59 protein-coding genes and 1 riboswitch (1 of these 60 only partly in view) are annotated in these 57,671 nt (G+C 35.1%); of the genes, 34 read left to right on the top strand and 25 right to left on the bottom strand.

Annotation, left to right across the window (positions count from 1 at the left end; all coding sequences use genetic code 11):
- Window positions 1-106 precede the first annotated feature (106 nt).
- Entirely contained in the window at window positions 107-661 is a 555-nt protein-coding gene (locus K345_RS19540; protein ID WP_053228031.1) for a Crp/Fnr family transcriptional regulator, read from the top strand.
- Between the two features lie 156 nt (window positions 662-817).
- Window positions 818-1,954 carry an acyltransferase family protein gene (locus tag K345_RS23760; protein WP_028972978.1) on the top strand — a complete coding sequence of 379 codons (1,137 nt, stop codon included), beginning with the start codon at window positions 818-820 and terminating at the stop codon, window positions 1,952-1,954.
- Window positions 1,955-2,022: 68 nt separating this feature from the next.
- Here K345_RS23760 and K345_RS23755 read toward each other — a convergent pair whose 3' ends face one another.
- Complete coding sequence (locus tag K345_RS23755; RefSeq protein WP_425423278.1) at window positions 2,023-2,613, bottom strand: methyl-accepting chemotaxis protein; 591 nt, start codon at window positions 2,611-2,613, stop codon at window positions 2,023-2,025.
- 938 nt (window positions 2,614-3,551) lie between these two features.
- Window positions 3,552-4,799, bottom strand: a complete 1,248-nt coding sequence (locus K345_RS0103360) for an acyl-CoA thioester hydrolase/BAAT C-terminal domain-containing protein (protein ID WP_028972977.1) — start codon at window positions 4,797-4,799, stop codon at window positions 3,552-3,554.
- Window positions 4,800-5,086: 287 nt separating this feature from the next.
- On the opposite strand from K345_RS0103360, the gene K345_RS22100 reads away from it, so the two are divergent.
- Entirely contained in the window at window positions 5,087-5,650 is a 564-nt protein-coding gene (locus K345_RS22100; RefSeq protein WP_028972976.1) for an AAA family ATPase, read from the top strand.
- The gene (locus tag K345_RS0103350) at window positions 5,643-6,080 is read left to right on the top strand and encodes an N-acetyltransferase (RefSeq protein WP_211227825.1); all 438 of its coding nucleotides are present in this window, start codon (window positions 5,643-5,645) and stop codon (window positions 6,078-6,080) included. The genes K345_RS22100 and K345_RS0103350 overlap by 8 nt, the downstream gene beginning before the upstream one ends.
- 101 nt (window positions 6,081-6,181) lie before the next feature.
- Here K345_RS0103350 and K345_RS0103345 read toward each other — a convergent pair whose 3' ends face one another.
- Window positions 6,182-6,898 carry a 3-keto-5-aminohexanoate cleavage protein gene (locus tag K345_RS0103345; protein ID WP_028972974.1) on the bottom strand — a complete coding sequence of 239 codons (717 nt, stop codon included), beginning with the start codon at window positions 6,896-6,898 and terminating at the stop codon, window positions 6,182-6,184.
- 187 nt (window positions 6,899-7,085) lie between these two features.
- On the opposite strand from K345_RS0103345, the gene K345_RS0103340 reads away from it, so the two are divergent.
- Window positions 7,086-7,601, top strand: coding sequence for a lipocalin family protein (locus K345_RS0103340; protein WP_037571092.1), 516 nt, complete (start codon window positions 7,086-7,088; stop codon window positions 7,599-7,601).
- Window positions 7,602-7,641: 40 nt separating this feature from the next.
- On the opposite strand, the gene K345_RS0103335 is transcribed toward K345_RS0103340, so the two are convergent.
- The gene (locus tag K345_RS0103335; protein ID WP_028972972.1) at window positions 7,642-8,529 is read right to left on the bottom strand and encodes a LysR family transcriptional regulator; all 888 of its coding nucleotides are present in this window, start codon (window positions 8,527-8,529) and stop codon (window positions 7,642-7,644) included.
- 99 nt (window positions 8,530-8,628) lie between these two features.
- Here K345_RS0103335 and K345_RS0103330 point away from each other — a divergent pair, with 99 nt between their 5' ends.
- From K345_RS0103330 to K345_RS0103320, 3 genes are all read left to right on the top strand, one after another.
- Complete coding sequence (locus tag K345_RS0103330) at window positions 8,629-9,900, top strand: adenylosuccinate synthase (protein ID WP_028972971.1); 1,272 nt, start codon at window positions 8,629-8,631, stop codon at window positions 9,898-9,900.
- Between the two features lie 161 nt (window positions 9,901-10,061).
- Window positions 10,062-11,015: an aldo/keto reductase gene (locus K345_RS0103325; RefSeq protein WP_028972970.1), complete on the top strand. Its 954-nt coding sequence runs from the start codon at window positions 10,062-10,064 to the stop codon at window positions 11,013-11,015.
- Window positions 11,016-11,058: 43 nt separating this feature from the next.
- Entirely contained in the window at window positions 11,059-11,493 is a 435-nt protein-coding gene (locus K345_RS0103320; protein ID WP_028972969.1) for an EamA family transporter, read from the top strand.
- Here K345_RS0103320 and K345_RS19520 read toward each other — a convergent pair whose 3' ends face one another.
- The 3 genes from K345_RS19520 to K345_RS0103305 all read right to left on the bottom strand — a co-directional run bounded on the left by K345_RS19520 (window position 11,494) and on the right by K345_RS0103305 (window position 14,547).
- Window positions 11,494-12,288, bottom strand: a complete 795-nt coding sequence (locus tag K345_RS19520) for a tyrosine-protein phosphatase (protein WP_053228029.1) — start codon at window positions 12,286-12,288, stop codon at window positions 11,494-11,496.
- A gap of 11 nt (window positions 12,289-12,299) precedes the next feature.
- Window positions 12,300-12,665, bottom strand: coding sequence for a response regulator (locus tag K345_RS19515; protein WP_037571089.1), 366 nt, complete (start codon window positions 12,663-12,665; stop codon window positions 12,300-12,302).
- A 79-nt stretch (window positions 12,666-12,744) separates the two neighbouring features.
- Window positions 12,745-14,547 carry a biosynthetic peptidoglycan transglycosylase gene (locus K345_RS0103305; RefSeq protein WP_156888285.1) on the bottom strand — a complete coding sequence of 601 codons (1,803 nt, stop codon included), beginning with the start codon at window positions 14,545-14,547 and terminating at the stop codon, window positions 12,745-12,747.
- Between the two features lie 80 nt (window positions 14,548-14,627).
- On the opposite strand from K345_RS0103305, the gene K345_RS0103300 reads away from it, so the two are divergent.
- Window positions 14,628-15,986: an MATE family efflux transporter gene (locus tag K345_RS0103300; RefSeq protein WP_028972967.1), complete on the top strand. Its 1,359-nt coding sequence runs from the start codon at window positions 14,628-14,630 to the stop codon at window positions 15,984-15,986.
- A gap of 8 nt (window positions 15,987-15,994) precedes the next feature.
- A complete protein-coding gene (locus tag K345_RS0103295; protein WP_028972966.1) occupies window positions 15,995-16,201 on the top strand; it encodes a SlyX family protein in 207 nt (68 codons plus the stop codon).
- On the opposite strand, the gene K345_RS0103290 is transcribed toward K345_RS0103295, so the two are convergent.
- The 4 genes from K345_RS0103290 to K345_RS0103275 are packed head-to-tail and all read right to left on the bottom strand — an operon-like array spanning window position 16,198 to window position 20,711.
- Entirely contained in the window at window positions 16,198-17,466 is a 1,269-nt protein-coding gene (locus tag K345_RS0103290) for a valine--pyruvate transaminase (RefSeq protein WP_028972965.1), read from the bottom strand. The two genes, K345_RS0103295 and K345_RS0103290, sit on opposite strands and share 4 nt — an antisense overlap.
- Window positions 17,467-17,472: 6 nt before the next feature.
- Window positions 17,473-19,134 (bottom strand): Na/Pi cotransporter family protein, encoded by a 1,662-nt coding sequence (locus K345_RS0103285; RefSeq protein WP_028972964.1) that lies wholly within the window; start codon window positions 19,132-19,134, stop codon window positions 17,473-17,475.
- Window positions 19,135-19,140: 6 nt separating this feature from the next.
- Window positions 19,141-19,791: a hypothetical protein gene (locus K345_RS0103280; protein WP_028972963.1), complete on the bottom strand. Its 651-nt coding sequence runs from the start codon at window positions 19,789-19,791 to the stop codon at window positions 19,141-19,143.
- Window positions 19,792-19,802: 11 nt separating this feature from the next.
- On the bottom strand, window positions 19,803-20,711 hold the full coding sequence (locus tag K345_RS0103275; protein ID WP_028972962.1) for a hypothetical protein: 909 nt from the start codon (window positions 20,709-20,711) through the stop codon (window positions 19,803-19,805).
- A gap of 36 nt (window positions 20,712-20,747) precedes the next feature.
- On the opposite strand from K345_RS0103275, the gene K345_RS0103270 reads away from it, so the two are divergent.
- A complete protein-coding gene (locus K345_RS0103270; RefSeq protein ID WP_028972961.1) occupies window positions 20,748-21,017 on the top strand; it encodes a hypothetical protein in 270 nt (89 codons plus the stop codon).
- Here the strand turns inward: K345_RS0103270 and K345_RS19510 are convergent.
- Window positions 21,014-21,739 (bottom strand): metallophosphoesterase family protein, encoded by a 726-nt coding sequence (locus K345_RS19510; protein WP_053228028.1) that lies wholly within the window; start codon window positions 21,737-21,739, stop codon window positions 21,014-21,016. The two genes, K345_RS0103270 and K345_RS19510, sit on opposite strands and share 4 nt — an antisense overlap.
- Before the next feature lie 27 nt (window positions 21,740-21,766).
- Between K345_RS19510 and K345_RS0103260 the strand changes: the two genes are divergently transcribed.
- Window positions 21,767-22,348, top strand: coding sequence for a hypothetical protein (locus K345_RS0103260; protein WP_037571085.1), 582 nt, complete (start codon window positions 21,767-21,769; stop codon window positions 22,346-22,348).
- Here the strand turns inward: K345_RS0103260 and K345_RS0103255 are convergent.
- Entirely contained in the window at window positions 22,332-23,276 is a 945-nt protein-coding gene (locus K345_RS0103255) for a tocopherol cyclase family protein (RefSeq protein WP_028972959.1), read from the bottom strand. The genes K345_RS0103260 and K345_RS0103255 overlap by 17 nt on opposite strands.
- A 71-nt stretch (window positions 23,277-23,347) precedes the next feature.
- Between K345_RS0103255 and K345_RS22095 the strand changes: the two genes are divergently transcribed.
- On the top strand, window positions 23,348-24,181 hold the full coding sequence (locus tag K345_RS22095; RefSeq protein WP_053228027.1) for an aldo/keto reductase: 834 nt from the start codon (window positions 23,348-23,350) through the stop codon (window positions 24,179-24,181).
- On the top strand, window positions 24,181-25,116 hold the full coding sequence (locus K345_RS0103245) for an AEC family transporter (protein ID WP_028972958.1): 936 nt from the start codon (window positions 24,181-24,183) through the stop codon (window positions 25,114-25,116). The genes K345_RS22095 and K345_RS0103245 overlap by 1 nt, the downstream gene beginning before the upstream one ends.
- Before the next feature lies 1 nt (window position 25,117).
- On the opposite strand, the gene K345_RS0103240 is transcribed toward K345_RS0103245, so the two are convergent.
- The 5 genes from K345_RS0103240 to K345_RS0103220 form a co-directional block, all read right to left on the bottom strand.
- On the bottom strand, window positions 25,118-25,852 hold the full coding sequence (locus tag K345_RS0103240) for an ABC transporter ATP-binding protein (protein WP_028972957.1): 735 nt from the start codon (window positions 25,850-25,852) through the stop codon (window positions 25,118-25,120).
- The gene (locus tag K345_RS0103235; protein WP_028972956.1) at window positions 25,849-26,817 is read right to left on the bottom strand and encodes an ABC transporter substrate-binding protein; all 969 of its coding nucleotides are present in this window, start codon (window positions 26,815-26,817) and stop codon (window positions 25,849-25,851) included. The genes K345_RS0103240 and K345_RS0103235 overlap by 4 nt, the downstream gene beginning before the upstream one ends.
- Before the next feature lie 2 nt (window positions 26,818-26,819).
- Window positions 26,820-27,554, bottom strand: a complete 735-nt coding sequence (locus K345_RS19500; protein ID WP_083963604.1) for an ABC transporter permease — start codon at window positions 27,552-27,554, stop codon at window positions 26,820-26,822.
- Window positions 27,538-27,828 carry a thiamine-binding protein gene (locus K345_RS0103225; RefSeq protein WP_028972955.1) on the bottom strand — a complete coding sequence of 97 codons (291 nt, stop codon included), beginning with the start codon at window positions 27,826-27,828 and terminating at the stop codon, window positions 27,538-27,540. The genes K345_RS19500 and K345_RS0103225 overlap by 17 nt, the downstream gene beginning before the upstream one ends.
- 37 nt (window positions 27,829-27,865) lie before the next feature.
- Window positions 27,866-27,973, bottom strand: a riboswitch (TPP riboswitch).
- Between the two features lie 178 nt (window positions 27,974-28,151).
- A complete protein-coding gene (locus tag K345_RS0103220; protein ID WP_028972954.1) occupies window positions 28,152-28,340 on the bottom strand; it encodes a hypothetical protein in 189 nt (62 codons plus the stop codon).
- A 117-nt stretch (window positions 28,341-28,457) separates the two neighbouring features.
- On the opposite strand from K345_RS0103220, the gene K345_RS0103215 reads away from it, so the two are divergent.
- Window positions 28,458-29,249, top strand: coding sequence for an inositol monophosphatase family protein (locus tag K345_RS0103215; RefSeq protein ID WP_028972953.1), 792 nt, complete (start codon window positions 28,458-28,460; stop codon window positions 29,247-29,249).
- On the opposite strand, the gene ung is transcribed toward K345_RS0103215, so the two are convergent.
- Window positions 29,236-29,919 (bottom strand): uracil-DNA glycosylase, encoded by a 684-nt coding sequence (gene ung / locus K345_RS0103210; RefSeq protein ID WP_281169298.1) that lies wholly within the window; start codon window positions 29,917-29,919, stop codon window positions 29,236-29,238. The genes K345_RS0103215 and ung overlap by 14 nt on opposite strands.
- 101 nt (window positions 29,920-30,020) lie before the next feature.
- On the opposite strand from ung, the gene K345_RS0103205 reads away from it, so the two are divergent.
- The 5 genes from K345_RS0103205 (at window position 30,021) to K345_RS0103185 (ending at window position 36,033) form a co-directional block, all read left to right on the top strand.
- A complete protein-coding gene (locus K345_RS0103205; RefSeq protein ID WP_211227824.1) occupies window positions 30,021-30,965 on the top strand; it encodes an AAA family ATPase in 945 nt (314 codons plus the stop codon).
- 74 nt (window positions 30,966-31,039) lie between these two features.
- Window positions 31,040-32,158, top strand: coding sequence for a DUF58 domain-containing protein (locus K345_RS0103200; protein WP_156888283.1), 1,119 nt, complete (start codon window positions 31,040-31,042; stop codon window positions 32,156-32,158).
- Window positions 32,159-32,346: 188 nt separating this feature from the next.
- Window positions 32,347-33,945, top strand: a complete 1,599-nt coding sequence (locus K345_RS0103195; protein WP_028972949.1) for a transglutaminase-like domain-containing protein — start codon at window positions 32,347-32,349, stop codon at window positions 33,943-33,945.
- 63 nt (window positions 33,946-34,008) lie between these two features.
- Complete coding sequence (gene trxB / locus K345_RS0103190; RefSeq protein ID WP_028972948.1) at window positions 34,009-34,956, top strand: thioredoxin-disulfide reductase; 948 nt, start codon at window positions 34,009-34,011, stop codon at window positions 34,954-34,956.
- Window positions 34,957-35,043: 87 nt separating this feature from the next.
- Window positions 35,044-36,033, top strand: coding sequence for a sensor histidine kinase (locus K345_RS0103185; RefSeq protein WP_028972947.1), 990 nt, complete (start codon window positions 35,044-35,046; stop codon window positions 36,031-36,033).
- Here the strand turns inward: K345_RS0103185 and K345_RS0103180 are convergent.
- Window positions 36,017-36,700 carry a hypothetical protein gene (locus K345_RS0103180; RefSeq protein WP_156888282.1) on the bottom strand — a complete coding sequence of 228 codons (684 nt, stop codon included), beginning with the start codon at window positions 36,698-36,700 and terminating at the stop codon, window positions 36,017-36,019. The two genes, K345_RS0103185 and K345_RS0103180, sit on opposite strands and share 17 nt — an antisense overlap.
- An 80-nt stretch (window positions 36,701-36,780) precedes the next feature.
- Between K345_RS0103180 and nadA the strand changes: the two genes are divergently transcribed.
- Complete coding sequence (nadA, locus tag K345_RS0103175) at window positions 36,781-37,788, top strand: quinolinate synthase NadA (protein WP_211227823.1); 1,008 nt, start codon at window positions 36,781-36,783, stop codon at window positions 37,786-37,788.
- 95 nt (window positions 37,789-37,883) lie between these two features.
- On the opposite strand, the gene pflA is transcribed toward nadA, so the two are convergent.
- Together pflA and pflB are read right to left on the bottom strand one after the other, a co-directional pair.
- The gene (gene pflA / locus K345_RS0103170) at window positions 37,884-38,618 is read right to left on the bottom strand and encodes a pyruvate formate-lyase-activating protein (RefSeq protein ID WP_037571078.1); all 735 of its coding nucleotides are present in this window, start codon (window positions 38,616-38,618) and stop codon (window positions 37,884-37,886) included.
- A gap of 6 nt (window positions 38,619-38,624) precedes the next feature.
- The gene (pflB, locus tag K345_RS0103165) at window positions 38,625-40,850 is read right to left on the bottom strand and encodes a formate C-acetyltransferase (RefSeq protein ID WP_028972943.1); all 2,226 of its coding nucleotides are present in this window, start codon (window positions 40,848-40,850) and stop codon (window positions 38,625-38,627) included.
- Between the two features lie 141 nt (window positions 40,851-40,991).
- Here pflB and K345_RS0103160 point away from each other — a divergent pair, with 141 nt between their 5' ends.
- The 10 genes from K345_RS0103160 (at window position 40,992) to K345_RS0103110 (ending at window position 51,994) form a co-directional block, all read left to right on the top strand.
- Window positions 40,992-41,798, top strand: coding sequence for a formate/nitrite transporter family protein (locus K345_RS0103160; RefSeq protein WP_028972942.1), 807 nt, complete (start codon window positions 40,992-40,994; stop codon window positions 41,796-41,798).
- Between the two features lie 135 nt (window positions 41,799-41,933).
- Window positions 41,934-43,223: an esterase-like activity of phytase family protein gene (locus K345_RS0103155; RefSeq protein WP_245584596.1), complete on the top strand. Its 1,290-nt coding sequence runs from the start codon at window positions 41,934-41,936 to the stop codon at window positions 43,221-43,223.
- A gap of 128 nt (window positions 43,224-43,351) precedes the next feature.
- Window positions 43,352-44,383 (top strand): iron-siderophore ABC transporter substrate-binding protein, encoded by a 1,032-nt coding sequence (locus K345_RS0103150; RefSeq protein ID WP_053228026.1) that lies wholly within the window; start codon window positions 43,352-43,354, stop codon window positions 44,381-44,383.
- Between the two features lie 22 nt (window positions 44,384-44,405).
- On the top strand, window positions 44,406-45,398 hold the full coding sequence (locus K345_RS0103145) for a FecCD family ABC transporter permease (protein WP_028972939.1): 993 nt from the start codon (window positions 44,406-44,408) through the stop codon (window positions 45,396-45,398).
- Complete coding sequence (locus tag K345_RS0103140) at window positions 45,395-46,405, top strand: FecCD family ABC transporter permease (RefSeq protein WP_028972938.1); 1,011 nt, start codon at window positions 45,395-45,397, stop codon at window positions 46,403-46,405. The genes K345_RS0103145 and K345_RS0103140 overlap by 4 nt, the downstream gene beginning before the upstream one ends.
- A 2-nt stretch (window positions 46,406-46,407) precedes the next feature.
- The gene (locus tag K345_RS22090; protein ID WP_053228025.1) at window positions 46,408-47,991 is read left to right on the top strand and encodes an ABC transporter ATP-binding protein; all 1,584 of its coding nucleotides are present in this window, start codon (window positions 46,408-46,410) and stop codon (window positions 47,989-47,991) included.
- A 47-nt stretch (window positions 47,992-48,038) separates the two neighbouring features.
- Entirely contained in the window at window positions 48,039-49,028 is a 990-nt protein-coding gene (locus K345_RS0103125; RefSeq protein WP_028972937.1) for an NAD-dependent epimerase/dehydratase family protein, read from the top strand.
- Entirely contained in the window at window positions 48,997-49,794 is a 798-nt protein-coding gene (locus K345_RS19480) for an MBL fold metallo-hydrolase (RefSeq protein WP_053228024.1), read from the top strand. The genes K345_RS0103125 and K345_RS19480 overlap by 32 nt, the downstream gene beginning before the upstream one ends.
- Complete coding sequence (locus K345_RS0103115) at window positions 49,791-51,068, top strand: F390 synthetase-related protein (protein ID WP_028972936.1); 1,278 nt, start codon at window positions 49,791-49,793, stop codon at window positions 51,066-51,068. Before K345_RS19480 ends, K345_RS0103115 begins: the two co-directional genes overlap by 4 nt.
- Complete coding sequence (locus K345_RS0103110) at window positions 51,065-51,994, top strand: 3-oxoacyl-[acyl-carrier-protein] synthase III C-terminal domain-containing protein (protein WP_028972935.1); 930 nt, start codon at window positions 51,065-51,067, stop codon at window positions 51,992-51,994. Before K345_RS0103115 ends, K345_RS0103110 begins: the two co-directional genes overlap by 4 nt.
- Here the strand turns inward: K345_RS0103110 and K345_RS19475 are convergent.
- Both K345_RS19475 and K345_RS19470 read right to left on the bottom strand, forming a co-directional pair.
- Window positions 51,969-53,117, bottom strand: a complete 1,149-nt coding sequence (locus K345_RS19475; protein ID WP_028972934.1) for an ATP-grasp domain-containing protein — start codon at window positions 53,115-53,117, stop codon at window positions 51,969-51,971. The two genes, K345_RS0103110 and K345_RS19475, sit on opposite strands and share 26 nt — an antisense overlap.
- Window positions 53,117-54,244 (bottom strand): hypothetical protein, encoded by a 1,128-nt coding sequence (locus K345_RS19470; RefSeq protein ID WP_053228023.1) that lies wholly within the window; start codon window positions 54,242-54,244, stop codon window positions 53,117-53,119. The genes K345_RS19475 and K345_RS19470 overlap by 1 nt, the downstream gene beginning before the upstream one ends.
- Window positions 54,245-54,308: 64 nt before the next feature.
- Between K345_RS19470 and K345_RS0103095 the strand changes: the two genes are divergently transcribed.
- The gene (locus tag K345_RS0103095) at window positions 54,309-54,716 is read left to right on the top strand and encodes an NUDIX hydrolase (protein ID WP_028972933.1); all 408 of its coding nucleotides are present in this window, start codon (window positions 54,309-54,311) and stop codon (window positions 54,714-54,716) included.
- Here K345_RS0103095 and K345_RS19465 read toward each other — a convergent pair.
- Window positions 54,709-55,761, bottom strand: coding sequence for a prenyltransferase/squalene oxidase repeat-containing protein (locus tag K345_RS19465; protein WP_053228022.1), 1,053 nt, complete (start codon window positions 55,759-55,761; stop codon window positions 54,709-54,711). The genes K345_RS0103095 and K345_RS19465 overlap by 8 nt on opposite strands.
- 249 nt (window positions 55,762-56,010) lie before the next feature.
- Here K345_RS19465 and K345_RS0103085 point away from each other — a divergent pair, with 249 nt between their 5' ends.
- Together K345_RS0103085 and nadN are read left to right on the top strand one after the other, a co-directional pair.
- Window positions 56,011-56,841: a helix-turn-helix domain-containing protein gene (locus K345_RS0103085; RefSeq protein ID WP_028972932.1), complete on the top strand. Its 831-nt coding sequence runs from the start codon at window positions 56,011-56,013 to the stop codon at window positions 56,839-56,841.
- 75 nt (window positions 56,842-56,916) lie between these two features.
- On the top strand, window positions 56,917-57,671 hold the beginning of the coding sequence (gene nadN, locus K345_RS0103080) for an NAD nucleotidase (RefSeq protein WP_028972931.1). The gene runs 1,048 nt beyond the window's last position; 755 of the gene's 1,803 nt are visible here — the first part of the coding sequence; it begins with the start codon at window positions 56,917-56,919; its stop codon lies off the right edge, out of view.

Raw genomic sequence — 57,671 nt, 5'->3', positions numbered from 1 at the left:
ATGAATAATGTGTCTTTGAAGTCTGTCGTTTTAAGTTCTAAAGCCCAGGTGGGAGTCCCTTCTTTTTTATGTAGAATTAATAAGGCTTAGCAACTAATATAATTATATGGAAGACTTAATTCGTGATTATATCCAAGTTTTGTATAAGAGAATTGATCCAAAGTATGATATCTCTGAAAATAATCTGCAAAGCTGGCTATTATCATTTTATCAAATGTTAAATCAATTAGCTGTCCTTCCCTATGAGAAAGTAAAAACAGGCCTATCAATATTAAAATATCAGCGTATCAATTCTGGAGAGCATTTTGTTCACATTGATACTACTCCTGATAAATTAGCTTTTATTGCGAATGGACTTTTTCGTGTCTATTATATATCTGATGATGGTAGTGAAAAAATCCTTGTATTTCGAGGAAAGGGGAGTATGTTATCAGCATTTTCAGCCTTTCTTGAAAACAGAAAATCATGGTTCGGAATTCAGGCCCTTGAAACATCCGACCTTATTTATATTACCTTTAATGATTACCAAAAACAGATACAAAGTGATTCTTACTGGCAAATAGTTAATTCTCGCTACATTGAATTATTGTTTGTCGAGAAAGAAAAGAGAGAACGGGAGTTATTATCTGATAATGCTGAAACACGTTATAAACATTTTTAAAAAGGTATCCTGCCTTAGCCAATCGTGTTAAACAGTATCATATTGCCTCTTATCTGGGTATTACACCTGTTGCTTTAAGTCGTATACGAAAAAGTATGAGATGATCTCTAAACCTATGTTAATGAAATAATTCACACTCTCCTTAATAATAGAATTATGATTGAAACTAATAGACAAAATGACTCTACTTATTTTTTCAACAATATACGTGCAACAGTAGTATTACTTGTGATCCTTCTCCATGTTGTGTTGGCGTATTCTGCTAATTCAGATAAATGGTGGATAGTCGTCGACAATCAAAAATCAGTAATAGCTGATATTTTAGCTGGATCATTGGATATCATGCTTATGTGTATCCTTTTTTTCATTGCAGGATATTTTGCATATCCTTCGTTTATGAAATGTAATAGCTTACAGTTCTTTATCAAAAAAATTAAGAATCTGATGTTTCCTTGGCTCATGGGGGTATTATTTTTAAATCCCTTTCTTGTGAATGTTATTCAGTTTCAAAGGGACAACAACATTGCTTTAATAAGCAATACTCTATCCTATTACAAACAAATGATTATACAGGACAGGTCCGGGTCACAAAACTTTTTTTCACATTACCATTTCTGGTTTCTATCTTTGTTATTTTACTTCTTTTTTGGTTTTATATTGTTCAAAAAAATACATCACATAAGAAAGAATGTAGTAAAGAGTTTTGTAACAGATATCATTTTATTAGTTATCATTTCCTCCTTAGGCTATTTTCTGTTTTATTCCCTCTTTGAAGATAAATGGTTTGCAATTTCAATAATACAATTTCAGATTTCAAGAATTATCCCATATATTGCTTTTTTTATTTTTGGAGTACGATCATATTCAAATGGATGGATATATAAAATGAGCACCTTGAGAAAGCCGTTGATACACCTGACTATATCAATAGGATTTACACTATTATATTTATTGTTCTATGTTTATGTGAACTCACAAAATTCTTCATTATTGCTTTTATCAATAAGCTTTATGAGATATTTGATTTGCACATATTATCTGCTTATTTTTCTATCCATTGGTAAACAGTTTTTTGATACAAAGACCTTTTTCTCTGATATTTTATCAAGGTATTCATTTGGTGTGTATGTTATACATTTAGATATGACCATACTATTTTCAATCATATTTATACGAATGAATCAAATAAGTCCTGAGATCAAAATAGTTTTTGTTTTCATACTAACCGTTATTACCTCTTATATAATTGTAATTTCGTATAATAAGATTAGAAGAAAAATACAGTTGCATTGACACTAATCAGAGATCTCTTATTGGTACATTTCTTCTCTCTTCCTCTATAGATCCCAAGTAAAATGAATTTACTCTGCTGGTGAGGATAATGCTATTACTGGTTTAGAAGATTCAATTGCTTTAGTGTTATTATTTCTACCAAACTGTTCCAATTCCTGAAATACTAATTCAAGGTTCTGAGAGATTTCATTTGATTGCTGAGCGAAGTCTGCGACTCCAACAACTGCTGCACTTATTTGGGACATTCCTTTCCTCTGTTCTTGACTGGCTGAATTAATATTAGCAACTTGATGTACCGTTTCTTTGATATTTGAGATTAGTCTATCCAGACTTTCCGCTGCATTTTGTGATACACTCACCATTTCTTTAGTGACCGTTTCGATTTCATTAGCGGCTTTCTGACTTGTTTCTGCAAGTTTTTTAACTTCTCCAGCTACAACGGCAAATCCTTTCCCCACTTCACCAGCTTGGGCGGCTTCTATTGCTGCATTTAAGGCAAGCATATTGGTCTGCCTAGCTATGTCTTGAATAATTGCATTCTTTACAACAATCCTATTTACTGCTTGTATCGAATCTTCTACTGCCTGTCTTGTGCTATCTGCTTCTTTTTCAGAGTTTCTCGCATTTATTTCTGTATTACTTGAATAATCGGCATTCATTTCTATTGTTGAAGTGATTTGCTCAACCGACGCACTCACCTCTTCTGATGCGGCAGCTAATTGAGAAGCTCCACTGGTTAATCCCTCAATATGTTCATTCACATCAGAACTTAGTTTATCCTTAAGCTTCCTTAGTTGTGTTTTCTCTGTAATATCAGTGACCACTTCAATATGACCTATTTTACGTCCCCTTAGATTAGTAAGGAAACTAGTCTCCACATGAAAATTCATTCCAAATTGGTCGAAAAGGGTTTCGTCTCGGCCTTTTCTGAGGCAATGGACTCCACAATCCTTGGTATTACATATTTTTGCGCCCCAATTAGAACAATGTTTTCCGAGTGATTCCTTTCTTTTCTTTTTGAGCATATCCTCTACGGGTTTGTTAATAAAAGTCCAGTTCATATTCAGATCTGTAACTGAAATAGGTTGTTCCATGTGATCCAATAGCTGAGCGAACCAATTGTACGTTTCAAAATAATTTTTAAACATTCCTATGATAGAGATAAGATAGCTTCCTGCAAGTATGGGAGCCAAAATATAAAGATCTGTTAGCTTTTGCCCCAGAGCCAGCTGTAGCGATAAGACGATTATTAAATTCATAACAAGACCTATAATGGTAATCTGAATAAATCTATTTTTCTTCATACAAAAACTCCCTATATTTAACAGTAACCAGGGGTACTGTTAATATATAAATCTCAACAGTCGCGACTAACCAGATTCAGTGCATATTCAATCAATTCGTTTATTATTAAAATCTAGTTGTTGGACTAATGCGCTGTCAAGAAAAAGTCTTGTGTATGGTAACAAAGAAAACAAGCTTTTCTTTTAATCCATGTGTATAAAATCAAGTCATCAACTTCGAAATGATCGATTTCTTTTTTGAGCTTTAGTATTCTTCTAGGAGTCTCTACGTTCTTAGGTAAGGGGAATATAGCTTATTTTAGATGATTTATTACTTGTTCCCACAAATCTGTATTGGCCTTGTAACACTCTTCTTTATCTTGCTTTTTTGATTCAAGAAGGGGTGGGACATGGGGAATGTTAAAAATATGACCAGCATTTTCATAATTTACCCAGTTAATTAATGTATTCTTCCCTTCCATATCCTTACACATTATAGAAGACGGCCAGGTCAAATCTTTTGATCCACTGACTATTAATGTAGGGGCTTGTATATCTTCAACTTTAATTCTGGCCTTTTCAAGATCATGGGTATTAGCTTCTTCAATGGCCTTTTTATGTATATCTAACAAATAGCCTGGTTCCATAAAGAGGTTAAGTTTTGTATTGTTCGGGTATTTTAAAAAGGCCAGCTCTTTATTCTGTAACTTCCAAGATCCTATATTTTTATTCTTACCCAAATAAGCTCCTTCAAAGCAATAAGAACTTGGAGATATAGCGATGATAGAATTGATTTTATCCTTGTATATAGATCCTAGTAGAAGAGCTAATTCCCCTCCCTTTGATAGACCTATCAGGCCAGTTTTGTTTCCTAAGGTTTCTTCCCTGTCGATTAGCCAATTAATAGATTTGTGAAAATACTCAAGGTTTATTTCTGTTAAGGTTCTAGGCTGATTGTTCACACCTTTATAGCTAAAATAGGATAAGGCCAGTGTATTATAACCTTCATTACTTAGAAGGGCGGCATATTGTTCACTCCAGAATAAATCACCCATAGATCCACCAAGAATGACAAGAGTCGGGCGCTTTGTCTTTTCTTTGTAATAATACTTGCCAATAAAATCATCTTTAATCACCATTGTTGATATATCCGCTGATTTTAATTGGCAATTGATTTTTCTGTAATCAATTTGTTGGTTATTGATTGTAATTCTAATATCAAGGATTAAATTACTATCATTTAATTTTACGAAACTTGCTGTGTAGTTTTCAGCAGTGATATTTTTTTTCTTCATGTTTTCATAAATTTTGAAGCCTAAATTGTCAAATAAGTGTTTACTATAAATACGATCAAAACTTGCATTCCGAACAATATCATCGATGGTAAAACTATAGTGATTATCCTTTGCCTCTAAGCTTATTTGGCTAATCCATTTCTGACGGTTTTCATCCAGTATAGTTGTATCTATTTGAATATGGTCTCTTTCTTTTATGTTATTGATAAGGCATTCTAATTTGTGGCTGATTATACCCTTTGTCCAATTATATTTTACTTCAATCATGGTTACCTCGATTTAATCATATTCTAGGATCTTATTACATCGAATAATTTAATACAATCTTATTATACAGGACCTTATTTTTGATGGAAGGAATAAGAATGGACAATATTTCTATTCAATGTTAAATTCATTTAGGTCGTGCCTATCTCGTCATTAAACATAGATGCCCTTTTGTTTGATGTTCAAAAATCACTTCAATTGATTCAAGGTATATAAATACAACAAACCCCTCAAAAATCTGAATTTAGGTATTCCAAATATAACAATAAACCACAAGGAGTATACTTATGCCTATAGAGAAATCTAACTACTTCATTTTAACAGGAGCCATGGGCGGTGGCAAATCAACTGTAATAAGATCACTAGAACAAAAGAATATTAAATGTATTCCTGAACCGGCAAGAGAGATATTAACCGAGCAACGATTAATATCAGCTACAGGTGTTCCTGAAGAGGACTCTGATTTATTTACACAATTAATGCTTTCACGAGCCACTTCTTATTATAAGAATAATAGGGACTTTCAAAGTAATTGTATTATTTATGACAGAGGTATACCTGACTTGATTGCTTACGCAGAGTTGTTTGGTTTAGATACTGGTATCTATTATAAAGCAGCAAAACAGTACACCTACAATCCAATTGTTTTTTTCTTTAAAGGATGGCAGGATATATACTGCACAGATGAGGAACGAAAGATGACCTATCAACAGGCTTCTGATTTTGGAGAAAGAGTTTGTGATATATATAATGAACTAGGATACCAGACAATAGAGATCCCAAAAGTTAGCAGTTCTGACAGAGCACTATTTATAGTCAACACAATACAAAATGGAGGTCCAAATGAATAACATCATAATCCGGGATTTTACACCAAATGATATTCCTGCCATAGTAGATATCTGGTATGAAGTATCCCTAGATGCTCACAAGTTTATTGCAAAAGAATATTGGGCTAATAACAGAGACATTATGGAAAAAAAGTATATTCCTCAATCGGAAACATATATAGCTATTCACAATGAACAGATTGTAGGCTTTGTCTCATTAATTGACAATTATTTAGCGGCCATATTTGTTAGGATAGAATATCAAGGTAAAGGAATAGGCAGTGATTTATTAAATCATGTCAAAGCTATTAAAAAACAACTTTCTTTAAAGGTTTATAGCAAAAATACCAAGTCGAAAGCTTTTTATCAATCAAAAGGTTTTAATATAATAGAAGAAACGGTTGATCCTGATACAGAAGAAAATGAAGTTTTGATGTTGTGGAAAAGATAGACTCGGTCACAAATGTTAAAATAATGTGACTTGTTGCACTAGATGGCAGAGTTACTATTCATTGGAAAAGGAAGATAGAGTTTAAATCGTTGAGTTTATTTTCAGATTAATAATCTTTCTGCTTCTTCAAATAATTCAATATTGTTTTTGGCTCTTCTACCATTTTCAAAGTAGAGGGTGTCTTCCATTCCAATCCTAGTATCATAACCTTTTTCTTTTGCTAATCGTAATACAGGCCATGCTGTCTTGTTAAAGCCATGGAGTAAGCGTGGTGTCTTTATATTATGCTGATCTAATAGTTCTTCAATTCCTTCAATAGTGTTTATTGTTCTTTCCATATCAACTTCATCTGTTTCAATTAAAATTCTATAACAGGAGGAGACATAGGGACTTTCTATAAATCTATTAGCTGCTTCTAAAGTGTCTAATCCAGCTTCAATATAAACACCTTTTTCTATCAATGCCTGTACGACATCTGTTACATTATCCTCAATGAAATTAACGGATATAAAATCTGGGCAGATCTGCCAAGATCTAATGTGTTCAAGTCTCTTGGTTATATTAGGTTCAATCCAATCTCCAGAACTTATTCCTATTTTAATATCCTTTGACACTTCTTTAATGGTAGTTATTAATTTAGTTACATCCGATGAGGATAGGCTTTCGTTTCCTGCAACATCATAGCAGTGAATATGAAATACATTATTACCCCGCTTGTAAAGTTCACTTACTTCTTGGTGAATTTCTTGTAAAGACTGAGGAATATGAGGATGTTCTGATTTTGCACGGGCTCCGTTTAGTGCTATTTTTATTAACATAGGCTTTCATTATATTCAATTAATCTAGGTGGATAAAGGTAGAATATAAGTTTATCGTCATTCTGATATAGGGGAGACTTTTTAATGCTGGCCTTATCAAGAGAATCGAATAAGAGCATCATTATTTGTTTTATAATGAATATAATTAAATCTATAAGTTTTCTATATTCCTTCAAGGAGAATAAAAATGAAAATTGTATTTCTTAGTATCATGATTCTTATCAGTGACTTTGTGTATGCCATTCCCAATGGAGTGAAACCTATAGACCAACTGGATGTGGGTAAATACATGGGGAAGTGGTATGAGATCGCCCGATTAGATTTCTATTTTGAAAAGGGATTAAATAATACAACAGCAGAATATTCTCTTAAAAATAATGGAAAGATAAAAGTAGTGAATAGGGGTTATGATTTTGAAAAAGATAAGTGGAAGGTGGCAAAAGGAAAGGCTAAATTCCAGACAGATATTCGAAACGGTGCTTTGAAGGTCTCATTCTTTGGTCCCTTCTATTCTGAATATAACATTATAAGTGTTGATAATGATTACAGCTACGCCCTTGTGATTGGCAAAAATACAGAATATATGTGGATTTTATCTCGTAATAAAACTATTCCTGAAGAGCTAAGAAGTAAATATCTGAACTTAGCACAGAAAGCAGGAATCCTGGTAGAGAACTTAATCTGGGTTGAACATGGTAATTAAGAAGATAGGAACTCAAGTACTGTTAGATTCAATAAATCCCTTAGTTTTTAGTAAATATTTCATAAAATTCCTTCACAGTATTTGTTAAGACAATATCTTTGATTTTAATGATACCTATAGAACGTGAAGGAATCGGTTCCTTCACATTAACCATGTATACTTCTTTTGTAGACAATTCTTTTTCTATAAAATCCTTTGTTACAAAGGATATTCCGAAATCAGCAGCAGCAAATTTCGTTAACATATCAATACTGCCCAACTCCAATTCTGGTTTGCATTCAACTTTATTACTGGAAAAATATTGATCAATAAATCGACGCATATTGGTTCCTTCTTCCAGTAATATTAGTGGGTACCGGGTTAAATACTGTAAAGGAACAGGTTCTTTAAAGTGATCTTTGAATTGTTCTCCACAGATAAAACAGTCTTGAAGAGTTTTAATATTCTGCAGTTCGATGTTTTCATTTAGCTTATTAGGCAAGTTTATAAATCCAAGATCAATTTCACCTTTTTGTAAGGAATGAATGATTTGATCAGTCGTCATGTTATAGACATGAAGTCTAACTTTAGGATGTTCCTTTCTGTATTGCTTCAGGTAGTCAATTAAGTAATGTGAACAAAGTGTGTCACTAGCTCCAAAACGAATGGCACCTGTATGCGAATTATTGAGCTCCTCTAATTTGGATTCGGCACTTTTGATAGTATGAAAGGTTTGGTTGATAGAGGTATATAACCCTTTTCCTTGTTCTGTAAGGGTTACCCCTTTAGGTGTGCGAATGAAAAGGGAGAAGCCAATGTCTTCTTCCATTTGTTTAATTGTTTGGCTAACTGCTGGTTGAGATATATGTAGTAAAGAGGCCGCTCTAGATATACTCTGTTCACTAGCAACATGATAAAATACTTTGTACCATTCCCAACTAATATTCATATAACTTCTACTTATGCCTCCCATAATTAATATCAATTATACTAATCATTATAATTGCTTTTATACTAGGGCGTTGTTTTTGTGATTAAGGAGTTCAATATGAGTGTAAGCGCTGTAGTTGGTGCCAACTGGGGTGATGAAGGAAAAGGTAAGATTACAGATTTATTAGCACAGGAGGCGGACTTTGTTGTACGTTTTCAAGGGGGTAATAATGCTGGTCATACAATAATTAATGAATATGGTAAGTTCCAACTTCATCTACTGCCATCGGGAGTGTTTAATCCAAACACCACCAATGTCTTGGCCACTGGTGTTGCTGTTAATATCGAAGCTTTTTTAAAGGAATATAAAGAGTTAATAAGTCGAAGCGTTCCAGAACCAAATATTAAAATAAGTCATCGTGCACAAGTTGTGCTACCTCATCATATATTATTGGATAAGTTGGAAGAAGAAAGGTTAGGTGCAAAACAGTTTGGATCTACCAAGAGCGGAATGGCTCCTTTTTATTCAGATAAGTACTTAAAGATTGGTATTCAAGTAGCAGACTTGTTTGATTATGATAGCTTATTAGACAAAGTTAAACGTAATATTGAGAAGAAAAATATTCTAATGGAATATTGCTATAAAACGACAAAGTTAGAAGCTGTTACGATAACAGATTACTTGTATCAATTAGGGCAGGAAATTAAAAGGTTTACCTGTGATACAAGAAAACTTTTACTTGATAATCTTGATAAAAACATACTAATGGAAGGTCAATTAGGAGCTCTTAAAGACCCTGATCATGGTATCTATCCCATGACGACATCTTCTAGTCCTTTAGCTTCTTTTGCTCCTGTAAGTACAGGATTGCCTGCAAGAAGTCTTGAAAAAGTGATAACTGTTGTTAAAGCCTATTCAAGCTGTGTTGGTGCGGGTCCTTTTGTCTCTGAAATCTTCGGAGATGAAGCTGACCAGCTACGTTCTAAAGGGGGAGATGATGGTGAGTATGGAGCTACGACAGGACGGCCCAGGAGAATGGGGTGGTTTGATGTTGTAGCTACCAAATATGGTTGTGAACTACAGGGGACAACAGACGTTGTATTATCTCTTCTTGATGTCTTGGGTTATCTTGACGAAATTCCTCTTTGTGTTGCCTATAAATTAGGTAAAGACGTGATACATGATTTTCCCACGTTTAGTGACTTAGAAAGAGCCACTCCTGTCATTGAAACTATGAAAGGTTGGAAGTGTGATATATCCCATATTAGGAAGTTTGAAGATTTACCTCAGGAAGCACAGGACTATACTAATAAGATAGAAGAACTTATTGGTTGTCCTATTACTTATATTTCCGTTGGATCCAAACGGGATGATATTATTATTCGATAAATTTATTAAGAGAGCAGATAGGGTTATACTATCTGCTCTTATCCTTTATTAATTCTGTTTTCTTCCAGAGAACCTCTTTCCTCTTTCATACATCTCAGCTTTAGACATCATTATTTGACTCTATGAAATAAATTGTTAACTTGGATACTAGAGGAGTTATAATGAGTAAGAGAATGAAAATAAATAATACTGATTTACTAATATCACCTATCAATCTTGGTGGTAATGTCTTTGGTTGGACACTGGATGAAAAACAATCCTTTGGAATATTGGATAAGTTTGTAGATAGTGGTTTTAACTTCATTGATACTGCTGATATATATTCCCACTGGGCTCATAATAGTGCTGGTGGTGAATCAGAAACAATTATTGGTAATTGGATGAAATCACGGAATAACCGTGAGGATATCATTATTGCGACAAAAGTAGGTGGGGCCAGTAGTGTGCATCCTAAGGATACCAGTAAATCACACATTCTTAGTGCTATTGATAAAAGCTTAAAACGCTTAAAGACTGATTATATTGACCTGTATTACACTCATTTTGATGACGAGATAACCCCTGTTGAAGAAACCTTATCTGCTTATGATGAGCTAATTAAAGCAGGTAAAGTAAGATATATAGCTGCTTCGAATATAAGTCCTGAACGATTAACCAAAACAATGAATATTGCTGACAAGGAAAATCTTCCTAAATATGTGGCATTACAGCCTCACTATAACCTAGTGGTTCGTGAAGGTTTTGAGCAACAATATGCCCCCCTTGCTAAAGAGTATGAATTTAGTGTCTTTCCCTACTGGTCTCTAGCATCAGGATTCTTAACTGGTAAATACAGGAGTGATGAAGATTTTAATAAGACTGCCAGAGGTGGAGGGATCAAAGAATATTTTGATGATAGAGGAAAAGCCATACTTAGTGCTTTAGATAGGGTGTCTCAAAAGCATAACACTACACAAGCTGCTGTGTCCTTGGCCTGGTTGATTAATAATCCGCTTGTTACTGCTCCTATTGCAAGTGCTACCAAAGATACTCATATTGATACTATGGTTAACGCTGTGAATCTGCATTTGGATGAAGATGATGTTATTTTATTAAACAAAGCTAGTGCCAAGTAATTTAGTATTGCATATAGCCCAATAAATTAATTATCATATTAATATGTTTCAAACATCTTCATGGTTTATGTGGGCTATTCTCTCTGCTATATTCGCTGCATTAACGGCTATTTTTGCTAAGATTGGTATACAGAATATAAATTCCGACATGGCAACTCTGATAAGAACCTGTTTTATCGTTGTTATATTGGCTGTATATGTTTGGGGTACAAAGAAATGGACTAATCTGGAGAGCTTATCTTTGAAGACTTGGATATTCCTTGGCTTGTCAGCCCTGGCTACTGGTGTATCCTGGGTTTGCTATTTTAGAGCTCTTCAAATAGGGGATGCTTCTAAAGTAGCTCCTGTAGACAAATCCAGTCTTGTTCTTATAGCCCTGTTTGCCTTTATATTTTTAGGAGAACGTCCCCCAATAAAAGATTGGATAGGTATAGCTATGGTTGCTGGGGGCGTTCTTGTATTGGCTCTTAAACATTAGTTATTCTAGAAAGATTTCTTTGAGTCGTCCCTGTTTATATTCATCGATAAGGAGAATCTTTGAAGCATACTCTTTAAAACTTCCATAGTCCTTGTAAATGGTCTTAAAAGCTTCTTTGAGATAAGAGGGGCGGACTTCTGTGAGTGGTCTTATCATTTCAGGATCAAACCTATAAAACAGGGAAAGCAATTTAGCTTTAAACATATTATGCTCTATAAAAGAATCTAAAAACAAATTTGACAGGAGATAATCCTCCATAATGAGGTCATCTCCTACTCCCAGTAATTTGTATATTAGAGCGGTTCCAAATCCTGTTCTGTCTTTACCAGCCGCACAGTGATATATTTGAGGTAAGTTTTTATGTGGATGATCTATGATATCATTTAACCATTTACTATAAGTAACAGAGTATTTCTTAACCAAGATTTGTCCAACCTTTACCAGAAAATCTTCAGGATTTCCAGAAGCCTTTCCTCTTATGACCTGAAGGAATTCTCTTTTTAGATCTATTCCTGCTACTTCTATAGGGTAATGTTTGTAAGCCGTTTCTTTGGGGAGCCTGTCTTGTTTTCGAATTTCTTTGTTGTCTCGAAAATCAATAATTTTTTTTATCTTTCTTCTCGATATTTCTTCTCTATCTAATCTTGTTGTTTTATTTAATGCTGCCGATCTATAAAGTAAATTAGTACGTATCCATCGACCTTCATCGGTAGGTAAACCACCAATGTCTCGCATATTTAGAACACCTTCCAGTGGAACAGTTCTTTCTCTATGGAGTTTTAAATTTAATGACATATTGCCTCATGTTACAAATTAAGAGCTTGTTTTACCTCTGTGAAAAGGTCCTCATATTTGACTGGTTTTACTAAATAAGCTGTAGGTTCTACCTTACTTGCTTCTTCACGGATTTTCTTATCACCGTACCCAGACAAAAAGATTACTTTACCCAGGAATCCTTGTTCCCGTAGACTCTTAATTGCTTCTATTCCTGATAGTTCTCCCTTTAATCTTATATCACATATAATCAAGTCAGGGTTTATCTGTAGAGCCTGTTGTATCGCTTCCTCTCCTGTATCAACCTGCCCACAAACATTATATCCTTTGGATAAAAGTTTCATCTTTAAGTCTAGTCCTATGAGGACTTCATCCTCTACAAGAAGAATGTTTTTCATATGAATCCAATATCCGACGATATGTGCATAAATAATAGCTCCATTCTATTAATTATCATTATAAAAATTAGAAAATCAATTATTTATCTAAATCCTTATAGAATAGAGGAGGCTTTTCTATGGCTTTGTCGTATTGTTCCTGAGTAATTCGTTGTCTTTGTAGCATCACCAGGAAGTAGTATTTCATGTGCTTAAACCACGAGGATGATATTTGCCCTGATTCATAGATACTGTAATAACTTGAAGGAGCTGGAAGAATACTGGTCAAGTAAACGGCTTCCCCTATGGTTATATCTTTGGGGTCTTTGTTAAAAAAGTGGTGTGATGCTTGATATATTCCATGGATATCAGGACCAAATTCGACGACATTAAGATAGAGTTCTAATATCCTTTCCTTTAGTATTCCAGCCTGTAACTCTACTAGGTATACGAGGAAAGCCTCTTGAAGTTTTCTTGAAATAGTTCTTTCTTGTGTTAAAAACAAATTCTTTATTAGCTGCATTGTTATTGTGCTGGCTCCCAGTTGAACTTCACCTTCTTCCATATTCTTTTCTAGGGCCTGTTTTAATGTTAACCAGTTAATTCCGTTGTGAAAGAAGAAATCTCCGTCTTCCCCAGTGAGTACTGCTTTAGGTATCCATTCAGACATTTCTTCTAATCTTACAAATTTGTATTCATCATCAATACCTGTTTTGGAGATCATTTTGTCTATGACTTGGGGTTTTGAGGATGCTTTTTTTTGTGCGTAATCTCTCCAGTACTGATTTTGCTTTCGTGTATGCTCTGATACTTTATCCATCCATTCCATACTCACATCTTTGTAAGCTGGTATTGATAAGTGATGTTTCGTGGATGAAGAACTGATATCATAGGTAAATGAGTTGTTAAGCTTGAAGACATCAATGTTATCAGGAATTTTCAGCACTCTAAAATCTTTTACTATGGGATTACTTTGTACAGTCATTTTACTTATATTGTTAAGAGGTATATTATAACTCCCCGACCATTTGAAATCCCCTTCAACCTTCATCTGTTTAATGGAACCGGCAATAGCTTCTGGTATAGAATCTATTATTGTCTGTATTTTGGTTTCAGGTATTGTTGCCTTTAACAGAAGGTTCCCTTCTTTGTAACGGACATCAATTTGTGACTTTAAATCATTTAATATGAGTGACATATTGTTGATTGTAATATCATTAATTTGATAATTGTTGTTATAGGATATATGAACAGGACCTGATAATTTTAGGTCCTCTGTTTCAATAATATCATTAGCTATTAAGGGATATCGGATTTGCAGTGAGTTAAGATCCACTGCCCAGTTTGCCTTTATGGATGAACTTAGATCAATATCACTCACTTTAATATCATAGAGACTTTTAACTAGAGTGATGTCTGCCTTCGGAAATATAAAATCTTCTATATTCCCACGGGCATGAATACTTCTCTTCGCCTTATCATATTCCATATTTATTATATGTTTTGTATTTAGTGTGGTTACTTGAAGTTCAGGCTTGTCCTTGTTTTTGAAGATTAAAGCAGCTCTCATTTGTAAATGTGTTGAGCCATGTCTATAACTAATATCCGCCATGGGTATGACAATGCTATCAACAGCTGTAGATTTTAAAAGAACTGTTGATTTATCACTGATATAAAGGAGTTTGTCTTTCCAATTCACAGACATTTTCTGAAATATTACCTTATTGGGAAAGTGATATTTAAAAGAGTCTGTTTCAATATTTATATCTTGTTCGAGTGCCTTTGATTTTACTTCATTCCATTTTTGTGGAAGTAGATAGTACTGAATGTATAAATTAAATAGTACATAGAGAAGTATTAGAAGAGCGACAGAAGACATCGGTATAATTATTAACTTCTTCACAGGTTACTATAGTACTTAGGACTTAGCCATTATTCAATATGGGGTTGTTATTTCAAAGGAATAGATGTAAAAAATCATCAATGAAAAGGCGATATGAGTTCAAAACTATATTATTGATGGGTATTCCATTACTCTTTAGTCGATTAAGTAATTATTTTCATCAGGTAACTGACTCAATGATGATGGGCCATTATCAACAGGGAAGTGATTCTCTAGCGGCTTTAGCCATGGCAGGTTTATTCATATGGGTTTTCAATACGATGTTGTGGCCTTTGGGAAGTGGAGTGCAAGCTGTATGTACACGACGTGAAGGAAATGAAAAACTTAAACCTCAACCAGACTTAACGCTTGTCGGGCTTGTTTTGGATAACGGCATTTTGTTGGTTTCAACTATAGCTCTTATTGCTATGTTTTTGTCTTTGTCTGCTCCATTCTTTATGACGATCCTTCTTAAGGATGATAACATTAGGACTATAGCTTTAGAATATATTAGAATCCTTAGATGGACTTTTCTACCTTTAGGGTTAAGTGCGGTTATGCAACGTTTTTTGGGTGCTGTTCATAGACCACGCTATGTAATGATATCAAGTATCTTATCTAATGTTCTAAATATTGTTCTAAATTACTTTTTAATATTTGGTAAAGGAATATTTCCTCAGTTGGGAATCACTGGTGCCGCGTTAGGTACATTAATAAGTCAATGTATTGCTTTAATATTTTTATTAACAGTACTAAAGATTGATAAATATTTTGCGAAATATGAAGTCTTTCATTTTAAAAAGATGAACTTCAAAATGATGCAAAATATCTTTCGATTGGCTTATCCCATTGCCTTACAAAATGGTACAGCTTTTATTGTATTGATGATATTTGAGTCTTTTGTCGGGAATGTAGGATCTGCTTACTTAGCGGCTACTCATGTAGTCTTCAGTTCTTTTCGGATCAATAAAACTCTGGTTGGTGGTTTTGGTCTAGCTGCCTCTATACATGTTGGAAATGCTTTAGGTGAAAAGAACACAGACCAGGCCATTCGCTATGCTAGAACGAGTAAGGTATTCGCTTATATTGTTGGTATGTTAGTCTTTATTGCTTTCTTCTTTTTCCCTGAAGTAATGGCTAGAGCCTTCTCTTCAGAAGGAGATACTATTGCTGTGATTGCTAAGGCTTTGCACTTCTTTGCTCCTTTTTATTTTATAGAAATACTGGGCTTCTCCTATGAGCTTATTTTTGTATCTAATGGGTGGTCAAAATTTGTGTTATTGAGTGAAATGTTTACTAATGTTGTTTTTATTATTGGTTTTTCTTATTTAGCTAGCATTATAGTTCCAGGTAATATTTATTATATTTGGCTGGGCTTTGGTTTATATCAGTTGTTTCATTCTTTCATTATTCATGGTGGATACTATAGCCGAAAATGGTTGTTGGCTAGAACAGAGTAGGAGGTAAGATGTTAGAAGATAGAGTTGATAAATTAGAAGTGACATTATCATATCAAGAACAGGTCATTGAGGAACTAAGTAAACAAATTTATGAACAGCAAAAATTGTTGAGTCAACAAGCGTTAATGATAGAGAAGATGAAGAAAAAGCTTAAAGATTTAGAGGATCTTGCAGATGATTCTAAACCAGCAGATCAAAGGCCACCCCATTATTAAGCATTGCTTTTCATTAGCCTAACTTCCTCTGCAATTATCCTAATTCCTTCTTCAATGACAGAAGGAGGCTGAGCAAAATTGATACGAATACATTCATGAACATGTCTGTTCTGGGCGTAACTTATGTTTGATCCAAAGAAAAAATAACGTCCTGGTACGATAACGACCCCTTTGGGCTTAAGTCGTTTATATAGCTCCATTGTGTCTATCCCCATATTGGGGAGCCAAAGCCATAAGAATATAGCCCCTTGGCTTAGGTGTATGCGATAAGGTAAATCATGAAAATATTTCTCTATATAATGCTGAGCTTCTTTTGATTTTTCTTTATAATAGGGCTTTATATAAGATTTTGATATTTCAATGATTTGACCCGACTTGATTATTTCTGAAGTTAATAATTGTCCAATCGTCGTATTAGCCAAACTCATAATCGCATTAACTGAGGATATAGCTTTAATAATATCAGGCTTTGCAATAATAATTCCGGTTCTTGCAGAAGGGAGTCCGAGTTTACTTAAACTAAATCCCATAATAATATTATCATTCCATATAGGATTGGTGTCTGTAAAAATGATATTAGGAAAGGGAGAGCCATAGGCATTATCAATAAGTAAAGGAATGTTATGTTTTTGGGCTAATTGATTTAAATGTAGTAATTCTTTATCTGTGATTACATTTCCTGTAGGATTGGTTGGACGGGAAATACAAATGGCAGAGATACTGTCATCTATGTGTATTGATTCAAAATCAATATGGTATTTAAATTGATGTTCTCCCATTAGGGTAATCTTGGGTGGTATGGCCACAAAATGATCTTCCCCAATTCCTTGATCTGCATATCCAATGTATTCGGGCATTAAAGGGAGTAATATCTTTTTGTTTGTTATACGTCCTTTCGTTGTGTATTGGCCTGACAGGAGATTGAAGAGAATAAAGAATGCACTTTGGCTTCCATTTGTTATAACTATATTATCTTGGGTAAGGTTCCAACCATATTGCTTTCTCATTAATTGGGCGATCGATTCTCGATACTGGAGGTTTCCATCTGGAGCATCATACTGGGTTAATGCTTTCTCAAAAACACTTCCCTGTTTCAATATTTGTTCCATACGTTGATGCCATAGAGCATCAACTTCAGGAATAGAACCTGGATTCCCTCCACCTAGCATATATGGGGTATCAATAGTTTGATCACTTAGATCATCCATTAGTTCTAGAATACCCGAGCTTTTAGTTAGTTTTTTACCAAAATCAGACCACTCCATAAGTTTTTACTCTTCTTTTTTATGATTTGCCTGAGCAATATTGAGGCAGTAGTCACCAATATGTTCAAGTTGTCGAATGATTTCCATAAAGGTCAATTCTCCTTTAAGGTCTCCACCTGCTTTGATTTCTTTTCTGGATATCTTAGTTAAACGACTACGATTCTCATTAATGGCTTTCTCCATCATATTCGCTATATCTAATGAGTTTTCTTGCAATTGCTGGTTTAGGAGATCTGTATTATATCTTAGGAAATCAAGGATTTGAAAAGAATATTCCGTTATTTGTTTGAGTGATTCTTGATGAAAGTTAAGAGATTTCCGTCTTTTTTTCATCAAATAGCTAGCCGCTTTCAAACTGGCATCAGCAACACTTTCCAATTCGACAATGATACGTGACAAACTAGTTATTTCTTTACGCTGGGGTTCTGAAAGATTATCCATAGTGCACTCTGATAAGAATAGGGACAGTTCTTGTTCCATCTCGTCAGTATAGTTTTCCAGTTTGCGTATTTTCTTAAATAATACTTCCCCTTTCTCTTTATCAGCATCAATCATATCCAAAAATAGCATCGTTAGGTCTGAAACCATTTGGGACATGCGCCCTACTTCTTTTCGGGCATTAATAAGGTTAATATCTGCACGGTCTGGTAAATTATTACGGATAAAGGGAACTCTGTAATTACTAGGTTCTGATTCCTTTTTAATAATCATATAATCAGTTATCTGGGCAATTATTGGAATGAACCATACTGTAATGAATACATTAGTGACGTTAAATAGGGTATGGAAGGCTGCTAAGTGAAAATTTATATTTAACCTGTTTTCCGGACTACCAGGTACAATTTGGTCGATTAATTTTAAGAAAGGTGTTAGAAAAATGACCATCCACAAGGCTCCAAAGGTATTGAATAAGAAATGTGCTCTAGCAGCTCGTTTTGCTTCTCTATTCATTTCTACTGAGGCCAGATAGGCTGTAACTGTTGTTCCAATATTTTCCCCAATGATGAGTGCTGCTGCCATATCAAAGTTGATCCAACGATTATAAGCAAAGGTCAGGGTTACGGTCATTGCCGCACTTGATGATTGTAATAAAATAGTAAAGGCTCCTCCAATTAAAACGAATAAGATTCTTGAAAAGAATCCATATCCTGTTATGGAGTGTATAAAGTCTATAGCCATAATATTGCTTGTTAAATTCTGAACTGCATCTTTCATCTCTCCCAGTCCCAGAAACAACAAACCAAATCCAAGAAATATTCTGCTTATCTCATTTAACTTATCCCTTTTGCTAAAGTAAAAGGGCAGACTTAGAGCAATTGCTGGTAAGGCAACACTTGTGATGTTGATTTGGAATCCCAGTAAGGACACAATCCAGGCTGTGAAGGTTGTTCCTATGTTAGCACCCATTATCACTGCTATCGACTGAGTTAAATTTAGTAACCCTGCATTGACAAGACTAATGAGCATTACCGTAGTAGCAGATGAGGATTGAATGATAGATGTAATAAGTAATCCCGTTAATATTCCCTTAATAGGATGACCGGCAAACGTCTGTATATAATTACGGATTCTGCTTCCTGTTGTCTTATATAAGCTATCAGAGAGCATCTTCATTCCATAGAGAAATATGCCAAGTCCTCCAATGGCGTATATTAAATAGGCAAACATTACTACTTACTCCTTGAGATACTCGTTATTACCATGGGTTTCAATAAATTTTCTAAAGTCTTTCGTATGTTTTATACGTTTAAATCCTTCTCCCATTTTATCTTTATCACTAAATTTAATCCGTGAGGAAACATTTAAATATTCAATGGCCGTGTCTATATGAATAATATAAGGAGGAAGTCCTTTGTTTAGTAAGTAGTAATTAACAATCATATTTTCTGTTCGATGGTTTCCTTCAAAGAATAGTTGAGGGAAGCTTAAAGCTTGGCCGTAGTATTGAGCTGCTATTTTGTAGGGGTTGTGTTTAAGGGCATTGCGTTTGTACCAGTCATATATTGGTTGTATACGTGATTGGAAATTTTTTCTGGTAGTTTCTAGGTGTTGATAGTGTTCTCGCCTCACTCGTTTATCTGTTCCACAGAGTACAATATGATTCAATTCAAGCATATTATAGAGACCAGATAAGCTGAATAAGTCAATGTCACGAGACCATAAGCTGTTTAGGAATTCATAACCTTCCATTAGTTGACTTATGATAGTTTTTGTAAAGTCTTCTCGTCTCATTTCCAAATTATCATTAATATGATCAAAATTTTTCTGAAAATGCTTGAAGTTTTTTTCAATTGCTTTGAGGTCAAAGCCTTTATATTTATTCATTACCTATCCTTCTATTTAGCTCTCACAAGTATAGGCAGAATCTCCTCAATATTTTGATATTCACTTAGCTCTTTAATAAAACGTTTACCGTCTTGGGGATATCCCGCAGTTTTCTGTAAATGAGGATAATGATTCTGCCAGTAGTGATTAAATTGATGCATAGCTACTTCTCTAGCATACTTAGCAAAAAGTGACGATAGGGCTGTAGCAAAAAACTGATCATCAGCCTTTTGTTCAAAAGTAATGTTTGCTTGTCCTACTTCATAAGAGCTGCGTAACTGACCTTCTTGAAAGGCCCTAATACTCTGATGTGGGTACAATTCAAGAAGCCAATCTCCATAGAATCGTCTACCTCCCTGTTTATCTATAATTATTGTTATGTCTTTGTGTACTTTTGGAAACAAGGGGCTTAATAGAATCTGAGTCGTCCTGCCCTTGTTGGGATATTTCTGTAGAGTCTGATTGAAGGTCAGAGCAGGAACAAACTGGAGCTTAATTTGTTTTAGGTGAACATTAAGAGATTGGAGATAGACAGATAATTTTTGTGCTCTTTCCATTAGATGTTCATTGTTCTCATGGAGAGGAAGTTTAATATCATTATGAAGCCAGGGGATAGATTCATAAGTAGTTGATCCTAAATGTAGTAGAAAGTCATTAAAGGAGTCAGGAAGCCTGCCCATAAGTAGATAAAAAAAACAAAGTACTGTCTGTTCTAGTTCTTCTATGCCCTTGTCTGGGGAATATAATTTTTTGGAGTCACAGACCAAGCAGAGAGGATCTTTGGGCGCTGTATCAAACCAGATGTCCTTTAGAATTTCTCTTAAAGGAATTGTACCTTCTGTAGTAAAACCTGAAACAGCTGCAGTATAAGGTCCTAAAATAGGTCCCAATGCTGCTTCATCAATGCCATATATTGTCATATATGTTATTATAAAGGAGTGGAGGATAAATGTCTTATGAAAAAAGTAGGTTTCGTTATACTTATCAGTTTTATATTGATGTCATGTTCTGAGAGTTTTCAACGCAATGTTAAAACCTTTACTAGTGAATATGCTGGGGGCTTAAATCGAACAGTAAGTGTATATTCTGCTAATGGAGAATTAATATCCCAATATAAAGGGAAGATAGATGTCCAAACAAATGAGTATGGCAATAAAGTACTATTTGATTTAAATGGTAAGAGAGTTATTATTTATAATGCTCTCGTTGTGGTAGAAGAGAATTAAATCCCTTTTAATAGACGTTCATAGAGATGAGGTTGGCAGCCCAGTCTCATCATTTTTTGCTGTGTTGTTCTTATATCATACTGGACTTTTTTAAATTCCCATGTGGAGTTATCCCTATCCCAGATTCCAAAGGAAGCTCGTGAGTCCCTATCTCTTGGTTGTCCAACGCTACCAGGGTTAATCATATATTTAGATGTTTTGTGTAGTGTCCAGATCTTGGGGGTTCCTTTTGTTCCTTCAAGGGTATTGTTATTGTATGCAAATATAACAGGAACATGGGTGTGTCCATAAAACAATCGATTATGGGGCATGTTCAAATAGTTTGAAGCAATTGATTGCTCTGTTAAAATATATTCCATAAGAGGATTATTTAAGCCTCCATGTACATATGTGGCTGAATTGTCATCATAAACAGGTTCTAGCTGTAGCAAATAGTCCTTTCCATCAGAACTTAATAATTTTCTATTGATATTGACAGCTTGTTGCGCGTATAAGTTGAAAGAGTCTATAGATAGTTTTCCTGTTATCGCAGCATCATGATTCCCTGATATTGCAATGTGCGGATAATTTAAAAGAAGTTGGATACATTCATTAGGATTTGGTCCATATCCTGTGATGTCTCCTAAGCATAAAATTTTATCCCAACTTCCCTTTGTTGTATTGATGACTGTGGAAAATGCTTCATAATTAGAATGTATGTCAGAGACTACAAGATATCGCATAGTTTTATTTTACAAGGCTTAGGGGAAATGGCAAGTTTAAACCGTATTATAGTTAGAATACAGGATGAATTTAGTTCTGTATGGACATTGTTAGGTGATACAACAATGTTTTTGTCCTCTTTACCTATATTCAACCAATTTGAGAGAAGGTTACGAAACTGGCGTTGGTCTTTAGAACAACAACGTAATAATCCTGATGTCCTAAGGGAAATTCGAAAGGAAGTAATAGACTTTAGGAATGAACTCCGTAAATCAGGATACGATATTAGTCTGGGGTCATATCGTATTAAATTAGAAGGTTTTCGTCATGATGATTGTATGGCTGAAGGTTTTAAACGTATGGTTATGTATATCACCCCCACAGACATTTATTATCTAACAGGAACAGATAATCATATCAATCTAGCTTCGTATCTGGATCGACAGTTAATCAATAAAGGTGCTCTTGGATATCAGCATCAACAGCATTACTTATGGTTTAAATGGCATCAGAAAGTACTTATCCTGTCAGGTGCTGCCAGTGAACCCAAGGAAAGTTTTGAACAGCTTCATTTATTATTAGAAAAAAATCCCATGTTCTTTATTAAACGACTTAAAAAATTAAACTAGTATCTCCACTGATTTCACAACCTCCTGATTTACATTTATCGTAAGATAGAAGTGTATCTTCTCTCTTAAAACTATATTCAATAAAGGCATTGCAAGACTCTTTTATTGTACGATTCATATTGCCCTCTACAGGCGCTTGCAGGCAACCTAAGGATTGTGGTTTAGCTGTTATCTGTAATGACCATTTTTTACGGGTGATTAATATAGTAATGTGATCTGCTGTATGTTCAAGGATAGATATCTTGCTTTTGTTGTAAGTGTTGAAAGTATACAATTGATTTTCACATAAGAGAAAGCAAATAAAGCCATTGAAATTATTACCAATCCAAGGGATACGGGCCAAGGAAAACAAAAGGGAGTTTCCTTCTTCAGAAAATTGATTGCCCTGAATCCAAACCCAGCTAGAGGGAAAGGAACGTCCCCAGTCTTTTTCTATATAACCACGTCCTCCTGTAAAGTTGATTTTATGATTATCAAAATCAAGGTTTCCAGTAATCATATGATCCATTGATATGACACCATGATAGCACTCCATGAATGGTAAGAAAGAAAACGGTCCCATTATACCAGGTGACAATAAATGCCCTGGATAAGGCTTGAGTTCTGTAAAATATAAGGTTCCTGATATACTAGGCTCAATTAAGCTAAGACTTATGTAATTTCTTGCAAATTCATTAGGTCCTATATGAATAGTGAAAGGTTTATCTGTCCATGAGAAATCATCCACAGTATAGCGATTATACCAGGTCTTACCAGAAGATCCATGAATTACTTGTATGAATGAATGAGGATTCTTGCCTTTTGTAATACCAGGAATGATAGCCAAGGTTGATGCGCTCTTTGGTTCTGTTAATTTGTAATACCAACCTTCAAAATAGGGAGCTTTTTTATTTTTGCCCTGATAAAGTACAGGATTATACAAACGCAATAGAGTATCCTTTTTTGTTTATTATGATTATAACTGTACGACAAGCTTAAGGAGAAATAAAGGAGAAAGAAATGTTTCCTCTTGGTTATGGAGCCTGGAAGTTAGGAGGTCATGGATGGAGACATGTTGATCACAAAAAAGCTATTGAGGCTGTCATTTGTGCTTGTGAGTCCGGTATTGAATTATTTGACACGGCTCCTGCTTATGGTTACGGGAAATCAGAAGAGTATTTAGGTAGTCTTTTAAAGGGACATCATTGCCATATATCAACCAAATGTGGATTGTATTGGGATGATAGCCAACGTTTTTATCATGATTTATCTGAGTCGGCTATTTATCGTGGACTGGAGCAATCTTTAAAAAGACTTAAACGTGATTTTGTCGATACTCTCTTTATTCATTGGCCAGATAGTCGATATTCTTTAGATAGTGCTCTTTCCATATTATTGGATCTACGAGAACAAAAGCTTATTAAAAACATTGGAATATCCAATTATGACATCAACGAAGTGGTTCATTCAGAGTTATCAGCAGAAATAGATTTTTATCAATATGAATATAATTATCTAAATTCAAACATTATAGAAAGACTGGGTAAGTTAATGACAAATAAACAGACCTTATGGAGTTATAGTCCATTAGCTCAAGGATTCTTAAGTGGTGAGATTCCATGGGATTATAAAACGACTAAAAAAGAAGTACGTCGCCGGAATCCTCTATATAATAGTGAAAAAATAAGGCAGCAGGTAAAAGTATTTCTTGAGAGAGAAGATTACTTAGAATACGCCTTTAAATTTATTCTTGAGACACCTAAAGTCTCTCAGATTTTAGTCAGTTCAGTTGATGCCTCTCATGTAAGGGAAAATGTAAAAATTGTAAAAAACATCTTGGAGGTTCGCAGTTAATGGAAGTACTTGTTTTTGCATTGGCTAAAGTCTGTCCTATTTTTTTTATGATTATAATAGGACTAATATTAAAACAGACAAGAATCATCGGTGAGACCTTTGTTAAAGAATCCTCAAATATTGTTTTCAAAGTCGCAATGCCTGTTATGATTTTTCAGAAAATGTCTCAGATAGAGACTATTCCTTCTGCCTTATATCAAGGCATTATTATTTTTGCAGTTGTAACAACTTTGATAGTTATCTTTTCCTGGATTTTTTCTTATCAGTTGGAGGGGCCCAAACGTTCTACTTTTGTGCAGGGGGCCTTTAGAAGCAATATTGCTATCATTGGTTTTGCCGTCACGGAGAAAAGTTTTGGATATGAGGCTCTACAGGTAGGTGCAGTACTCCTTGCTGTAATTATGCCTTTGTATAATCTGTTTGCCATAATATTGTTAAGCAGAGGTTCAAGTGATGAGTCTCAGAACATATTCAAAGAAGTGGCTATCAAAGTAGTAAAAAATCCACTGATATGGGGAGTGATATTAGGCTTGCCTATAGGAATATTTCATATCAGTATTCCTATGTTTGCTTTTGATACTATGTCTTATCTATCCCAATTAACTCTACCTCTTGCTTTAATTGGAATAGGGGCTTCATTGGAATTAAAAGATCTTGATTCTAGCAAGGTGATATGGATGGGTGCTTCGGCTATCAAGTTAATAGTTCTTCCTGCTGTTGTGTTAGGAGTAAGCTGGAGGTTTGGTATAAGGGGTGTTGTATTGGCTTCCATGGTTATTACCGCTGGTAGTCCAACGGCTGTTGCCAGTTTTGTCATGGCTAGAACAATGGGAGGGGATGGTAAAATAGCTGGTGAGATAGTCAGTTTTACCACATTATTTTCCATTGTCACTTTTACTTTTTGGATTTCAATACTTAGGGTATTAGGCAGTTAGCCTAAAACCCTAAGATTTCCAGGATTTGTTTTTTATAGTTGTTGAACTCATTTGTTGTTGTTAAGATTTGTGAACGTTTTGTTGAATAGTTTATCTGCAACTGTCTAATGATTTTTGTAGGTCTATTGTCTAGTAATATAATACTATCAGCTAATAAGAGAGCTTCATCTACATCATGGGTAATCATTAATACTGTACTGTTTAGTTTTTTGATGGTTGAATACAACCAGCTTTGCATCTCATGTCTTGTAAAAGCATCTAATGCACCAAAAGGTTCATCTAATAACAGGAAATCTTGATTAAACAAATATGTTCGTAATAAAGCTGCTCTTTGCCTCATTCCACCAGATAGCTGGTGGGGATAAGAATCAATGAAATCTTCCAGACCAAATTGTGTTATCAGGGCGCTAATATCAATATCAAGGGGCTCAGTTCTAAGTTCTTCTGGTATCTTAAGATTAGATCTAATTGTTCTCCAGGGTAAAAGCAAATCTTTTTGAGGCATGAATCCCACATGCCCTTTTAAATTCTTTATCTGTCTATTATTGATCCACAGACTTCCTTTCTGTAAGTTGAGTTGACCAGTTAATATGTTAAAGAAAGTACTTTTTCCACAGCCAGAGGGACCTAATATGGTAACTATATCTCCTTTTTTTATAGTAAAAGATAGATCATCAATCACATTGGTTTGAGGATAAGAATAGGCTATTTGCTTTACCTGGAGATAATCACTCATCTGGGAAGATACTCGTTAGTAAAAGCCTGAGATTCATCAATATCTTTTGAAAGTAGATTTCTGTCCAATAACCAGTTTTTATAATTTGTCCAAACGGATAATTTCATATGACCCCATTGGCTTGCTTCTGCCTGATACTTGTCTGCAAGGTATTTCTGACTTTCAATTACCAATTCTCTATCTAATTCAGGTGCATATTTAAGAAGTATGTTAGCAGCTTCTTGGGGGTTTTTGATGGAAAACTCATATCCTTTTGAAACCGCTTTGAGGAAGGCTTTTACTTGGTCCGGATTGTTCTTTATTTTGTTTTCACTTGTGGCTAATACTGGTGTGTAATAATCTAGGGCTTTGTCATATTGAACTAAGGGAATATAATTAATATCAATGCCCTTAACTTGAGAGGCAATTCCATCCCAACCTTCAAAAATCCAAGAAAAATCTATGCTTTTTTCCGTGGCAGAGAAGAAGTCCATTGTTCCTAAGGAGATGTTTTCAACCTTGCTATAATCTCCATTGTCTTTATCCATTAATGCTTTTAAGGTTGCCTCTTCAACTGGACTTCCCCACCCTCCATATCTTTTCCCTTCAAAGTGTTTGGGACGTGATATTCCGGTTGTTGATCTTGCCGCAAAGCCACTGGTATTGTGCTGAATGACTGCTGCAATAGCAACTATAGGAATTTGCGATGCTCTCGCAAATGTTATGTTCTCTTGGTAACTGACACCATAATCAGCTTGTCCTGAAGCAATAACAGCATCAGCACCCATTTCTGGAGGGAATTGGATATCCACATCCAGACCTTCCTCTTTGAAGTATCCTTTTTCTTTGGCTACATACAAACCAGTCTGATTGGTGTTCACTGTCCAATCTAGAACAGTTGTTACTTTAGTAAGTTCTTGTTTATTGTTACATGAAGTAATGATAAGCGAACAAATAATTAAATAAAATGATAGTTTGATTTTCATAGCTACTCCTTATTAATGTATTTCCAGGCTAGGAAACGATGTTCAAATATTTCTACAATTTTAAATAAGACAAGAGTCATAATTACGATAATTGATATAGCAGCAAAGACTCCTGCTGTGTTAAAGGTTTTATAGGATCTAATCATATAAACGCCTAAGCCTTTACTGGCTCCTAACCATTCACCAATGACAGCACCCATTAGAGAATAGGTAAGGGTAATCTTTAAACCACTCATAAAATCCGGTAAGGATCCTGGCCATTTAACTTTTGTATAGAGATACCATGTGGATGCATTCATGGATCTAAGTAGATCAAGTAATTCTTCTGATGTATGTTGGAACCCTTTATATACATTTACTGCGATGGGGAAAAAACAAACCAAAAAAACAACAATAACCTTTGGTGACAACCCGAAGCCAAACCAAATGAGAAGTAAGGGATAAATAAAAACAATAGGTATCGTTTGGCTAATAACTAAAAAGGGATACAAGATATTTTTTAGTCGTAGTGATAAATCCATTAAGAGAGCTATTAGTATTCCTGAAGGAATGGCAAAAGCCAAACCTAGTAGAGCAACAAAGGATGTTGTCATCGTATGATCAACTAACAAATACCTGTTGATCCACATTTGATATACTATTTGGCTTGGAGCAGGAATAATGTACTCAGGGACATGGAAGACTCGACAAGACAGCTCCCATAAAAGCACTAAAACCGCTTTAATGATATTTGCCAATCTTCTCTTCCATTGTCACATCACTACCAGGTCTATAATGAGTTTTAATTATAGCTACAACGCTATCTGCTCCAGCTTGACTGCATATATAGTGAGCTTGCTTAGCTATATCAAAAAGGACATCCATATCCCCTTCCATGGTAGTTTCCATAGGACCTACCACATATTTCACTCCTGATGATTTGATTAAATCGATTACCTTATCTACTGTAGGATAAATCTGTGAAACTTCTGTTGTCGGAAGAATCTGAAGGCTTAAGTTAATGATGGGCATAGATACTCCTTATTCAATAGCGTAAGGATAAACCTATGTATAATTCGGCAACGTTTCCATCGTCGGTATTATCCGCATCTGGTCAAAGGTCGGAAATCTGTTATTCCCTCTCAGCCATGTCGCCATAGCTCCCTTACGCATTATCTGCTAAACATTAAAGCGAATTATTAGTGCTTAAGTCAATGGAGATTGATAAGAAATATAAAAGTTTCATTTCTACTGGGTTGTTAGAAGCTCTAGTAATAATTGTTTTGCTACGGCCTCTGGATGTTAATAAAAATAATTTATAAGTAAGTATGATAAGAGAATAGGAAGGAAATATTTTACAAATATCCCCTAACTAAATTTTCTAATTCTCGGATCGATGTAAGCAAATTGTTTTTCCTGAGGTCAAGTTCGTTATAACCTATTTCTTGGAATTTTCCATTAATAAGACCAATAATCTGATCACTTATATGGCTTTGTATTCTATCGAAATTGTCCATGTCCAATTCTTTTTTATTTTGATCCATCAAGACTCCTTATAGTCAGAGAATAGAGGATAAGTATTGTATTAATCAAGATCAGATCTATTGTCATTGCATCTGCATTACATTACTTTATTCATGTATATTATGAAGGGGAATTAAATGTCCAAGAATAGACAATTCTATAAATTAGCAATAAAAGCAGCTTTGAAAGCTGGGAAATTACATAAAAAATTCCAGAGTAAAGGAACCTTTCGTATTGAATCGAAAGGACTGAATTATGATCTGGTTACTGAATCAGATTTGGAAGCAGAAAAATTAATTTCAACAATGATACACCATCATTTCCCTGATCACAATATTCAAGGAGAGGAACAACATTATACTGTAACGGAATCTCCCTATACATGGATTATTGATCCTTTAGATGGAACAAACAACTTTTCAAGAGGGTTACCACAATATAGTGTAAGTATTGCACTTGCTTTTAAAGGTCAAGTTGTCGTTGGCGTTGTGTATGATCCTAGCCGAAAAGAGTTGTTTAGTTCTATTAGGGGAGGAGGGGCTTATCTAAACGGGAGACCTATAAAAGTAAGCGAGCAGAATGTATTAAAAACATCCATGGCTATTACCGGGTTTTATTATGATCGGGGTGATAAAATGAAACGAGCTTTACGTCAGATTGAGACTTTGTTTAGTCATGATATATTAGGATTACGAAGGTTTGGTTCTGCGGCCATTGATATTGTGTATGTTGCTGCTGGTAGAGCAGATATGTTCTGGGAATATGAATTGAGCCCTTGGGATTATGCTGCTGCTTCCTTAATACTGGAAGAAGCCGGTGGACAGTTAAGTGACTACAATGGAGAGAATCCCGATTTAAAAAGGGGCCCCATTGTTGCAACGAATCGGCGATTACATCAATTGTTGTTAGAGTTACTTACCAAAGAATAGGGCTCTTATTGTGTTGTACTAGATAAGTGTTTGTTTTACTGAAATGTCTACATCCAAAGAAACCTCTATGGGCAGATAAGGGGGAGGGGTGTGGTGCTTCTAGAACCAAATGTCTTTGTCTATCAATCATTTGCCCTTTTTTTTGTGCATAACTACCCCAGAGTAGAAAGACTATGTTGTCTTTAGTCTCTTGCAATTTATTTATCGCTGTATCTGTGAATTCTTCCCATCCTTTTTTTTGATGCGACCCTGCTTTTGCGGCCTGTACCGTTAGGGTTGCATTGAGTAATAAAACTCCTTGTTTTGCCCAACGTGTTAAATCCCCTGAATGAGGTATTCCCTGACCTAGATCACTTTGTATTTCTTTATAAATATTCTTTAAGCTAGGAGGACAAGGGGTAGGGTCTTTTACAGAAAAACATAAACCATGTGCCTGGTTTGGTCCATGATAAGGGTCTTGGCCCAATATAACCACCTTTGTTTTATCAACAGGGCAATAATCAAAGGCTGCAAAAATCTCCTCATTAGGTGGATATATTGTTTTTGATTTGTATTCCTCCTGAACGTATTGAGTTAATTTATTAAAATATGTCTTGCTCATTTCTTCTTCTAGTAGGGTATACCATGATGTATCAATATTCGTATTCAAATTCTGTAACATAAAATCCATATCCTATAATCTCTTATTTAATAATAACTTGCCAAATTAAAAAAAACTATCAAGAATAAAAGTAGAGCTTTAATAGCCTTTCCTTAGAGGATTATATAATGATGTCCGAATTTATTTTAGAAGATTTAATAAAAAAAGTCGAAGAAGTATATCTGGGTTCACGTTCTCATATTGAAATAGTTTTATTGTCCTTGATTAGTGGCTTGCATTTATTAATTGAAGATAATCCTGGGATAGGTAAAACTACTTTAGTTAAAGCTTTTGCAAGAGCAAGCAGTCTTGATTTTGGGAGGATCCAATTTACTCCGGATATCCTCCCAGGTGATTTAATTGGTATGAATGTATTGGATAAGAATACGGGCAACTTTTCGTTCTTACAGGGAGCGTTGTTTCATCAATTAATATTAGGAGATGAAATCAATAGAGCTTCTCCTAGAACACAATCAGGGCTTCTGGAAGCCATGCAGGAAGGTTTTGTTACTATTGATGGTAGAACTATATCTCTTCCTGAACCATTTCTTGTTATTGCTACTCAAAACCCTAATTCTTTTTCAGGAACTTATGAAATACCAGAGGCTCAGGCTGATAGGTTTGGACTGAAGATATCCTTAGGATATCCAAGTAAAGAAGAAGAAAAAAAGATATTAAATATCTATGGTATCAAGAATAATCCTTTAGATAATATTGAACCCATTTTAACAACAGAAATTCTGTTAGAACTGCAGAAAAAATGTGAATTACAAACGTTCAAGCAGGACTTAATGGATTATATGATAGATGTTGCTCAAGCTACACGAAATTCTCCTCATGTAGTACTACCTTTAAGTCCTAGAGCTTTGATTCATTGGAAAAAAGCCAGCCAGGGTATTGCCTTTATAAAAGGTAGAGATTTTGTTATACCTGAAGATCTTATATTTACCTCTCATCTTGTTTTAGAACATAGAATAATATTTAAACAAACAATTACTTTAGGTTCTCATTCCAAGAGGGAATTATTAGATGACATACTTAAAAAGATTCCTCTTCCTACGGGTTTAAACCGTTGATAATAACAAAAGCAAGGTTATTAGCTTATTTTATATACATACTTTTTTTAATTATAATTGATAGACTACCCTTTATGTCTGGGGTCCTTGGCTTAGTCGTTAAGGGAATATTTTTCTTTTATCCAGTCTCTCTATTTTTCTTTACTTTATATTCATATTTAAGTATTCGATATACTCAAAATTTTAGTAAGGAACATCTTTGTAAAGGTGATGAAGTCCAGTACAAACTATTAATTGAGAATAGTGGGGCTTTAAGTTCTGTCATTATTACAGCTCATTTCAAGAAAGTTCATCCCTACTTAAAACAAGAGCTTGAAGATTTTAAAATCACATTAAGTCCCGGTAGATCAATAAAGAAACAATATAAGGTTAGCTGTCCTTATAGAGGTATATATGTTCTTGGGTTATCTACAATAGTTATCCAAGATCATTGGGGAATATTTTGTTTTAAAATATCCATATGGCAGAGAACTTTTTATGTCTATCCTCGTCTCCTTACGTTCACTCACTACACTCTCAGATATCTTGGGTTCTCTGAGGGGCAATTAAGTAATGCTATAGGTATTCAGAATAATTTTAGTTTGTTTGCTTATATGGAAGAGTATAAATGGGGTGATCCTTTAAATCGTTTTGATTGGAAGAGGTGGCTCTACAGAAATCAGGCTGTGATTAAAATGTATGAACAAGAATTGACTGAAGGCGTTTGCTTGATATTTGATACTTTTGCCTATCGAAATGATATAAAGAATTTAGAAGAATGGGCTGATCAGGATTGCTTAATTGAAGTACTGTTTGCACTGTTAGATTACTTTGTAAATAATCACATTCCTTTGGTGCTATTGATACCAATGCCAGAGATTAGGGAGGTTATATTTTCTAGTCAGGATGATATACAGGATTTTATAAATCACTCCCTTGAGATATGTTTTTCACCAGAGAAAAGTATGCATATTGTAAGTAAATATTTTAGAATGAGTTCCTATTCTAAACGTTTTCTAATAGGGCTATCGAATGATATATATTCTCTGGTTGATACGAGTAGAGAGTACAATAATGGGAATAGTCATTGGATATATGCGATATCTAGGCTACCATCTGAGGAAATTATTTCTTTTATACAAGAGCGTAATCAAGGGGCTGATCATTTCAGTGTTATAAATAACAGTAAGGAACAACTTGAGGAGTTAATATGAGCGGTAGAAGTCTCAAGTTGTTAATTCTGTGGTTTACTATTTTGTTTTGGTGCTTAATATGTTTTCGTTCTATACCATTTATTTTCTTATTGCTAGGTACATTCTTTTCGGTAACATTTTTCTTTCCATCAAGACTCTCTAACATATCATCGTATATCATAATCATCTTTGGATTCCTGATATTATTTATGGGCATTCAATTAACACCAGCTTCCGCACTTGCCGTTTGGAAATCCTATCTAGTACATCGCCCTGTTGGTGGTCTTCTTGCTAGTTTAGTTCTTACTTATGTCTTGATATATACATTCATTTTGTTTGTTGTAATTGATTCTTTTTCTTGGAAATGGATGGCTGTATGGACTTATTGGGCTATGACAGGAATTACTTTGTTTTTTTTACTTGAATATTGGTATTTCTTATTGTTTTTGTTGCCCTGTCTCATTTATGTGATTAAGAAAAATTACGCTCAAATTAGTTCTGGTTTACTTAAGGATTATGTTTTTAGTTTATTACTCCCTATGATATTTGCACTGGTTTTCAGTGCAGTATTCTATGTGATTAATCCTGATCCTCGTCCCTATTTCCCTTCTTTGTCACTACCTCGAATAGAAAATATTGTGTTGAAGTTATGGCCAGGTTTTCCCTTATTACAAGAACAGCCGGGATATGCTTATTTTATGAACTCCGAATTATCAGGAAGAAGACCTTTGTTATCCAATCAAAGGTATTTTTCCCTATCAGGTCCTCCTAATAAAACAGTCTATCTACGAATGGAAGCTTATGAGTCTTACTCGCATTCAGAATGGCACATGGCACCAGAGGACTCGAAAGACTGGATTCCTGTAAGAGAGGAGGGCAATGAACAATTTTTATTGCAGATTGAAAGTGATTTTTGTAGTGCTTTGCCACAAATTTCTGGAATGAAACCTAAGGTTACTGGTAGAAGCATAATAGGGCAGAATTCAAGTGGTTGGAAGGTAGATCCTCCTTTTTTACGTGGAGATGAGTTACGTTTTTATCCAACAAAAATGGAATATCCACCTCCAAAACCTGCTGACTCAATAACTCGATGGGAGTCCTCTCGTTCCATACCTTCGTTCTCTAATGAAGGTAGTCAAAAAGACATTATTGATGCAATCTTAAAATATCTTCATTCAGAATATATTTATGATATAAGTACTTATTATGGAAATCAGAATATTATCGATAAGTTTATTGATAATAAGAGAGGGTTTTGTGTTCATTTTGCTACATTGTTCATCTTGTTAGCTAGAAAAGAAGGAATTCCTTGTCGATATGTGACGGGTTTTTTAACAATCTTATCAGAATCGGGAAAATCCTATATTTCAGGTAGTCAATCTCATGCTTGGGTTGAAGTATGGGATGAATCCAATAAGTGGGTGATTATTGATCCTACACCTCTAAATGTTGAGAAGGCTGTTCCCTCATCTAATGCCTATGTTTCTCTCCCCTTCATTATGACAATATTAATAGTTCTTTTTATTTTTTGTATTCTAATGCTAATTGCTTACATAATTGGTAAAACTATCAAAACCAGTAAGGTTGAAAAGCTAATCAAAATGGCTAAGAATAATGGTATTCCTGGTCCATCAGTTATAGGTTGGTCTGAATGGGCTGATAGAGTTGAACTTACTCTCCCTAAGAATTATGTGACTCAACGCTTTGTATGTATTTGGTACCATTGCTATTATAGTAAAAGTGAAATAACAAGACGAGATAGAGTGTTTCTGAATATGCTAATTAAATATATGAAAGGTCATATGTAATATCTATTAATTTCTTGACGTTACTTTCTTATTATATTATTCATATATCAATAGGAGATGTTCATGTCTGACGTAGAAAAGGTAATAATTATTGGTTCAGGACCCGCAGGTCATACAGCTGCCATCTATGCAGCACGAGCAGAACTAAAACCTCTGATGTTTGAAGGTTTTATGGCTGGTGGAGTCGCTCCCGGCGGTCAATTAACTACAACAACGGAGATTGAAAATTTTCCAGGTTTCCCTGATGGTATGGGCGGCATGGAATTGATGCAAAAAATGAGAGACCAATCTGTTAAGTATGGTACACGAATTAAAACAGAAACTATCGAAAGTGTTGATTTCAGCAAAAAACCATTTGTTGTATCTACAGCATCAGAAGAGTATAAAGCTGAGACGATAATTATAGCTACTGGAGCTACAGCCAAGAGATTAAGTCTTCCCGGTGAAGATACTTATTGGCAAAAAGGTATATCAGCCTGTGCTGTATGTGATGGTGCTTTACCAATATTTCGTGAAAAACCTCTTGTTGTTATTGGTGGGGGAGATACGGCTTGTGAAGAAGCCCAGTATTTATCTAAATTTGGTAGTAAGGTTACTATGCTTGTTCGTAGGGATGAATTACGAGCTAGTAAGGCTATGCAGCAGAGAGTTTTTGATAATCCCAAAATTGAGATAAAGTGGAATACTAATGCTGTCGAAGCGATTGGTGAAAATATTCTGGGAAGTATGAAGATCAAGAATAATAAAACTGGTGAGGAAGAAACCATTCCCTCTAGTGGATTGTTCTATGCTATTGGACATAAACCAAACACTGATTTTCTTAATGGTCAACTGGATATGGATGAAACCGGATATATAAAAACCACTCCTGGTTCTACCTATACTTCTGTTGAAGGTGTTTTTGCTTGTGGAGATGTGCAGGATCACAAATTCAGGCAAGCAGTCACTGCCGCTGGTTCTGGTTGTATGGCTGCTTTAGAAGCAGAGAGATATTTATCTGAACATGAATAAACTGGCATTTCAAATTAAAAACCAGCCTCAAGGGCTGGTTTTTTTATGCTCCTAGGATCAATATATGAATAGAGGTAGTTTATTAAAATGATTGATGATTTTCTATTCCGCTGGCATAACAGGTTTAGTGTTAGGCAGAAGGTAATGATACTCATCATGACATATGTGATATTTACACTATTATTTTTGTTAGGTGCCAATACGTTTCATGTAAGTATTAACTTCCTGGCTTTGATCCCATTGTTTGTTGGTGCCGCTCTGTTTGAACTTCCTGGTGGTGCTATCACTGGTTTCTTTGGATTACCTATTAATTATATTTTATTCCTTATTATGGGACATCCGGATTGGGCTCCAGAGAGTCTTTTTATGGCCTGGCTCAGTGGTTTGATTACTGGCTCTATCCTGGGATATTTCAGTGGTTTCTATAAACGCCTCCAAGATGAAATAGAAAGACACGCCGAAACTATCAACCAAAAGAATTTATTAGTTAAAGAAATGCATCACAGGGTTAAAAATCATCTAAGTATCCTTATTGGTTTAATGGAAGTTGAGGCCTTTCAGAATGAAGAAGGTGCCTGCACAAATACCTTGCTTAAACGTATGCAATCGATCGCTCTAGTTCACGATAAGTTACAAAACAGTCAACAACTAGATCATGTAGATATGTCACAGTATTTAACAGATTTGGTAATACATTTACAATCTTCGTTATCTCCAGATGAAAAAGAAATTTTACTTGACTTAGATATTGAGTCTTTAATTATGCCTATTCAACACGCTGTTATGCTTGGTTTACTTGTGAATGAAGTAGTAACCAATTCTTATAAGTATGCTTTCATTGGTAGATCAAAAGGAAAAATAACTATTTTACTAAAAGATCGTGGTGATAAGATTGAAATGAGTCTTGGAGATGATGGTTCTGGTTTTAATAAACATAGTATAGACAAGGAGTCTTTGGGCTTATCTTTAATTAACTCTGTAATTGAACAATTACAAGGACTAGTAGAAACTAGACAGGATAAGGGCACCGTTTATCGATTTGTGTGGTCAAAGAATGATCTTACTTCTCTTGTCTAAAACTATTCATTTGTTCCTTTGCTTCTTCCACTAAAGTATATATTAATTCATAGTTATCTGGACCTAATAGGGAACATCCCCAATTGATATCTATATGTTTGTGCCATTGATTAAAAAGTCTTTTCATAAAGAACTCTGCACCATTTTTAGAGCAGCCTTCTAGTCCCAGCAAAAACTCTTTTTCCTCTATATGAAAGGCCAGATCTGTATCTCTTATCGTCTTTTTTAGGGCTAATCCTAATTCCGCAATAGTCGACTGAGGGACCTCTCTTGGTGGGGAAATATAGACGATGGCGAAGTCTTTGCTTAAACTCTTGGCTAGTTGTGCTGCCCTATTTAGAAAAAAATGACAAGCTCCATTATTTAATAAACCCGTTTCAGGATCTATGTATTCAAACTTTTCCTGTTTGAGTTCGTTAATAAAATCAGTTTTCAATGATTTTGGTGACTGCCCTTTGAGGCGAGCCATTTGTTTCTCTTTCTCCTCTAACTGGATACCAAGCTTGCTATTTCTATATACTGATATGCATAGAAAGACATTTATTGTCAGAACAAACAATGCTTCAACTTTTTGAAAAGAATTAATATATAGAGATATTGAGATGAAAATTGCCATGGGAATAACGAGAATACCAATAGGCCACAACCACATATTCTTAATCTTCATATACTGTATTATAGTGGAGCTGTAGTTGAAGATGTATAAAAAAATGTATATATTTTTGAGGTAATACTTAGGAGTTTATGATGAATATTGGCGACTTAGAATATACAGACGAAATTAAAAAAGCTACCGATGATATCTATCAAAAGGTTAAAGATGTGATTCCTCCTTTTGAGTGGCCTGTTTATGCGCCTTTTATTCACAAAATAAATCAACTAAAGAAAGAAAAGAATGCTGTGATTTTAGCTCATAATTATATGACACCCGAGATTTTTCATGGAATAGCAGATATTACTGGTGATTCTTTAGCTTTAGCACGAGAAGCTGTGAATATTAAAGCTGATATTGTGGTTCTTTGTGGGGTTCATTTTATGGCTGAAACTGTAAAGATATTAAATCCTTCCAAAACGGTTTTAATCCCAGATCTTGATGCAGGCTGTTCTTTGGCAGAATCCATTACGCCGGAAGATGTAAGAGCTCTTAGAAAAAAGTATCCTGGTGTCCCTGTTGTAACTTATGTTAATACCTCTGCTGCTGTCAAAGCAGAAGTCGATATTTGCTGTACCAGTGGTAATGCTAAAGAGGTAGTAGAATCTCTTGACGCAGATGAAATTTTATTCCTACCAGATCAATACTTGGCAGCTAATATTCAAAAAGAAACAGGTAAAAAATTGATAACATGGCCAGGAAGTTGTGAAGTTCATGAACGGTTTACGGCAAAGGAAATATTAGATTATAAAGAGTCCTATAAAGACTTAGTTGTCATTGCCCACCCTGAATGTCCTTCTGAGGTTGTTGAGGCCGCCGATTATGCTGGATCCACTAGTGGGATGATCTCATTTGTGAAAGAGAAGAAGCCAGCAAAGGTTCTTATGGTTACAGAGTGTTCAATGAGTGATAATGTTGCTGCAAATACACCGGATGTCCAATTCATTAGACCATGTAACTTGTGCCCTCATATGAAAAGAATTACCTTACCTAAGATTTTAAAGTCACTAACTTCTTTAGAACCCCAAGTAGAACTTGATCAAGATATGATAGAAAAAGCCAAAGGGTCTATTGAGAAAATGCTGGCAGTAAAAAGTAGATAAGATAAAATAACCCCAGGCCTCTTTTTGGCGGAGAACCTTGGGGTATAGAGAGTAAATATGAAAATCTGAAATTTAGTTGATGTTCAGTTTTTTGTCTAATCTATAGCTTTGCCAACTGGTAAGCCTGCTTCTGTGAAAATACTGTTTATCTTTGCTACTTGCTCTGGCAAAGGTGTCTGTGTATCTTTTAGGGTGTATTTCCTATTAACCTCTTCCCACTTTTCTTCACCCATTTTATGGAAAGGTAATAGATCAAAACGTTTCAAATTAGGTAACTTGAGAAGTTTATCTCGGAGTGCGATTAAATCTGATTCATTGTCAGTTAAACCTGGTACTAATACGTGTCTTACCCATAGAGGTTTGTTGATTTCTACTAAATAATCCAGTGCAGGAAATGTTTGATTCTGATCAACACCTGTTAATTTTTTATGAAGATCTTCATTCATTGTCTTGATATCAAATAATATTAAATCAGCTGAAGCCAACACTGGTTTTGTTTTATGTAGTGGACCGAACCCTGAAGTGTCTAAGGCAGTATGAATTCCTTTTTCTCTGGTTCTATCCAATATGGCTTTGGTGAATTCTGGCTGCATGAGAGGTTCTCCTCCACTTAGGGTCAGTCCTCCACCACCAGTCATCCAGTTACGGTATTTCATTGCTTCTGCTACGACATCTTCAGAGTCAACAAGCCGGCCTCCTTTAGGAGACCAGCTGTCTGGGTTATGACAATACAAGCAACGCAGGGGACAACCTTGAAGAAAAGCAATAAAGCGTAAACCTGGTCCGTCCACCATCCCAAGGGATTCGTATGTTAGTATTCGTCCTTTCATAATTCCTTACATCATTGAGTGGAATGTTCTAGAAACAACATCTTCCTGTTGTTCTCTTGTTAGCTTAATAAAGTTAACAGCATAACCAGATACTCGGATGGTAAGCTGTGGATACTTTTCTGGATGATCCATTGCATCTAGAAGAGTTTCTCTATTAAGTACATTAATGTTTACATGGTGACCACCTTCCAGGAAGTAGCCATCCATCAACTTAATTAGATTCTGAACTTGTTCATCATCTGATTTTCCTAAAGCTTTAGGTACGATGCTGAAAGTATAGGAAATCCCATCACTTGCATGTTCATAGGGTAACTTTGCTACAGAAGCAAAGGCAGCCAATGCTCCATGTGTATCTCTTCCATGAATAGGGTTTGCCCCTGGTCCAAAAGGAGATCCAGCTTTTCGTCCATCAGGAGTAGAACCTGTTTTCTTACCATATACTACATTACTTGTGATGGTTAAGATTGATTGGGTAGGTTCAGCATTTCTATAAGTTTTTTGCTTTCTTAATCTATCCATAAAACTTTCAACAAGGTTTACGGCTATTTGGTCAACGCGATCATCATTGTTGCCATATGCTGGGTATTCTTGTTCTACTTCATAATCTACAGCCAATCCTTCTTCATTTCGGATAACCTTTACTTTTCCATATTTTATAGAAGATAGAGAGTCAGCTGCTACAGATAAACCGGCAATACCACAAGCCATTGTTCTATGAATCTCTCTGTCGTGAAGGGCCATTTGAAGAGACTCATAATTGTATTTGTCATGCATATAATGAATGATATTAAGAGTTTTCATATAAAGTTCTGCTAACCAATCTAATACTGCATCAAATCTTTCTTTTACTTCATTATAGTCAAGATATTCACTTGTTATGGGAAGAAAAGCTGGTCCAACTTGTACTCCACTCTTTTCATCTTTACCACCATTGATGGCATAAAGCAAAGCCTTTGCTAAGTTAGCTCTAGCCCCAAAGAACTGCATTTGCTTACCGACTTTCATGGCTGACACACAACATGCGATAGCATAGTCATCACCATAATAAGTACGCATTAAACAATCGTTTTCATACTGAATGGCTGAAGTCTGTATAGACATTTTGGAAGCAAAGTCTTTGAAACCTTGAGGAAGTCTTGGTGTCCAAAGAACTGTTAAGTTAGGTTCTGGTGCTGGTCCTAAGTTAGTAAGAGTGTGAAGGACTCGGAAACTGTTTTTTGTAACTAGTGTTCGTCCATCAACTCCCATACCCCCAATAGCTTCTGTCACCCAGGTAGGATCCCCAGAGAACAGATCATTATACGCTGGTGTTCTTAAGAATCTAACCATTCGTAACTTCATTACAAAGTGATCCATTAATTCTTGAGCATCTTGTTCTGTTAAAACACCGGATGCTATATCTCTTTCGATATAAATATCTAAGAAAGATGATACACGACCAATTGACATGGCAGCACCATCCTGATCTTTGATAGCCGCTAGGTAAGCGAAATATGTCCATTGAATCGCTTCTTTTGCATTTGTTGCAGGAACAGAGATGTCAAAACCATAGAAGCCTGCCATTGTCTTTAAATCTTCTAAACTCTTGATTTGCTCTGATATTTCCTCTCGGCTCATGATATTGGTAGTAGTCATGTTAGGAGTATCGTAAGCTTCTTTCTTTTCTTTTTTGTCTTCGATTAATCGGTCTACACCATAGAGCGCTACTCTTCTATAGTCACCGATAATTCGTCCACGTCCATAGGCATCAGGTAATCCTGTTAATACACCAGATCTACGAGCCTTCATTATGTCTTCTGTATAAGCTGCAAAAACCCCATCATTATGAGTTGTTCTGTGTTTACTGTATATTTCTTCAACAACAGGATCTAACTTATAACCATAAGATTCCAATGCACCTTTTACAACTCGTAAACCACCTTTTGGCATTATTGCTCTTTTAAGTGGTTTATCAGTCTGATAACCTACGATTTGTTCAAGATCCTTGTCCACGTATCCGGCACCGTGGCTGATGACTGTTGAAGGAGTTGCTGTTTCTGCATCTAAAATACCATTCTTTCTTTCTTCTTCAACTAAGTCACAAATCTTGCCCCAAAGTTTTTCTGTCCTTTCTGTAGGACCTGTTAGGAAACTATCGTCTCCTTCGTATGGCGTGTAGTTCTTTTGAATGAATTCACGAACATCAATTTTGAACTGCCAGTTACCACCAATAAAATCTTTCCAAGCTTGCATGTTTTCGCCCCTTATGCTAATAGGTAAAAATCTTAAAAATCTTACCAAGAACATAATGTTTTCTTGGTCAAATATCTACACAATAATGATCTCAATCAATCTCAATTCTGTAGATACGAGCTTTATTAAAAGGAGAATGTGTTGAGTAAATCACTTAATACAAAGGAATTAGTTTTAAATCTGACTAGTTCAGTAGAGAAAAAGGCCTCTACAAAAATAGGTTTACTAATCTTGTCAGGTTTTTTAGCTGGGGCCTATATTTCAATGGCGTCACACCTTTCCATTGTTGCTTCAACAGGTTGGGAGGTTGCTGGTGTACCAGTATTTTACGGATTAAAGAAAATTATTTTTGGTGCTGTATTCTCAGTTGGCTTAATGTTAGTCGTTATTGGAGGATCTCAGTTGTTTACGAGCAATTGCCTTATTCCTCTAGCTGTTTATGAGAAAAAAGTAACCCTTCCTCAAATGCTTAATAACTGGGTTGTTGTTTGGTTTAGCAACCTTTTGGGGGCATTGTTTCTGGTCTTGCTCCTAGTCGTTGTTAGTGGACTTTATCATGGAGAAGTTGGTTACACGGCTATGAAAATCGCAGAATCCAAAGCGGGGATTACGGGAATACAGATGTTTGTGCGAGGAATAATGGCCAATTGGTTAGTTTGTTTGGCGGTTCTCATGGCTACAGCTTCAGAAGAAGTTTCTGGAAAAGTCTGGGCAATATTCTTTCCCGTAATGGCTTTTGTCGCATCAAGTTTTGAGCATAGTATTGCTAATATGTATTTTTTACCAGCTGGACTAATAACAAAGATTTTCCATCCAGATGGTGACCATTTTGCCTTGCTTACCTTAGGTAACACTTTAAAAAGTTTGGGTATTGTTACATTAGGAAATATTGTGGGTGGATCTTTTTTTGTGGGAACTCTCTATTACTGGATGGTCAAAAATAAATAAGTTTAAATGTTGTATGATCGATATTGATCATACAACACTGTTCTTGAGAACTAATGAATTATTAATGGTAAATAAATAAAATATGTTCTGTTAATAAAGTAGTATCGTCTCAATATTTATTTACAAGGGGCTATAATGAAAGCACTATTTCTTATATTAATCGTTATAAGCAGTTTATTGTTTTCCTGTAGGACATCCAATCAAATAGATCCAAGTTCTATCCATTCTGATGGAGTAATTCTTCCTTATTCCGTTTTAAACACATTACCTAATGGAACAGAAATAAGAAAAGGAGGGTATGGTTCTGCAGCCACAGCACATCCTTCCAAATCAAATTACTTTTATGCATTAACCGACAGAGGGCCTAATGTCACTTATATTGGAAAGGCTGGTAAAGGGAAGAAATTTCCTGTTCCTGATTACACGCCGAGAATCGGACTCTTTCAGTTAAGAAAAGATGGTACTGTAATATTAAAAAAGGAAATATTATTAAAAGATCCTAATGGTGTCCCTATCACGGGAATCCCTAATCCAGAAGGGCGAGGCTCTACAGGGGAAATCCCATATGATAATCAAGGTAATATCCTTTCTTTTGATGATTATGGTTTAGATGGAGAAGGTTTAGTTGCTTTAAAAAATGGTGAATTCTGGATAAGCGATGAGTATGGTCCCCACTTAGTTCATTACAATAAAAATGGTTTTGAGATTGAGCGGATTTCCCCTATTGGTGTTAATACAGGATATAGACATCTTCCTGCTGTTTTTGCCAAAAGGCGAGCCAATAGGGGTATGGAAGGTTTAACCATAACCCCAGATAAAAGTACTTTAGTGGGGATAATGCAGTCAACACTATATAATCCTAATAAGAAAGGCGTAACAAATAACACTGTCATTAGGATTGTCACTTTTAATTTAGCCACTAGTGAAACAAAACAGTACTTATATAAACAGGATAAACCTTGGAACTCTAATTCAGAGATTGAGTCTATTTCTGATACTGAGTTTTTAGTCGTTGAACGGGATGGAGCCTTTTCTGGTGAAAAAGAGGCACAAAAGTTAATATATAAAATCGATATTTCTCATGCTACAGATATCTCTAGTTCTGATGCTAATGATCCAAATGGTTTATTGATTCAAGGTAAAACAATCGAAGAGTGTTCTTATGAAGATCTCAAAGCTGCTGGCATTAAATTCGTGTCAAAAGAACTAGTTATTGACCTTGTAAAAGAACTTCCCAATCATTATCCCCATGATAAATTAGAAGGAATATGGATAATGGATGATAATACTATTGCTGTTTTAAATGATGATGATTTTGCAGTAACAGTTAATGGTGGTGAAGTTGTTCAAAAGTATTTGCCAGGAACGAATCTTGTAGATGGGGATGTTTTATACATCCTTCCTCTTAATAAGTCCATAAATTAGTATAAATTTGATTAAGACCTCAAAAATTGAGGTCTTAACTCCTACCATTAAATCATAATTAGCATTGCCATAGACCTCTTGCTTTAACTATAGTTAAGCTGTATAAACTATATCAGTTAGGAGTGTATATGAATTTTTCTAAATCATTAATTATATTTACAGCATTATTAACTATATCTATGAACGTATTTGCTAACGGTGATAAAGAACGTACTGATGTTACAGAGAAGGGGAACCTTCTCTCCAAGGGGTTTCCTCTTACTATAGATCACAAGTATGGAAGCACTACTATAGAGTCCCAACCCACTAGAATTGTCTCTGTTGGGTATACAGAACATGAAGCTCTTCTTGCTTTAGGTGTTGTTCCTATTGCTATCAGAGATTGGTATGGTGACTATCCGAATTCTTTATGGCCTTGGGCTCAAGAAGCGTTAGGAGACAGTGATCCTCCTTATGTGCTGTCCTCACGTGAATTAAATTTTGAAATAATAGCCTCTTTGAATCCTGATCTTATTGTGGGAGTTTCTTCAGGAATGACCCAGAAAGAATATGACACTTTGTCACAAATCGCACCTGTTATTGCTCAACCTGCTGATTATGTTGATTATGGAACTCCATGGCAGGTTGAGACTAGGATAATGGGACAAGTCGTTGGGAAAGCAGAGAAAGCAGAAGAGGTTGTGTCCTATATTGAAGATCGATTTGACTCTATTAAAAATAGCCATCCCCAATTTCAAGGTGCTACAGCAGCAATAGCTTTTGTTTTTCAGAATGAATTAGGTGCTTATGCTTCAGCTGATAGTCGTAGCCGTTTATTAACAGAACTTGGCTTTATTATCCCTCCTGAATATGATGAGATTGCAGGTGAAAAGTTCTATCTTAGTTTTAGTGAAGAACGAATGGATCTTCTTGATACAGATGTTATTATTTGGATAGGTGTAGGGGCAAAAGGTCTTGAAGCAATGAGACAATTCACTTTACGCAAGACATTAAAAGCAACAACAGAAGGACGTGAGTTTTTTGTCGGTAAGTTACTAGGTGGAGCCTTTTCTTTTGCTAGTCCTCTTAGCATTGATTATGCCTTGGATGAGTTAGTACCTGCTTTAGAAGCTGCCATTGATGGTGATCCTGAAACCCTAGTTCCTGAAAACATGAGATAGATAAGAACAACAGAGTGGTCCTTTGAAAATTGTAAAATTATATATATTGAACTTGGTTGTTCTTTTAATTGCTATTTGGCTTAGTATTACTATTGGAACTCTTCCCATAACTTTTCATCAGTTATGGGAGGCTCTTTTGCATTTTAATGCCCAGATATATGAGCACATTGTTATTCACGATTTACGTATTCCCAGAACAATTATTGGATTGGGAGTTGGGATGTCTCTTGCTCTAGCTGGTGCTGCTACACAAGGTATTACGAATAACCCCTTGAGTGGACCTTCTATCTTAGGAGTCAACAATGGCGCTGCATTTGCTATAGTATTAGGGTATCAACTCCTTTCTCCTATAAATGCTTTTGGTCTGTTCTTAATCGCCTTTGTAGGGGGAGTTGTAACACTTCTTATTGTATTAGCGATAGCAATGGCAGGTAATTCTGTTGTATCCCCTTCTAAAATGGTATTGGCTGGTGTTGTTGTTAGTTCTTTGTTAAGTGCTTGGACCTCAGGACTTCTTTTATTGAATCAGGAAATCCTGGACCAGTTTAGATTCTGGCTTGTTGGCTCTATAAGTGGTAGAAATGTGAATTACTTCTACCATTTGTTACCTATTAATTTAATATCCACACTGGGGCTATTTATATTGGCTCCTAGAATCAACATCCTAAATATGGGAGAAGAGAGAGCTAAAAGTATTGGGATGAATTCTAAATCTGTTCGTCTATTGACCTCTGTTTTCGCTGTTTGTCTTGCTGCAAGTTCTGTAAGTATAGCAGGGCCAATTGCCTTTGTTGGTCTGGCAGTCCCTCATATAGCACGTAAAATGATAGGAACTAACTATCGACAGATCATGGTCTTATCTATAATACAAGGACCTGCTTTTCTATTGTTAGCCGATACTATTGGACGTATAATCGCTGTTCCATCAGAAGTTCAAGTGGGAATTGTTACAGCAATGATCGGTGCACCTCTTTTAATAATGATAGCTTCCAGCCGGAGGTTGAAATTCGAATGATCAAGTATATTAGTATAGGACCTGTCTCTTTTCGGATAAAAAGTAGGCAATGGCTATTAATAATTTTTTCTTTTATTGTTTTATTAGTGTTGGCTATATGGGCGTCTTCTCTCGGGTCTTTAGGTTTAAGTCTAAAAGAAGTAATTGATGGAATATTAGGATTATCTGATAAAAGAACAATCTTTATTGTTCGTGGATTACGTTTGCCCCGTATTTTATCAGCTATCTTAGTGGGGATGGCTTTTTCATTATCAGGAATGGTATTCCAGACCTTGCTCAAGAATCCCTTAGCTTCCCCTGATATTGTGGGTATAAATACAGGTGCTAGTGCAGCTGTTGTATTAATAATCATTTCAGGATTGTCTTCCTCATTTATTCCTTTTGTGGCTTTTGTGGCCTCTATGTTGACAGCCTTGTTGGTTTATTTTTTGTCATCAAGGGATATTATAAATCCCTTAAAATTGATATTAGTTGGTATAGGCTTCAATGCTTTATTCACAGCTCTTGTTAATTATCTATTAGTAAAAGGTAATATCCATGATGTAAATGCTTCCTATCGATGGATGGTAGGAAGTCTCTATACTTCCAATTGGAATGACATAAAGTTATTACTTTTGGTTTTTCCTCTTCTTTTCTTAATTGGAATCATTCAACGACAGTTGCGGTTACTACAAGTGGGTAGTCAGACTGCAACATCAATCGGGCTGGCTGTTAGGAGGTATCAGCTAATGGCTTTAATTCTTGCCAGTCTATCGAGTGCTGTTGCAGTTTCTGTGGCTGGACCGATTTCTTTTGTTGCATTGATTGTTCCTCGAATTAGCAGAATGTTAAGCAAGGCAATCGATATAGGCTCTCTAATATTATGTGCAAATCTAGGGGCTATTATGGTTTTAGTAGCTGATATATTTGTTCAAAATGTACTTCCCGAAGGTCTTCCTGTCGGTACTGTTATTGCAGGTATAGGAGCACCTTACTTTCTCTATCTGTTGATCAGAACTAAGGAATAGATATGAATCTTGATATTAATGACTTGTCTACAGGATATGGGCAAAAGCAAATAATAAAGGAATTAAACCAGAGAATCAGTAGTGGAGAAATAACCTGCTTAATAGGACCGAATGGTTCTGGTAAGAGTACTTTACTTAGGGCTATCGCTAAGTTGCTGCCCATGAAACAAGGATATATCTATCTGAATGGTAAAGACATAAGTCAATATAAACCAAGTGAATACGCACGAAAGCTTGGTTTCCTACCACAGATAAGTAGTCAGCAAATCCAGACTACTGTAAAAGAATTGGTTAAACGAGGTCGATATCCTTATATGGGTATTTTTCAGAATCTCCAGGATTCGGATGAAGTAGCCATTAATAAAGCCTTGTCTATAGCAGGATTAATGGAATTAGCTGATAAACCTATTGATGAATTATCAGGAGGGCAAAGACAGAGGGCCTGGATAGCAATGGCTTTAGCTCAAGACACGGAGATATTATTATTAGATGAACCTACTACCTATTTAGATATCAACCATCGTCATGAGATACTCCAACTAATTGATGACTTGTGTCATATAGAAAACAAAACTGTTATAGTAGTTCTCCATGATTTGAATGAAGCTTCCCTATTAGCCCATAATGTTATTGCCATGGCAAATGGAGACGTTATGGCTTTTGGTAAGGGTAATGATATATTTAATTCTTCTTTGATGAGCCGATTATATTCTACAGCGTGTGAAGAGTATAAAACTAATGCCCCTAATAATCTTCCTATCATTCTTCCTATTAATAACCAGACCATTCAAAAGTCTACTGATGATTCTTTTCCTTCCTCCCTGACATTTAATAATGTTAAGCTTGGATATGGTGACCAGACTATCATCAATGAATTGAACTTAGAAATAAAGCAAGGGACTATAACGGTAATTCTTGGTCCCAACGGGTGTGGAAAATCTACCCTTCTTAAAGGTCTGATTGCTGATCTCCATCCTCAATCTGGTGAAATTTTATTAAATAATATAGACACTAGAACATTAAATGCTCATAAAAGAGCAGCCAAAATAGCCATGCTGTATCAACAAGAAGATTTACCAGAATACTGTAGTGTCATCGAATATGTTCAGTTAGGACGTTATCGACATAACCATTGGTATGATCAATGGAACAGAACTGATAGAGCTTTAATTGATGAAGCTCTGTCTACTGTGAATATGTTGGAGTATAAGAAAACTGATATTCATTCCCTTAGTGGTGGTCAGCAACAGCGCGTTCGCTTTGCTCGCCTTTTGGTTCAGCAATCTGATATGATCGTTCTTGATGAGCCAACTAGTTTCTTAGATTTAAAAAGTCAGGTTGATGTTTTGGAATGTGTAAAAAAATTAAATAAAACATTCGGGACAACAGTTATAATGGTTCTCCATGATCCTTGGCAGGCTTGTCGATATGCAGATGAAGTTATTCTTATGAATAACGGATCTGTTACCAATTATGGAAAAGTTAAATCTGTTTTAAGTCCTAAGGCATTAACTGATTTATATAATGTTCCTTGGATTGATCTTGGAAAAGAAGCTCCTCTTCTTATGCCTTATCATACTGCATAAAGTTGCTGTGGCTTCTATATAGTGTTATATTGCATTCCATGTCAGAAATGAAAGTATTAGTTACAGGAGCTACTGGATTTTTAGGTAGCTCGCTCATTAAATTATTAGAAGAACATAACATTATTATTCATGCCTTTGGTCGTAATTCCATTAAGGGAAATTTGTTAAAATCGACTTTGACCCAATTTTATCAAGGTGATTTATTAGATATAGAAGAATTACGTAAAGCAGCTTTAGGGTGTACCCATGTAATTCATGCTGCTGCTTTGTCTACCCTATGGGGAAAGTGGGATGACTTTTATCATTGTAATGTACAGGGTACGCAGAATATTCTTAAAATCTGCGAAGAATTAGAAATCAAGCGTCTCATTTATATTTCTTCTCCAAGTATTTATTGTTCGCCAGAAAATCAGTTTGATATACCTGAGGAACGTATAATTACCGGGAAGCCATTCAATTATTATATAAAAAGCAAACGCATGGCTGAAACTCTTATTAAAAGCCAGATAAATCCATCCTTTGAATGGACGATTATTAGACCACGAGGTTTATTTGGTATAGGAGATACCAGTTTGATTCCCCGTTTAATGGAAGCCAATGATAAACAAGGTATTCCCTTAATAAGGTCTGGTAAAAACTTGATGGATATCACATATGTGGATAATGTATCTTATTCCATCTATCTTGCTTTAATAAAAGATAATGTAAATACTCAAATATTTAATATCACTAACGGTGAGCCTATGACTTTTAAACAAATGATTACCATGTTTATGAATAAAATAAATAAACCTGTCAAATTTTTAAAGTTACCGCTGCCTCTTTTTAAACTTATTGTTAGCGCTATAGAAGCTTGGTATAAATTCTTCAAGATATATGAAGAACCTCCGGTAACTTTATATACATTAATAACCTTGGGTTATAGTCAAACTCTTGATATATCTAAAGCAGAAAAAATATTAGATTATAAGCCATTAATATCTGTTGAAGAAGGAATGGATATCTATGCCAAGTGGTATAAAGAACAAGATAAGTAGAATAAAAATATACGAATGTGGTTATTGTAATAACCACATGAATAGAGTCTTTATTGATGCCAAAAAAGAGATACGCTCCTTTCCTGCAAAAACTTTGCTTATAGAGCATAGTCAATATGGAAAGGTATTGGTTGATACTGGGTATGGTCCTTATATAATGTCTTATCATTATAAAGCCTTCCTGTATCGACTAATTAATCCTACTTTTTATAAAAGGGATAATAGTATTGTTAAACAGTTAAGGGGGGATGGCATTGGGGTCGATGATATTCAACAAATCATAGTAACTCATTTGCATCCTGATCACATCGGGAATCTAAGAGCCCTTCCTCATATTCCAATAATAATGTCTTCAAAAGCGTATGGAAATATTGGGAAATATCATTTAAAGGAGGCTGTTTTTAAAGAACACCTGCCTTCTGATTTATCTGAGCGTACAACGACCTATGAGTTAAATGATCAAAGCCCATTGAAAGGCTTTGTTGGATATGATTTGTGGGAAGATAATTCCCTTTGGTTAATTGATCTTCCCGGCCATGCCAGAGGGCATATGGGAATTTATCTACCAGAGAAACACATCTTTTATATTACTGATGCTTCTTGGGGAGTCGATCTTTTAGATGTGAATTTAAAGCGTATAGCTAGAAAGATTCAGTATAACTACCATGAGTATGTTACAACCATACAAAAAATAAAAACTTTGATAAATGAAGACGATACTCTTCAAATATTAACTTCCCATGGGCAAGAAGAGGTTTGTTTATGAGTAATCCTTTTGTCATTTTAAAATCCTACTTTAGGTATAAAAATCCCGGTCTTTATAGTTTGGAAAAATTAAAACTATTACAGAAAAAGCGTTTAGAGAAACATTTACATTATCTATGTAAGAAGTCTTCTTTTTATAGAATATTCGGTAAAGACATAATCCATCGTTTTACAGATCTTCCCCTCATGAATAAAAGAAAAATGATGGAACGATTTAATGACCTTGTAACCATTGATATAACCAAGGATGAAGCTTTTAATTTGGCTTTGGCTGCAGAAAGAAATAGAGAATTTTCTCCTACTTATCATAATATCACTGTGGGATTATCATCAGGAACTTCTGACCATAGAGGATTATTTATTACTAGCAAAAAAGAAATGGATCTTTGGACAGGGGCTATCTTAGCAAGAATGCTTCCACCAAAAGGTTTTCCCTTTCGTATAGCTTTTTTTCTAAGAGCCAACAGTAATCTGTATGAAAATGTGAATGCTCCTGGTATCTCATTTCATTACTATGATATCTATCAAAAAATGGATGAGCATATAGAGCACTTGTTGAATTTCAAAGCAAATATCCTTGTTGCTCCTCCTTCAGTATTAATTGTTTTGGCTGAATACATTCGTGGGGGAAAGCTTCCTCTTACCTTTAATAAAGTAATATCCGTGGCAGAAGTTTTAGAGAAAGAAGATGCAGAAGAACTTTGTAATGTGTTCCAGCAAAAGCACATTCATCAGGTCTATCAAAGCACAGAAGGTTTTCTAGGTTTTACCTGTCAGGAGGGGAAAATTCATCTTAATGAAGATATTGTATTTATTGAAAAAGAGGATCTTGGTTCAGGAAGATTTATTCCAATCATTACTGATTTTACTAGAAAATCCCAACCCATCATAAGGTACAGGCTTAATGATATATTAGTGGAGTCTAGTACAAAGTGTAAATGTGGTAGTTCCTTTATGGCTTTAGATAAGATCGAGGGACGAGAAGATGATATCTTTATCTTTGATCAAATAGGTGGAGGAAAAGTCAAATTATATCCAGATATGATTCGGCGTACTTTATTATATGTAGATGGTATCAAACAGTATCAGGTCATTCAGGTAGATGAAGAATTAATTGTATTTTACATAGAATGGGAAGACGATGACAATTGGGGCTCTGTCAAAGAAGAGTTTTGTAAGTTAATGAATCAATTCCAGATTGTACAACCTCAATTAGATATAAAAAAATATGAACATCGCATTACTCAAAAGTTGAAAAGGATAAAAAGATTATGAATAAATTAGAAATCTTAGGACATGGCACCTCTCTCGGCCAAAGGATGATTCGTTTTGGCGAGCAAAGGCGTTTCTGGTTGGGAGAAGGACAAGATCATAAGAACTTAACGATTGATGCTATTACCATAGCTCTTAATAGAGCAGGATTGTCTTTAGATGAGATAGACCTAATTGTCTTCGCCAGTGCAGTTGGGTATCAGCCCATACCGTCTACATCTTCTCTTATTAGTGAAATGTTAGGGTCGAGTAAACCTATCCCTTGTATGGATATTAATACTTCCTGTACTAGTTTTATTACTGCGCTAGATACAATATCCTATCTTATAGAAGCGGGAAGATATGCAAAAGTGTTAATTGTATCTGCTGAAGTCCCTTCTCAAGGTTTAAACAAAGATCAAAAAGAAAGTTATGAACTATTCAGTGATGCTGCAGCAGCTTTTATCATAAGTAAAACAGATAAGAACAAAGGTGTTATGTTTGCCAAGGAAAATACTTGGGGGGAAGGCGCTCATCATACGGAAATCAGAGGAGGCTTAAGTAACTTGCAAGGCCAACACTTTGATCCTTCTCGCTTACAAGACTATTTATTTGATATGAAAGGTAGAGAAGCTCTCCGTTTTACGATAAGCAAGGTCAGTCTTTTTTGTAAGGATTATGTGGCAGAAGGGGGAATCCCTCTTGAGAGTTTTGATAAGGTTATCCCTCATCAAGCGAGTAAAGCCCTTAGTTTTATAATGAAGCGACTGAATATTCCTCAGGATAAATACATTGATAATGTAGCTGATTATGGAAATATGGTAGCGGTTTCTGTTCCTTATATGCTTAGTCAAGCACTGGATAATTCTCTTGTCAAAGAAGGGGATTGTATCTTGTTGTTAGGAACGGCAGCAGGTTTAACCATTAATGGTCTGAGTCTGCTATTATGAGGGGACTAAAAGCAATATCTTCTACACTTGCTTCAATGGGGCTTATTTGTTTGAACAGGGCTTTCAAAAGTAAACCGGAATAGGATAGATATTGTCCCCATTCAGGAAACCTATCAGTGGGACTGGATATGACATCTCGTGAACGTCTAAAATCCTCTTTAAATTGTGTGTTATTTTTTCTATTGAAGATTTTCATGGCTAAGGCAATTTTATTCGCTTTTTGAAGAGGATAAATTCTTTCAGATTCCTGATCTATATAAACAGTATCTAAATGAGAGGATTGGCATAGAATATGAAATCCTGAGGTCATTCGGGGATTGCATTCTATAGGATAGTAATAACCCTCTTCTGTTTTGATAAAGTCAAAAGCTATCTGACCATGAAATCCCATATTAGTAACAAGTTTTTCAATCCATTTTTCAAGAACACTAATTTGATAATGTTCAAAAAATGTAGAAGCTCCTCCTGCTCGATATTGAGATTTATATACTGTATGAGCTTTAATATTACCATGTTGAATTACTGTATAGGAACAATACTCTTCACCCTTAATGTACTCTTGTGCTATCCAAGGATTCTCAACCGTGATTTGAGGAAGCTTTTTTTGTTTTAAATCGTTAAGGGATAAAACGCTTTCTCCAAAGCGAGAATATACTGGTTTTAAAATCCAATTTTTATCATGGTCAATAAAATCCTCTATATCACTGGTCTTATTAATCAGGATGGTATTAGGTATTTTAATATTCTTATGACTTATTTTTTTGGCTAATTTTATAAAAGAATATTTATTATGTAGGAGATTTAAAGTATCAAAACTATCGCAAAAAATATTTACATTCTTAGGAAGCCTTGACCTGTTTTGTGCAATATAAAATATTTCTTCACATGTGGGAATAAGACAATCAATATCAAATTTAATAAGACTATCTTTTAATGTTTGGACAAAGGATTCTGTCTTGTACCGTGGAGAAGGTAGTTTTATAAAGGCTCGTCCTGTATTGGAAAATCGACTCAAAGCCAGGTAATAGCTATCCGCATAATAGATGTTATGTCTTAATGCGGATAATCTTCTGCCTAAATCTAAGGTATAAGGAGCTCTGGCTCCTGTGAGGAGTATATTCATTAAAAATCTTTTTTCCTTAACATGGGTTCAAAAAATTGAGTTGCAAGGTAGTTGAGTATCTTCCAACCACGCCTTTGTTTTTTATTGGCACTACTGTCATCATACAAATTATACTCAATTATTTTCTGTGCACCCCTATTCAATTTGAAAGGACCAGCACCAGAACTTTGATTGAGTATTAAGTTTTTATCTTCAGATTCTTTCAATAACAAAAAAGATAATAAGCGATACAATCCTTCCTTTGGCGAAACGCTTAGATCATAACCAAAAAGAGGCGTAGTCATGATTTGTTCTCTGATAAAATATCCCAGTATGGCATCAATTCTTCCTTCTTTCTCTAATCCCATAAGGAAGAATGTATCAGATTTGATCGCTTTGTAAATAAATTCAGAAGTAAAATGGGGATTTAGGTTTGTGTACTTATCCAAATATAGCTGATTATACAATCCCAGTATGCGATCTATATTTTGGGTAGAAAAATCATCATTTCTAAGAACTTTGTATTCAGATCGCTCAAAAAGTTTTTTATCATTTTTATAGTCTCTCTTTTTATAAATCGAAGGATTCCAGGGTTCTGTGCAATATATTTGACGACTAGCTATCTTTTTAAAACCAAGCTTTAGACAAGTGTTTATCAGGTCCTTGTGATGTTGTTCATTTAGAGAGCGGAGCATAATAGTTTTTGTAGGGAACTTTTCCTTTATTACTTTGATGAGCTGAATCCATACCTTATTTGAAAGCTTTGGATAGAGGTTGGTAGAGAGAAACCAATTGTTAATGTACACAACATCATCAATATTTATCTTGGTATAAAAGTGATCTAAAAATTTTATTAAGAGCTTTGATATGAACCTAAGTGTCCTTGAGGAAATGAGTTCCACTTCTTCTCTTGCATAAACAATGTAATGACTGTAAGGGGAACATACATAACAATTGGGTTTATCTGAGTCTGGAATAGCAATGGGAATCCACTGGTCCTCAATGTTGACAAAATATAACTGTGCCCAAACATTTGATATATCTGTATTAATGTTGTAAGAGGGACTTTCATTATAGAAGAATCTGTGAGTATAATCCTTGGTTAAGGATTTGTGCGATAAGAATTCTTCAGCAGTTAAAATATCCATGCCTTTGTAAAAGTAGCCTATTGTTCTAGTGATAACAATAAACTTTGTATATTCTGGAGTTAAAATGGAGAAAAAAGTAACCTTTTCAGTTAAAGCCTTAATAATAAACGATAACAAGTTTTTGGCTCTACGACGTAATTATCCGAACCCCTCTGTGTGGGAGTTGCCTGGTGGTCATTTGGAATATGGAGAAACCGCTCCAGAAGCATTGATCAGAGAGATCAAGGAAGAAGTGAATTATCATGTAAAACCACTTCGCTTTGTTGATACCTGGGATTCCTATTTTCCTAATAGACAGATAACAGGGATTATCTATTTATGTCAGTTGAATTCTGATATCAATGATTTACGTTTATCTGAGGAACATGGGGAATACCGATGGTTATCATGTGACAGCAAAGAATATGAACTCTTAGCACCTACTTTTGCTTCTAGAATTATACATTGGGATTGGTCCACCTTAATCAAATAGACAAAATGTTTTTATAAAATCCTGAGGGTAATATTTCAATGTTTTTTACAGCTTCTGCAGGAAATAGTTTTTTTGTTAAATATTGAATTTTAATAGCCTGAGTAGAAGCATTCATATCTCCTTCTTCTAATCCTTTGCCTAAGGGTACATTATTAGGGGTAACCAGAGAGTTGTGAATATGCCGTGAGAAGCCTCCATCTTTTTTGTAATATAGTCTTAGGTTCCTCCATGTAATATTCAATATAAGATCTATGTCTTTCTTAGGTATCTCTCCTAGTTGGGGAGTGATGGCATCTAGTAAATCCATAACGTTACGTGTCCAACACATGTCTTCAGATGTATCGTTAACCAAAGTGTATTTCATATAGTCATATACCCTGTCTGCCAAAGGGAAGGGTATGTTTAATTTCTTAAAAAACAAGGATAATTTAAACGCCCCAGATATTTTTAGGTATGGGCGTCCCTCTCCCCACATACCTGTTTGTGAATCCTGTTTTTCTTCCAGGAATTGCATCACACAATTCAGGAACTCTTTCTTATCTTGTTGTTCCATTAATTGAAAATATACAGAAGTGGCAGATATGTTATCACAAGCCATCCAAGGGTTATCCCAAGGTCGCTCAACAAGCCAAGTTTTTAAACTATCCAAGCTTTTTAAATGAAGAGGTAAATTCTTTGTTACTAGACTCTCTGTTGGATATAAAGGTTTACCTCCTAGAATGTATAAACTTTTCAAACTATACATTAAGGCACGAGCTACCATCCTATCATATTGCTTCATGTCATTATGGGAATCAATAAAATAACCTGTATCTAATTGCTTTTGTTGAAAAAAAAGGATGAGTTTTTTTACCATTTCATCAGGCATCGAATCCATTAGTTTTACATTTGTAAGTATGTCTAATGCTTGGGCTGTAGATTCAATATCCGGGTTAAACTCTGGAGAATCTTTTGCACTTTTAGAGTAGTAAAATCCGCCTATAACGGGATCATATAAAGAAGCTAACCAAGGAAAAAAGTTACCAAACAAAGGATCTTTATACATATTATTCCACCTCTGAGAGAGTTTTTCAAAGGGTAAAAGTTATAGTATCCCCTTGAAAAGGATAAAAAAACAAGTCAGCCCTGGAAGCAACGGGTTTGAACACTTTTCTTTACCTCCAGGGCTATCGACATGGGTTACCGCAGATCGGTAATATTAGTAAGTTGTTCTCAAGATATACTAGTTTTCTATAAAAATCTGATCAGTTATTAATAGATTTACACTATTGCTCTTATATTTTAATATAAAACTATGAATTTTGAACGCTCCTTATTTAATAAAGGTCAAGTTGATTTCTATATCTCTTCTCGTAGACTTTCTGCTTCCCAACCTAAACATGAGCATAGTTTTTATGAGATTCTTTACATAACAGAAGGAGAAAGGGATTTCTTAGTTGGAGATCGCATTTTTCAGGCTAAGAAGGGAGACTTTATTTTCATTGGACCTCATGTGTTGCATACAGCAACCATTAACAATAGTTCTGAGTGTGATTGTTTGCTCGTATATGTAACAGAAGGGTTTCTGAAAAGGACAGGCTGTACAGAATGTTTAGAAGCTTGGGGGCAAAAGGATAAGTTCCATTTACAGCTGCCTCTCAAGGAGCAGGAAGATGTAGGTTTTCTATTGCGTCATACCCTGTTTGAAGGGCATCATCAGGAATGGGGATATTCTGTTATGATGACATCATTTTTAATGAGGATGATCATTATCATAGGCCGTTCTTATGATCATAATAGGGAATTAAAGAATTGTCAGCTTAGTCCAAAACAGGAGAAGGTCGCTAGAATCCTAGGTTATCTTCAACAGAATTATCAGAATGAATTGAACCTGCAAATGATTGCGGATAAATTTTATCTTAGTTCACCTTACCTGAGTAAAATATTTAAAGAGGTAACAAATTATAATTTTGTGGAGTATTTAAATTGTTTGAGGGTAAGTGAAGCCAAAAAACTACTTAAAAACAAAAAAAATAAAATTATAGATGTAGCCTCAGAGGTAGGTTTTGGAAGTATCACCCATTTTGGTAAAGTTTTTAAAGAAGTGACCGGACATCCTCCTCGATATTACAGACATACTCCATAAAAATTATTAGATTCTATTGCAATTAAAAGGGTACTTGGATCATCCTTGAGATAACACTAAACAAGGAGAATTTAAATGCCAATGAAGAAATTCTTTCCATTGACTATTTTAGCTGTTGTAGTTTTATTAGCCTCTTGTGCTAATGATTCTAATAACACAGCCCCCCTGGATATTCGTATCTTACATATGAATGATACCCATTCCCATTTTGAAAGTATCCAACAGGATCTTACTTTTGATGAGATTGGTACTGTTCGAGCTCAAATAGGAGGAATGGCTGAAATCAGTACCATTCTTAATGAACTACGTTCTGAAAGAGAAAATGTTCTTACGTTACATGCTGGTGATGCCATAATGGGTACAACCTATTTTACTTTTTTTAATGGGAACGCAGAAGCTGATGTTCTTAATGCCATGGGCTTTGAGGCTCTATCGATTGGTAACCATGAGTTTGATTTGGGTGATGAATTTTTAGCAGAGCTAATCCAGAAATTTGATTTTCCAGTCATCAGTGCTAATGTAGTACCTGATAAAGGTAATGTCCTTGATGGATTATTTTCCCCTTATATTATTAAAGAATTTGATGGTCAGAAGATTGGGATTATTGGACTTACTATTGCACAAAAGACTAAAGAATCTTCAAGTCCTAGTGATGAGATACAATTCCATGAAGAAGCAAAAACTGTTCAGAAGTATGTTGATGTTCTTAAGAAAAAGAAGATTAAAAAAATCATTGTACTGGCACATGATACTTATGAAAAGGTAAGTGCTTGGGCTCCTCTTGTCACAGATGTTGATGTTATTGTTTCTGGAGATTCTCACACCAAATT

This window comes from Spirochaeta cellobiosiphila DSM 17781 (genome assembly GCF_000426705.1).
GTDB lineage: Bacteria > Spirochaetota > Spirochaetia > DSM-17781 > DSM-17781 > Spirochaeta_E > Spirochaeta_E cellobiosiphila.
This window is presented reverse-complemented; position numbering and strand designations above follow the sequence as displayed.

Bases quoted from the DNA above. Each gene is read 5' to 3' on its own strand.
- K345_RS19540 (WP_053228031.1), top strand. From the start codon at position 107: ATGGAAGACTTAATTCGTGATTATATCCAAGTTTTGTATAAGAGAATT.
- K345_RS23760 (WP_028972978.1), top strand. From the start codon at position 818: ATGATTGAAACTAATAGACAAAATGACTCTACTTATTTTTTCAACAAT.
- K345_RS23755 (WP_425423278.1), bottom strand. From the start codon at position 2,613: ATGAATGCCGATTATTCAAGTAATACAGAAATAAATGCGAGAAACTCT.
- K345_RS0103360 (WP_028972977.1), bottom strand. From the start codon at position 4,799: ATGATTGAAGTAAAATATAATTGGACAAAGGGTATAATCAGCCACAAA.
- K345_RS22100 (WP_028972976.1), top strand. From the start codon at position 5,087: ATGCCTATAGAGAAATCTAACTACTTCATTTTAACAGGAGCCATGGGC.
- K345_RS0103350 (WP_211227825.1), top strand. From the start codon at position 5,643: ATGAATAACATCATAATCCGGGATTTTACACCAAATGATATTCCTGCC.
- K345_RS0103345 (WP_028972974.1), bottom strand. From the start codon at position 6,898: ATGTTAATAAAAATAGCACTAAACGGAGCCCGTGCAAAATCAGAACAT.
- K345_RS0103340 (WP_037571092.1), top strand. From the start codon at position 7,086: ATGAAAATTGTATTTCTTAGTATCATGATTCTTATCAGTGACTTTGTG.
- K345_RS0103335 (WP_028972972.1), bottom strand. From the start codon at position 8,529: ATGAATATTAGTTGGGAATGGTACAAAGTATTTTATCATGTTGCTAGT.
- K345_RS0103330 (WP_028972971.1), top strand. From the start codon at position 8,629: ATGAGTGTAAGCGCTGTAGTTGGTGCCAACTGGGGTGATGAAGGAAAA.
- K345_RS0103325 (WP_028972970.1), top strand. From the start codon at position 10,062: ATGAGTAAGAGAATGAAAATAAATAATACTGATTTACTAATATCACCT.
- K345_RS0103320 (WP_028972969.1), top strand. From the start codon at position 11,059: ATGTTTCAAACATCTTCATGGTTTATGTGGGCTATTCTCTCTGCTATA.
- K345_RS19520 (WP_053228029.1), bottom strand. From the start codon at position 12,288: ATGTCATTAAATTTAAAACTCCATAGAGAAAGAACTGTTCCACTGGAA.
- K345_RS19515 (WP_037571089.1), bottom strand. From the start codon at position 12,665: ATGAAAAACATTCTTCTTGTAGAGGATGAAGTCCTCATAGGACTAGAC.
- K345_RS0103300 (WP_028972967.1), top strand. From the start codon at position 14,628: ATGAAAAGGCGATATGAGTTCAAAACTATATTATTGATGGGTATTCCA.
- K345_RS0103295 (WP_028972966.1), top strand. From the start codon at position 15,995: ATGTTAGAAGATAGAGTTGATAAATTAGAAGTGACATTATCATATCAA.
- K345_RS0103290 (WP_028972965.1), bottom strand. From the start codon at position 17,466: ATGGAGTGGTCTGATTTTGGTAAAAAACTAACTAAAAGCTCGGGTATT.
- K345_RS0103285 (WP_028972964.1), bottom strand. From the start codon at position 19,134: ATGTTTGCCTATTTAATATACGCCATTGGAGGACTTGGCATATTTCTC.
- K345_RS0103280 (WP_028972963.1), bottom strand. From the start codon at position 19,791: ATGAATAAATATAAAGGCTTTGACCTCAAAGCAATTGAAAAAAACTTC.
- K345_RS0103275 (WP_028972962.1), bottom strand. From the start codon at position 20,711: ATGACAATATATGGCATTGATGAAGCAGCATTGGGACCTATTTTAGGA.
- K345_RS0103270 (WP_028972961.1), top strand. From the start codon at position 20,748: ATGAAAAAAGTAGGTTTCGTTATACTTATCAGTTTTATATTGATGTCA.
- K345_RS19510 (WP_053228028.1), bottom strand. From the start codon at position 21,739: ATGCGATATCTTGTAGTCTCTGACATACATTCTAATTATGAAGCATTT.
- K345_RS0103260 (WP_037571085.1), top strand. From the start codon at position 21,767: ATGGCAAGTTTAAACCGTATTATAGTTAGAATACAGGATGAATTTAGT.
- K345_RS22095 (WP_053228027.1), top strand. From the start codon at position 23,348: ATGTTTCCTCTTGGTTATGGAGCCTGGAAGTTAGGAGGTCATGGATGG.
- K345_RS0103245 (WP_028972958.1), top strand. From the start codon at position 24,181: ATGGAAGTACTTGTTTTTGCATTGGCTAAAGTCTGTCCTATTTTTTTT.
- K345_RS0103240 (WP_028972957.1), bottom strand. From the start codon at position 25,852: ATGAGTGATTATCTCCAGGTAAAGCAAATAGCCTATTCTTATCCTCAA.
- K345_RS0103235 (WP_028972956.1), bottom strand. From the start codon at position 26,817: ATGAAAATCAAACTATCATTTTATTTAATTATTTGTTCGCTTATCATT.
- K345_RS0103225 (WP_028972955.1), bottom strand. From the start codon at position 27,828: ATGCCCATCATTAACTTAAGCCTTCAGATTCTTCCGACAACAGAAGTT.
- K345_RS0103220 (WP_028972954.1), bottom strand. From the start codon at position 28,340: ATGGATCAAAATAAAAAAGAATTGGACATGGACAATTTCGATAGAATA.
- K345_RS0103215 (WP_028972953.1), top strand. From the start codon at position 28,458: ATGTCCAAGAATAGACAATTCTATAAATTAGCAATAAAAGCAGCTTTG.
- ung (WP_281169298.1), bottom strand. From the start codon at position 29,919: ATGGATTTTATGTTACAGAATTTGAATACGAATATTGATACATCATGG.
- K345_RS0103205 (WP_211227824.1), top strand. From the start codon at position 30,021: ATGTCCGAATTTATTTTAGAAGATTTAATAAAAAAAGTCGAAGAAGTA.
- K345_RS0103200 (WP_156888283.1), top strand. From the start codon at position 31,040: ATGTCTGGGGTCCTTGGCTTAGTCGTTAAGGGAATATTTTTCTTTTAT.
- K345_RS0103195 (WP_028972949.1), top strand. From the start codon at position 32,347: ATGGGCATTCAATTAACACCAGCTTCCGCACTTGCCGTTTGGAAATCC.
- trxB (WP_028972948.1), top strand. From the start codon at position 34,009: ATGTCTGACGTAGAAAAGGTAATAATTATTGGTTCAGGACCCGCAGGT.
- K345_RS0103185 (WP_028972947.1), top strand. From the start codon at position 35,044: ATGATTGATGATTTTCTATTCCGCTGGCATAACAGGTTTAGTGTTAGG.
- K345_RS0103180 (WP_156888282.1), bottom strand. From the start codon at position 36,700: ATGAAGATTAAGAATATGTGGTTGTGGCCTATTGGTATTCTCGTTATT.
- nadA (WP_211227823.1), top strand. From the start codon at position 36,781: ATGAATATTGGCGACTTAGAATATACAGACGAAATTAAAAAAGCTACC.
- pflA (WP_037571078.1), bottom strand. From the start codon at position 38,618: ATGAAAGGACGAATACTAACATACGAATCCCTTGGGATGGTGGACGGA.
- pflB (WP_028972943.1), bottom strand. From the start codon at position 40,850: ATGCAAGCTTGGAAAGATTTTATTGGTGGTAACTGGCAGTTCAAAATT.
- K345_RS0103155 (WP_245584596.1), top strand. From the start codon at position 41,934: ATGAAAGCACTATTTCTTATATTAATCGTTATAAGCAGTTTATTGTTT.
- K345_RS0103150 (WP_053228026.1), top strand. From the start codon at position 43,352: ATGAATTTTTCTAAATCATTAATTATATTTACAGCATTATTAACTATA.
- K345_RS0103140 (WP_028972938.1), top strand. From the start codon at position 45,395: ATGATCAAGTATATTAGTATAGGACCTGTCTCTTTTCGGATAAAAAGT.
- K345_RS22090 (WP_053228025.1), top strand. From the start codon at position 46,408: ATGAATCTTGATATTAATGACTTGTCTACAGGATATGGGCAAAAGCAA.
- K345_RS0103125 (WP_028972937.1), top strand. From the start codon at position 48,039: ATGAAAGTATTAGTTACAGGAGCTACTGGATTTTTAGGTAGCTCGCTC.
- K345_RS19480 (WP_053228024.1), top strand. From the start codon at position 48,997: ATGCCAAGTGGTATAAAGAACAAGATAAGTAGAATAAAAATATACGAA.
- K345_RS0103115 (WP_028972936.1), top strand. From the start codon at position 49,791: ATGAGTAATCCTTTTGTCATTTTAAAATCCTACTTTAGGTATAAAAAT.
- K345_RS0103110 (WP_028972935.1), top strand. From the start codon at position 51,065: ATGAATAAATTAGAAATCTTAGGACATGGCACCTCTCTCGGCCAAAGG.
- K345_RS19475 (WP_028972934.1), bottom strand. From the start codon at position 53,117: ATGAATATACTCCTCACAGGAGCCAGAGCTCCTTATACCTTAGATTTA.
- K345_RS19470 (WP_053228023.1), bottom strand. From the start codon at position 54,244: ATGGATATTTTAACTGCTGAAGAATTCTTATCGCACAAATCCTTAACC.
- K345_RS0103095 (WP_028972933.1), top strand. From the start codon at position 54,309: ATGGAGAAAAAAGTAACCTTTTCAGTTAAAGCCTTAATAATAAACGAT.
- K345_RS19465 (WP_053228022.1), bottom strand. From the start codon at position 55,761: ATGTATAAAGATCCTTTGTTTGGTAACTTTTTTCCTTGGTTAGCTTCT.
- K345_RS0103085 (WP_028972932.1), top strand. From the start codon at position 56,011: ATGAATTTTGAACGCTCCTTATTTAATAAAGGTCAAGTTGATTTCTAT.